We start from the raw sequence: 56,108 nt of genomic DNA, 5'->3' as shown, positions 1-56,108 counted from the left end.
TCCCGCCTCGAGGGGCGGCTCGGCCGCCGCGTGCGCGTCGAGAACGACGTCAACGCCGCGGCGCTCGGCGCGTTCCACCTCCTCGACCGGGGGCCGACGCACTCCATGGCCTACCTCAACCTCGGCACCGGCCTCGCGGCAGGCCTCGTGCTCGAGGGCCGCCTGTGGCGCGGCTCGCGCGGCGTCGCCGGCGAGATCGGGCACATCCCGGTCGACCCGGCCGGCCCCGTCTGCCCGTGCGGGCAGCGCGGCTGCCTCGAGCTCATGGCCTCCGGCTCGGGCATCGCCCGGCAGTGGCCGAGCGACGAGCCGCGGCCCGTCGTCGCGCTCTACCGCGCCGCCGAGCAGGGGGATGCGGCGGCGGCCGAGGTGCGCGACCGGCTCGCCGCGAACGTCGCGGCGGCCGTGCGACTGCTCGTGCTCACGGTCGACGTCGACCGGGTCGTGATCGGCGGCGGGCTCACCTCGCTCGGCGACGCGCTCCTCGGCGACGTCCGCCGGGTCCTCGAGGGCTGGGCGGCCGACTCCGCCTTCCTCCGCATGCTCGAGCTGCCCGGCCGGGTGCAGCTCGTGCCCGCCGGCTTCCCGGCCGCGGCCGTCGGCGCCGCGCTCGTGGGGGTGAGCTGATGGCCGAGGTCGTCATCGTCCGGGACGCGGAGGAGGGCGGCGCGCTCGCCGCCTCCCTCATCGCCTCCCTCGTCCGGCGCAAGCCGGAGGCGGTCCTCGGGCTCGCCACCGGATCCACGCCCCTCACGACCTGGCGCTCGCTCGCGGGCGCCGGGCTCGACCTCTCGCGGGTCTCGGGCTTCGCGCTCGACGAGTACCTCGGGCTGCCGGACGGCCACCCCGAGTCGTATCAGGCGGTCGTCGTGCGCGAGATCGTCGAGGTGCTCGGCCTCGACCCGGCCCGCGTGCGCGTGCCCGGCGACGACGGGGGGCCGCTCGAGGAAGCGGGGGTGCGCTACGAGGCCGCCATCCGCGAGGCCGGCGGCATCGACCTCCAGGTGCTCGGCATCGGGCGCACCGCCCACATCGGCTTCAACGAGCCGGGCTCCTCGCTCGCCTCCCGCACCCGCATCAAGACGCTCGCCGAGCAGACGCGCCTCGACAACGCGCGCTTCTTCGACTCCGTCGACGAGGTGCCGAGGCACTGCCTCACGCAGGGGCTCGGGACGATCCTCGACGCCCGGCACGCCGTCCTCCTCGCCTGGGGCGAGGCGAAGGCGGAGGCGGTCGCGGCCGCGCTCGAGGGTCCCGTCACGGCATCCGTGCCCGGCTCCGCGCTGCAGCTGCACCCCGAGGTCACCGCGATCGTCGACGAGGCCGCGGCCTCGCGGCTCGCGAACGCCGCCTACTACCGCTTCGCGTGGGAGCACCGCGATGCCGTCGGGGGCTGAGCGCGAGCTGCCCCCGACCGAGCGCCGGCTCGACGCCAGCCGCGGGCTCGACGAGCTGGATGCGGCCGGCATCCTCGCGCTGATCGGCGCCGAGGACCGGGTCGCGCTCGCCGCCGTCGAGGCCGTCCGCGACGAGCTCGCGGCGCTCGTCGAGGAGGCGGCGCTCCGGGTGCGCGCGGGCGGCGGCGTCCACTACGTCGGCGCCGGGACCTCCGGGCGGCTCGCGGCTCTCGACGCCGCCGAGCTGCGGCCCACCTACTCGCTCGAGGAGGGCATCGTGACCGCCCACCTCGCGGGCGGCGAGCACGCGATCCTGCGGGCCGTCGAAGGGGCCGAGGACGACGCCGAGGCGGGCGCCGCGCTCATCGGCACGGCGAGGATCGGCGCGGGCGACGTCGTCGTCGGGATCGCCGCGTCCGGCCGCACGCCCTACGTCGGCGGGGCGCTGCGGGCGGCTCGGGCGGCCGGCGCGCTCGCGGTGCTCGTCTCGAACGACCCGGCGGCTCCGCTCGCGGCGGAGGCCGACCGGCACGTGCTCCTCGACACCGGGCCCGAGGTCGTCACCGGCTCCACCCGCATGAAGGCCGGCACGGCGCAGAAGGTGCTGCTGGGCGCCTTCTCGACGGCGCTCATGGTCCGGCTCGGGCGGGTCCACTCGAACCTCATGGTCGCGGTCGACGCGAGCAACGACAAGCTGCGGGCGCGGAGCCTGCGCATCCTCCGCGAGGCGACCGGCCTCGGGGCGGCGGCGGCCGCATCCGCGCTCGAGGACGCCTCGGGCGAGCTGCGGGTCGCGATCGTCGCGACGCTCGCGGAGGTGCCGGCGGGGACCGCACGCGGCGCGCTCGCCGGCGCGCGCGGCTCGGTGCGCGAGGCGATGAGGACGCTGGCCGACGCGGAGGGGGACGCGACGACATGACGGACCAGGTGCTGGGGATCGACCTCGGCGGCTCGGGGAGCCGCGCCGCCGTGCGCGCGATCGACGACGCCGCGCCGCGCGAGGTGCTGCGGGGGCGCGGGCTCGCGCTCGCGCCGGACGGCTCGGGTGCGGCGGCGGCCGCGGTCGTCGAGGAGCTGCTCGAGGATGCGACCGCCGCCTGGGAGCTGCGCACCGCGCCGCCGCTCGCCGTCGCGCTCGGCGTCGCGGGGCTCGCCTCCGTCGTCCGCGACCCGCTGCTGCTGCGGCGGATCGTGCGGGCACGGGTCGGCGCGGTGCCGGTCGTGCTCGTCGCCGACGGCATCGCCGCGCATGTCGGCGCCCTCGGCGGCGACTCGGGGGCGATCGTCGCCGCCGGCACCGGTGCGATCGGCATCGGGCTCGACGCCGAGGGCGGCTGGCATCGCGTCGACGGCTGGGGGCAGCTCCTCGGCGACGAGGGCGGGGCCGCCTGGATCGGCCGCCGCGGCATCCAGGCCGCGCTCCGCGCGCACGACGGACGGGATGCCGCCGGCAGCGGCGCGCGCCTCCTCGGCCGCGCGATCGACCGCTACGGCGACCCCGCCGGGTGGCCGGCCGAGATCGCCGCGCCCGAGGACCGGGCGCGCCGGCTCGCCGCCTTCGCGCCCGAGGTCGCCGCCTGCGCCGCCGAGGACGACCCGCTCGCGTACCGCATCCTCCACGATGCGGGGGAGCTGCTCGCGCGGACCGCGACGACCGCGCTGCTGGCGCCCCACATCCCGCGCGTCGCCTCCTGGGCGGGCGGGGTGTTCCAGAGCGACGTGGTGCTCGACGTCTTCGAGTCCGCGCTGGACCGGCATGCGGTCACCGTGCGGGTGCCGGAGGGCGACCCGCTCGACGGCGCGCTGCGCCTCGCGGCCGACGCGGCGGGGCCGGGCCGCATCCCGCTGCCGCCGGCGCCGCTCGCGGCGTAGCCGCCCGGCCCGCCTCGACGAGCGAGGGCGGCCGGTGTCAGCCGACCGGCCTGCAGTCGGTGTCGTAGGTCTCGACCGCGGTGGTCATGGAGGCGACGTAGGCGCTCGCGGCGGCGCTCGCGTCGCCCTGCTCGATCGCGTCGGCGAGGGTGCGGGCGTCCGCGGTCGCGGTGTCGAAGGCGGCCCTGCTGCCCTCGGGCGCGGCACCCGTGAGGGCGTCGAGGCCATCGGCGCGCTCGCGCAGCAGCGCGGCATCGTCGGCGGGCTCGCCCGCCGCGCCGCCGACCGCGTAGGCGGCGGCGAGCTGCACGGGCTCCGAGATGAGCTCCTGCCCGCCGTTCGCGACGTCCGCGCAGAACTTCGCGCTGAGGGCCTGCTGCTGGGCCGCCGTGAAGAGCGGCACGATGACGAGGATCGCGATCACGGCCTGGATGATCATGACGAGCACGGCGATGGCGATGCCGATGACGGCGAGCAGACGCGGTGTGCCGCCCACGGCCTTCGCGCGCACGAGCGCGACGATCGAGACGATCAGGCCGATGAGCGGCAGGAGCACCGCGAGCACGATCCCCGCGATCGAGAGGCCGGAGCCGACCGGCGGCGCGGCAGGCACCGGTGCGGTCGTCGCGCCGGGTGCGGCGGGGTCGGTCACGGGCGGCGTCGGCTCGGGCGTCGTCATGCCCTCATCCTCGCGCGGGTCATCGGCGCGGTCGAGTCCCCGCTCGGGGGTGCCGCGGCCCGCCAGTCACAGCCCGCCCGTCACGGCTCGCGGCTCAGACCAGCCGGGCGCCCGCGCCCCACGAGGCCTCGACGCGCCAGTCCGCGTCGAGCAGCACGGCATCCGCCGCATAGCCCTCCTCGATGAGCCCGAGGCGGTCGCCGAGGCCGAGGGCGGCCGCGGGGACGGCGGTGAGCGCGGCCACCGCGTCGACCGGATCGAGGCGGAGGCGGCCGACCGCGAGGCGGAGCGCCGCATCCTGCGTGAGCGTCGAGCCGGCGATGGTCGTGGTGCCCGAGAGCAGGGCGAGTCCCTCGCGGACGGTCACGTGCAGCGAGCCGAGCGTGTAGTCGCCGTCCTCGGCGCCGGCCGCCGCCATCGCGTCGGTGACGAGCGCGACGCGGCCGGGCGCCGCATCCAGCACGATCCGCGCGACGTCCGGGTGCACGTGCTGTCCGTCGAGGATGAGCTCGATCGTGACGCGCTCGTCGGCGATCGCGGCCGCCACCGGGCCCGGTGCGCGGTGGTGGATGCCGTTCATCGCGTTGAAGGCATGCGTGAGCAGGGTGGCGCCGGCATCGAATGCCGTACGCGTCATGTCGGCGTCCGCGTCGGTGTGCCCGATCGCGACGGCGACCCCCGCGGCGGCGAGCTGCGCGATGGCGTCGAGGCCGCCCGGGAGCTCGGGCGCGATCGTGATCTGCCGCAGTGTGCCCTGGGCGGCATCCAGCAGCTCGTCGATCTCGGCCCCGCTCGGGCGGCGCAGGAAGGCGGGCTCGTGCGCACCCGGCTTGCCGGGTGAGAGGTAGGGGCCCTCGAGGTGCGCGCCGAGCACCAGCGGATCTCGCGCCGCGAGTGCGGCGATGCCGGCGAGCGAGTCGTGGAGGGCGGGCAGGGGGTTCGCGACGAGGCTCACGACCTGTCGCGTCGTGCCGTGCCGCCGGTGGGCCGCGAGCGCCCGCTCGAGCTCCTCGCCGCCGGCGTCGTAGCGGGCCCCGCCGCCGCCGTGGCCGTGCAGGTCGATGAAGCCGGGCACGAGGATGCGGTCCCGGGCATCCACGAGCTCGTCGGCCTCGGGGCGCGGCACGGCATCCGGACCGGAGCCGGTGCCGGTCGCCGCGATCGCGTCGCCGTCGAGCAGGACCCACGCGTCCTCGAGCACGCCGCGCGCGTCGATCCGCCGGGCGGAGTGCAGCAGCGTCGTCACCCGGCCAGGCTAGCCCGCAGCGGTCCCGCCGGTCGAGGAGCGCAGGACGGCTGAGACGGCCGACCGCGACGCCAGGCGCCGCGGCCGGCCGTCTCAGCCGTCCTGCTGCCGGCTACCCGATCGTGCCGGCGCCCTCCGCCTCGACGCGCTCGTCGTGGATGAGCTCGCCCTCGGCGTCGATCGGGGTGATCGAGACGTCGAAGGTGATGGGGGAGCCCGCCTGGTACGGGAAGTTCTCGCCGAAGGAGAAGCCCTCGCCGGCGCCGAGCGTGTAGATGTTCGACTCCTGGTAGCCGCCGGTCGCGACACCCGAGGAGAAGACGCCCTGCTTCTCGAAGAGCTCCTGGTCGACGACCGAGTCCATGCCCTGCATGTAGGGCCAGTCGTCGTAGCGCGCGTCGATGCTCACGAGGCTGGCGCTGAGGTCGATCGCCTCGCCGCCGTTCGTGATCGCGTAGTTGACGAAGACGATCTCGTCGCCCTCCGCGATGACGGGGTCGCCGTCGGGGGTCGCGAACTGCCCGGTCTTGGTGGCCTTCTCGGTACCGAGCTGGTAGGCCTCGATCGTGATGTCGCCGGCCGTGATGGTCGCGATGAGCTCGCCCTCGGTCGAGATCGGGTTGGCCCAGGCGGGCGTGCCCTCGGCCGTCGGGGCCTCGGGCGCGGTCGTCTCCTCGCTCGTGGTCTCCTCGGCCGGCGCGGCCTCGGGCTCGGCGGGCGCGGTGCAGGCGGCGAGGCCGAGGATGCCGATCGCGGCGATGGATGCGGTAGCGAGGGCGCGTGCGGGATGCAGGTGCATGGGAGCTGATCTCCAGATCGGGGAAGGTGACGAATCCACGCTAACCGACAGGTGAAGTCAGCTCGATGGGGAGCGGTCCCCTCGCTCCTCGCGCACGAGGCCCACCGCACCGGAGGCGAGCGCGAGCACCCCGAGCCCGAGCGCGACCGGCCACAGCCCGAGCGCCGCCCAGCCGGCGACCCCGGCGCCCATCACGAGCAGCTCGACCGCCGCGCGCCCCGGCCACGGGAGCGGGAACCGCGCCCGCGGCGAGCGGAACAGTCCCCACAGCACCGCCGCGGCGAGGGCCGCGAGGATGCCGCCCAGCGCGGAGAGCACGGGACCTGCCAGCGCCGCGAGCAGCGCCGCGACCCCCATCCCGACCCCGGCGAGCGCCGCGAGCTCGAGCGCGAGGCGGAGCACCTCGCCCGCCGTCACCGGCCGGCGCTCGATCCGGTAGCCGCCCGAGGGTGCGCCGCTCATCGGAAGATGATCGTCCGCACGCCGTCGAGCAGCACGCGGTCCTCGCTGAACCACTGCACCGCCTGCGTCAGCGTGCGGCTCTCCTCGTCCTGGCCGATCGAGCGCAGCTGCTCCCAGGTGCGCGTGTGATCCACCCGCACCACGTTCTGCTCGACGATCGGCCCCTCGTCGAGATCGCTCGTGACGAAGTGCGCGGTCGCCCCGATGAGCTTCACGCCGCGGGCGTGCGCCTGCTTGTACGGGTTCGCGCCCTTGAAGCCGGGCAGGAAGGAGTGGTGGATGTTGATGATCCGGCCCTCGAGGGCCTCGCAGAGCTCGGGGGAGAGGATCTGCATGTAGCGGGCGAGCACCACGAGCTCGATGTCGTGCTCCTCGACCGCCTCGAGGACGCGCCGCTCGAAGTCGGCCTTCGACGCCGCTCCCGTCACCGGCCGGTGCTCGAAGGGGATGCCGTAGAACTCGGCGAGGGAGCCGAGTTCCGGGTGGTTGCTCAGCACGAGCGGCACGTCGATGTCGAGCTGGCCGGCGCGCTGCCGGAACAGGAGGTCGTTGAGGCAGTGCGCCGCGGTCGAGGCGAGGACGAGGGTGCGCAGCGGGCGGCCGACGACGTCGAGCTGCCACGTCATCCCGTAGCGGTCGGTGACGGGGGCGAGCGCCGCCTCGAAGACCTCGCGGCCGGCCGACGACTCGACCTGCAGCCGCATGAAGAAGCGGCCCGTGTCCTCGCTCGAGAACTGCTGCGACTCGGTGATGTTGCCGCCCGCCTCGACGACGGCGCCGCTGATCGCGTGGACGATGCCGGCGCGGTCGTCGCAGACGAGCGTGAGGATCCAGTGCTCGGGCGCGGGAGTCGAGGTCACCGGGACAGCGTATCCGGGCGGGGGAGTGCGGAGCGCCGCGTCGGCGGGGGTCGCTACGCTGGTGCCGAGGCTCCGATCCGCCGCCTCCCTCGGGCCTCGAGCCGCCCGAGCCGCGTCGTCGACACCCACGAATCGCAGAGTCTGCCGCATGTCCACCGCGCCCGCGCGCCCCTTCCCGCTGTTCCGCCTCCTCGTGATCGCGGGCGCGATCTTCGCCTCGGTCACGAGCGAGTTCCTGCCGACCGGCCTCCTGCCCGACATGGCGGGCGAGCTCCGCGTCTCCGAATCGCAGATCGGGCTCCTCGTCACCGTGTTCGCGGGCACCGTCGTCCTCACGACCGCCCCGCTCGCGATGCTCACCCGACCGCTCTCGCGGAAGCGCCTCATGATCGCGACGCTGCTCGTCGTCGCGGTCGCGAACGTCGCCGCCGCCCTCGCGCCCACCTACGAGCTGCTCATGGGCGCCCGCATCCTCGGCGGGCTCGCGCACGGGCTGTTCTGGGCGGTCACCGGCCCGTACGCCTCGCGGATCGTGCCGCGCCACCAGCTCGCGCGGGCGGTCGCCGTGACGAACATCGGCGGCACCCTCGCCTTCGTGCTCGGCGTGCCGCTCGGCACCGCCCTCGGGCACGCGCTCGGCTGGCGGGCCGCCTTCGCGATCATGGGCGCCGTCGTGCTCGTGCTCATGGTGCTCGTGATGGTCGCGCTGCCCGCGGTCTCCCACCTCGTGCCGCTCGCGACCGGCGAGATCCCCACCCCCGTGCGCCGCGATCCCACCCTCCGCGCCGTGCTCGCCGTCTGCGTCACCGTGCTGCTCGTGATGATCGGCCACAACGCCTTCTACACCTACATCGCGCCCTGGATCATCGAGGTCGGCCGGATGCCGGGCGACTCGGTGAGCGTGCTCCTCTTCGTCTACGGCGGGGCCGGGGCGGTCGGCGTCCTCCTCGCCGGCATCCTGGGCGACCGCTTCCCGCGCGCCACCCCGATCGGCGCCATCGCGGGCGTCGCGGTCGCGGTCGCGGTGCTCGGCGCCGTCGCGCGCGAGCCGTGGGCGATCATCGCGATGCTCGCCGTCTGGAGCATCGCCTTCGGCGGCCTGCCCGCGATCTTCCAGACGCGCCTCCTGCACTCGGCGTCGCCGCGGCTGCGGGATGTCGCCTCCGCGTGGCTCACGACCTCGTTCAACATCGCGATCGGCGGCGGCGCGCTCATCGGCGGGATCCTGCTCGACGTCTGGGGCGTCGGCTGGCTGCCCGCCGTCATGACGGTGCTCGTCGGGGCCGGGCTCGTGTTCGCGATCGCCACGACGCCGAAGCGGGTGCCGGGGCACACCGGCATCATCCCGGTGCAGGGGTCGCGCGACTGAGACGCCGTGCCGCCAGCCCGCCCGCCCGCCCCTCGACCGGCGGCGGCCGCCTCAGGCGTCGACGACCGTGATGCTCAGCCCCGCCTCGCGCAGGCGCTCGAGCTGCTCGGGCTCGGCGCTCGAGTCGGTGACGAGGAGGTCGACCTGCTCGAGTGAGGCGACCTGCGCGAGCGCGAGGCGCCCCAGCTTCGAGCCGTCGGCGACGACGATGACGCGCTGGGCGTGCGTGACCATGGCGTTGTTGGTGCGCGCCTCCGTCTCGTCGTGGGTCGTGATCCCGGCGGGCGTGACGCCGTCGGCGCCGAGGATCGCGGTGCCGAGGTTGATGGCGTTGAAGGTGTTCTCGGCGAGGACCCCGACGAGCTCGAGCGACTCGGGGCGGAGGATCCCGCCCGTCATGATGACCTTGAGCTGCGGGTGGCTGGTGACGAGCTGCGCGATCGTGAGCGAGTTGGTGACGATCGTCAGCTCCTCGTGGTTCGCGAGGGCGCGGGCGACGCTCGCCGCGGTGGTGCCGCCGCTGAGGGCGATCGCGTAGCGCTGCCGGGGGACGATGTCGGCGACGGCCGCCGCGATGGCGCGCTTCGCATCCTGGTTGCGGGTGTCGCGGAGGCTGACCGGCAGCTCGCCGCGCGAGTCGATGAGCCGGGCACCGCCATGGGTGCGGACGAGGAGCCGCTGCTCGGCGAGGTCGGCGAGGTCGCGGCGCGCGGTCGCGGGCGAGATGCCGAGCGTGTCGGAGAGGTCCTGGAGGCTGATGCCGCCGCGCTCGGCGAGGAGGTCGAGGATCTCGATCATGCGGCGTGAGCGCTTGCCGCTCGCGGCGGGCGGCGTGCGGTCGGCGGTGATCGTCATGCGGCGGCCTCTCTGCGGCGGGCGGTGCGGTCGTGCGGGCGGTGCGGTCGTGCGGGCGGTGCGGTCGTGCGGGTGGTGCGGTCGTGCGGCCTGGGCTCGCGAAGCGCGCACTCCGATTGAGCATGTTAGCCCGATATCGCTCAGAATGTTGCGCGAAACGATCATTCGCTCAGAGGATCGGATCATGACCCGCATCGTGTTCATCGGCGCCGGCAGTGTCGTCTTCACCCGCCAGCTGCTCACCGACCTGCTGCGCTTCCCCGACCTCCCCGAGCTCGACATCGTCCTCCACGACATCGACGCCGAGCGGCTCGAGGTCGCCCGCGGCACCGCCGAGCAGGTCTCCGCGCGCCTCGGCCGCCCCGCCCGCATCCACGCCGCCCTCGACCGCCGTGCGGCCCTCGAGGGTGCCGACTTCGTCGTCAACATGGTCCAGGTGGGCGGCATCGCGGCCACCCGCATCGACCTCGAGCTGCCCGCCTCCTTCGGCCTGCGCCAGACCATCGGCGACACGACCGGCATCGGCGGCGTCTTCCGGGGGCTGCGCACGTTCCCCGTGCTGAGCGCCATCGCGCGCGACATGCGCGAGCTCTGCCCCGACGCCTGGTTCCTCAACTACACGAACCCCATGGCGATGAACATCTGGTGGATGTCGGTCGTCGCGCCCGAGATCAAGGCCGTCGGGCTCTGTCACTCCGTCTACTGGACGGTCAACGACCTCTGCGAGCTCGTCGGGGTCCCGCTCGAGGAGACCGTGTACCGCGCGGCCGGCGTCAACCACCAGGCCTGGCTGTACCAGTGGGAGCACGAGGGCGAGTCGCTCTATCCGCGCCTCCGGGAGCGCATCGAGGCCGACCCGGAGCTCCGCCGCCGGGTGCGGGTCGAGATGTTCCGCCGCATCGGGTACTACCCGACGGAGACGAGCGAGCACTCGAGCGAGTACCTGTCCTGGTTCCTCCGCGACGACGCGCAGATCGAGCGCTTCCGCCTCGAGCCGCTCGTCTACCTCGGCATCAGCGAGGACAACGTGCGCGAGTTCGAGGACGCCCGTGCGGCGCTCGCCGAGGGGCGCGAGCTCGAGCTCCACGAGGAGGGGGACGCGGCCGAGTACGCGCCCCAGATCATCCACTCCATGCTCACCGGGACGGAGCGCGAGATCCACGCGAACGTGATCAACCGGGGCCTCATCGCCAACCTCCCGGAGGGCGCCTGCGTCGAGGTGCCGGCACGCGTGACCTCGGCCGGCGTCGAGCCGATCGCGGTCGGCGACATCCCGGTGCAGGGCGCCGCCCACAACCGCACCTACCTCTCGGTCGCGGAGCTCGCGATCGAGGCCGCCCGCACGGGCGACCGCGAGCTCGTGAAGCGCGCGCTGCTCGTCGACCCGAACGCCGCCTCGACGCTCAGCCCCGAGCGCCTGTGGGAGCTCGCCGACGCGATGCTCGCGGCCCACGAGGGCGTCCTGCCGTCGACGCTCGGCGGCCGTGCGGAGCTGGTGCTGCCGTGACCCTCGCGGGCTCGGGCGAGCTCGTCGCGGAGGCGGCCTCCCGCGGCCGTGCCGTGCTCGCCTTCAACGTGATCGCGCTCGAGCACGCCGAGGCGATCGTCGAGGGGGCGTCCGCGGCGGGCGCCTCCGTGATCCTGCAGTTCAGCCAGAACGCGATCCGCTTCCACGGCGGGGATCCGCGCCCCATCCTGGCGGCATCCCGCGAGGTCGCGCTCGCCGCCGCGGTGCCGGTCGCGCTCCACCTCGACCACATCGACGACCCCGAGCTCGTCGATCTCGGCATCTCGCTCGCCGCGACCGGCGACTACGGGCTCGGCTCGATCATGGTCGACTTCGCGACGCGCCCCTACGCCGAGAACGTGGCCGCGACGGCGGGGGCCGCCGAGCGGGCCCGGGATGCCGGGCTCTGGGTCGAGGCGGAGCTCGGCGAGGTGGGCGGCAAGGACGGCGCGCACGCGCCGGGCGTCCGCACCGACCCCGGCGAGGCCGCGGCGTTCACCGCGGCGACCGGCGTCGACGCGCTCGCCGTCGCGGTCGGCTCCTCGCACGCGATGGTGTCGCGCACGGCCTCCATCGACCACGAGCTCGTCGCACGCCTCGCCGAGGCGGTGGCGGTGCCGCTCGTGCTGCACGGCTCCTCGGGCGTGCCGGAGGCGGAGCTGGCACGCGCGATCGCGGCCGGCATCCGGAAGGTCAACATCGGCACGGCGCTCAACGTCGCGGGCGCCGCCGCGACCCGCGAGGTGCTCGCCGCCCGCCCCGAGCTCGTCGACCCGCGCCCGCCGGCGCGCGCCGCCCGCGCGGCGATGGCCGAGGTCGTCGCCGCGGCCGCCCGCGCCCTGGCCTGATCCGCCGCCTGCCCGCGCCGCTCCCGCCTCCCCGCGCCGCGCCCGCCTCCCCGCGCCGCGCCCGCCTCCCCGCGCCGCCTGCCCCTGCCGCTCCCGCCTCCCCGCGCCGCTCCCGCCTCCCGTCGCGCTCGCATCCGGTGAGGGGTCCCATATGACCGGTTCCGGGCGTCTGAATCGGTCATATGGGACCCCTCACGGGCGGGCTGTGGAGGGATCGCGTCGAGCGGGAGGCAGGCTCGGCATCCTGGGCGGGTGTCGAGCGACCGAGACCTTCCGCCCGAGCTGCGGCGGCGCGGCTTCCGCATCGCGCAGGGCAGAGACGCCGGCGTCGAGCCGGCGCGGATGCGGCGCGTCGACCTCGAGCGACCTCACCACGGTCTGCGCCGGCTCGGCGCCCCGGCCGACGAGCTCGACCGCGCGCGGGATGCCCTCACCGCCTGCGCGGGAGGCGGTGTCATCTGCTTCGCGAGCGCGGCCGCGCTGTGGGGCATGCCGCTTCCCCGGCGTCTGCAGCGCGACCCCCGGGTGCATGTCGCGGTCCCGGCGCCTCGCCGTGCACCGAAGGGCCGCGGGGTCATCGGCCACAAGCTCGCGCTCCGCGAGCACGAGCGAGCATCCATCGACGGCGTCGCGCTCACGAGCCCGGAACGGACCTGGTGCGACCTCGGCGCGCAGCTCGACCTCGACGAGCTCGTCGCCGCGGGCGATCGGCTGATCCACTGGCGTCATGGCCTCAGCGGACTCGAGCGGCTCGTCGACGCATCCCGCCGATATGAGGGCCGCCGCGGCACGCGCACCGTCGCGGCGGCCCTTCCGCTCCTGCACGCCCGGAGCGACAGCCCGGCCGAGTCGGGTCTGCGCCTGCTGCTCGGACGTCTCGGCTTCGACGACTTCGCGGTCAACCACGAGATCCCGGTGCCGGGCCGGGTCGTGCCCTACCGGGTCGATCTCGCGTTCGTCCGTCATCGGCTCGCGATCGAGTATCAGGGGCCGACGCATCTCGATCCGGAGCAGCGGCGCCGAGACCTCACCCGCTTCGGGCACCTGCGGGATGTCGGGTGGGAGGCGCTGGAGGTCTTCGCGCCGGACGTCCGGGATCCCGCTCGACTCGCCGTCCGCATCCGTGCCGTCCTCGCATCCCGTCCTCGGATCGAGTGAGGGGTCCCATATGACGACTTCCGGATGCCGAGAACGGTCATATGGGACCCCTCACGAGCTCGGGGTGCGGGGTGCGGGGTGCGGGGTGCGTGCGGGTGCGGGGTGCGGGCGGGTGCGGGGCGGCGCTACCCCAGCCCGAGGATGCGGGCCGCGTTGCCGCGGTAGACGGGCTCGAGCAGCTCGGGCGGGAGGCCGAGCGCCGAGACCGACCATCGGCCCTGGGGCGGGATGTCGGCGCCGGGCGCGTAGGAGAAGGCCTCGTCGAGGGTCTCGAGGAAGCGGGCGTGGAGGCGGAACTGCTCCGCCTCGGCCGGGTAGATGTCGGTGCCGAAGAGGACCCGGTCGGGGAAGCGCTCGATGAGCGCCCGGACGCGGCGCGGCTGGCGGCCGAGCTCCGCCATCCGGCCGGCGATGTCGACGTGGTAGTTGGGGTTGGCGGCGAGCATCCGCTCGACGAGGTCCAGGTCCTCGGCCGCGCAGCCGAAGTGGGCGCCGATGAAGTCGGTGCCGGGGCAGGCGGCGACGAGGGCGGCGTGCGCCTCGAGCAGCCGCTCGAAGCTGGGGTGCACGGCGCGGTCGCCGAACCACCAGTCGCGGGCGACGAGCAGCTCGTCGAGGCGCTCGTTGCGCTCGTCGAGCGGCTCGAAGAAGGCCTTCGGGTCGGCGGTGTGGATGAGGACGGGCAGGCCGAGCTCGCCGGCATGCCCGAGCACGGCGATGACGCGCGGGTCGTCGGGGAGGACGAGCTGGCCGTCGCGGTCGCGCACGGTGAGCCCGAGCGACTTCCACACCTTGACCCCGCGGGCGCCGCGGGCCGCGCTGTCCTCGAGGGAGGCGCGCAGCGCATCCACCCCGTCGTCCTCCGCGAGCCGCGCCCAGTCGAGCTGGCAGAAGGTGAGGAAGCGGCCGGGGTGGGCGCGGTCGTAGCGCTCGACGTTCGCGGTGACCTCCTCGCCCCACATGCCGTCGAGGTTGACGATCGTCTGGATGCCGCAGTCGTCCATGTCCTTCAGGAGGGCGTCGACGTCGTCGATGATCCAGGGGGCGGTGCCCTGCTGCCAGTCGCCGCCGCTCAGCCAGCGGCCGAGGTGGTTGTGGATGTCGACCGCCGGCACGGCGGTGCGGCGCACCTCCGTCTCGGGCGGGCGCAGCTGGGCGACCGGCGTCCACTCGACGACCGGCAGATGCTGCAGCCGCGCGAAGGCGTCGGGCTGGTCGGGCTGGTCATCAGTTCGCATCGTGGAACCTCTCTGTCGCAGACGATCAACAAGAGTGAGCGTTTCGGGCAATTTTCTTGGCAAACGATCATTCTCGGATCACCATTGCACCACACCTCGCCGACGAGGGCCAGGCCCGGCCGGGACCCTCGACCAGGCGACACCGAACAGCACGGAGACCCCGCTCATGTCGATCACCGCGACCGAGATCCTCAGCCAGCCGCAGACCTGGCGTACCGCCCTCGAGCGCGTCGAGCACGCCCGCGAGCTCCTCGCCGCGCCCGGCGAGCGCATCCTCGTCATCGGCTGCGGCACCTCGGCCTTCGTCGCCGAGTCGCTCGCCTTCCTCCGCGAGGACGCCGGGCTCGGCGAGACCGACGCCGCCTACGCCTCCGAGCCGCACGGCCGCCGCGCCTACGACCGGGTCGTCGCGCTCTCGCGCTCGGGCACCACGACCGAGGTCATCGACGCGCTCCGCGCCCTCCCGGCCGGCACCCGCACGATCGCCGTCACCGGGGTCGCCGACTCGCCCGTCGCCGAGCTCGCCGACGACGTGCTCCTCCTCGACTTCGCCGACGAGGCCTCCGTCGTCCAGACCCGCTTCCCGACGACCTTCCTCATGCTCGTCCGCGCCGCCTTCGGCGAGGACGTCTCGGGCGTCGTCGAGCAGGCCGAGCGGGTGCTCGAGGCGCCGCTCGACCTCCCGGCTCCGCTCGGCGCGCTCGACCACTTCGTCTACCTCGGCACCGGCTGGACCTACGGCCTCGCCCAGGAGGCGGCGCTCAAGATCCGCGAGGCCGCGCAGGCCTGGTCCGAGTCCTACCCGCTGCTCGACTACCGCCACGGCCCGCTGGCGGTCGCGCACGAGGGCAGCCTCGTGTGGATGCTGGGGGCGGCCGACGAGAAGCTCGCCGAGCAGATCCGCGCCACGGGCGCCGTCGTGACGCTCGGCACCCTCGACCCGATCGTCGAGCTCGTGCAGGCGCAGCGCCTCGCGGTCGAGCTCGCCGCGAGCCGCGGCCTCGACCCCGACACCCCGCGCCACCTGACCCGCTCCATCATCCTGACCTGATCCGCCGCACCCCAGCACTCCAGCACCGCCGCACCGCCGCATCGCACCGACCACCCACCGCACCGAGGAGACCACCGTGACGACGCACCGCCTCCGCTCCATTCTGACGACGGCGACCGCGGCCGTCGCGATCGCCGCCCTCGCGGGCTGCACCGGGCAGCCGCAGGGCGCCCAGACGCTCGACGAGGACGCCGACGTCACCATCCAGTTCTGGACCGGCCAATCCGATGAGGCGCACAAGCTCCTCGCGGGGCTCGCGGCCGAGTTCGAGGAGGAGCACCCGAACGTCACGATCGACGTCTCCGAGGGCGCGTCGTCGACCGAGGAGCTGCTCCAGAAGCTCTCCGCCGGGTTCGCGAGCGGCAACTACCCCGACATGTCGTACGCCTTCGGATCCTGGGCCAGCCAGCTCGAGGCCTCGAAGCGCACGCTCGACATCACGGAGAAGACCGAGGAGCCGGAGCTCGCCTGGGACGAGTTCAGCGAGGCCGCCCGCGCGACGGTGCAGCCGACGGGCGACCGCACGATCGGCGTCCCCGCGCTCGTCGACAACATCTCCCTCATCTACAACAAGACCGTCTTCGACGAGGCCGGGGTCGACTACCCGACCGAGGACTGGACCTGGGACGACTTCCGCGAGGCCTCGTCGCAGCTCACCGACGAGGCGAACGGCACCTACGGCTACGCCTACTCGGTCTCGGGCTCCGAGGAGACGACCTGGCAGTTCTGGCCGCACCTGTGGCAGAACGGCGGCGCGATCCTCAGCGAGGACGGCACGACGGCCGAGTTCGCCTCGCAGGCCGGCGTCGACGCGCTCGAGAAGCTCCGCGTCATGGCGGTCGACGACCAGAGCGTCTACCTCGATCAGACCGACACGAAGTTCGCGCAGCTCTTCGCGGACGACCGCATCGGCATGATGACCTCGGGCCCCTGGCAGCTCTACGACCTCAACACGAAGGGCACCGACTACGGGGTGACGATCCTCCCGGGCACCGACGGCGACCACCAGACGGTCTCCGGTCCCGACATCTGGGCGCTCTTCGACCACCAGGACGCGAACCGCGAGTACTGGATCACCGAGTTCGCGACGTGGCTGACGGCCGCCGAGCAGGACGAGCGCTGGAACGTCGCCTACGGGAACCTCCCGCTCCGCTCGAGCGAGATCGAGTCGGACGCCTTCCGGGAGCAGGTCGAGGCGCTGCCGGGCCTCGACATCATGGCCGCGAACGGCGAGAACGCCATCCAGGCGCGTCCCACGGTCCCGGGCTACGTCGGGCTCTCGGAGTCGATCGCGAACGCGATCAGCGAGGTGCTGCAGGGCCAGGGCGATCCGAAGACGGCGCTCGAGGAGGCCGCGGCCGAGGCCGACGAGGCGCTCGCCGACTGAGGCCGGCTGCGGCCTGGCCCACGGGAGATCGAGCGACGAGGATGAGCACCATGACGATCCGGGAGCAGCGCGAGGATGTCGCGCCGGCCCCGCAGCCGGCCGGCCCCGCCCGGCGGGCCCCGCGAGGCGGGAGGACGCCGACGAGGCGCCGCTCCCGGATCGCGGTCCTCAGGGAGGATCTGGGCGCCTGGCTCTTCGTCCTCCCGGCGACGGTGCTCGTCCTCGGCCTCTCGATCTTCCCGGCGATCTGGGCGTTCATCCTCTCCCTCCAGGAGTGGGACGGCTTCACGGAGCCCGAGTTCGTGGGCGGCGAGAACTACGCGGAGCTCGTCACCGACGAGGACTTCTTCGCGGCCGTCCAGCACACCGGCCTCTACACGGCGCTCTTCGTGCCCATGTCGGTGCTCGCGGGCCTGTTCCTCGCCGTCGCGCTGAACCGCCGCATCCGGCTCATCGGGCTGTACCGCACCGCGATCTTCGTGCCCTTCGTCGCCTCGGCGGCGGCGACCGGCATCCTCTCCACCTACCTCTTCAGCCCGCAGTACGGGCTCGTCAACAACGTGCTGCGGAGCATCGGGCTCCCCGCGCAGAAGTGGCTCGAGGACCCCTCGCAGGCGATGCTCGTGATCGCGCTCATGTCGCTGTGGGGGCAGGCGGCCTTCACGACCGTCCTCTACCTCGCGGCGCTCCAGGACGTGCCGACCGAGCTGCTCGAGGCGGCCCGCCTCGACGGCGCGAACCGCTGGCAGGCGTTCTGGCGGGTGGTGTGGCCGCAGCTGGCCCCCGTCACCATCTTCACGACCATCTGGCAGACGATCGGCGCGATCCAGCTCTTCGACCTCGTCTACACGACGACCCGCGGCGGCCCCCTGGATGCGACGAAGACGATCGTCTACTACCTCTGGGAGCAGGCCTTCCGGAAGCTCGAGTTCGGCTACGGCTCGGCGGTCGCGTACGCGCTGTTCGGCCTGACCCTGCTCATCACGATCGGCGTCGTCGTGTACTCGCGGCGCCGCGGGATGGAGGCCTTCTAGTGACCGCGATCCTCGACCGCGCCGCGAGCGCGGGGACCCAGGCGGCGGCGGGCCCGCGCGGCGACCGCCGACGGCGTCGGCGCCCGAGCGGCTGGCACCTCGTGCTCGCGCCGATCGCGCTGCTGTTCGTCATCCCCTTCTTCCAGATGTTCATGGCGGCGCTCTCGCCCGCCGAGGAGCTCATCGCCTTCCCGCCGCCCTTCATCCCCTCGCGGCTCTCGCTCGACGGCTTCGTCGCGCTGTTCACGACGACGGACGTGCTGACCTGGCTCCTCAACACGGTCATCGTGTCGGGCTCGGCGATCGCCTCCCACCTCATCCTGTGCTCGCTCGCCGGCTACGGCTTCGCGCGGCTGCGCTTCCACGGCCGCACGGTCGGCATCTTCGCGATCATCGCGACGATCATGATCCCGACGCAGCTGCTCATGATCCCGACCTACATCCTGTTCGCCCGCCTCGGCCTCATCGACGGGCTGGGCGCGGCGATCGTGCCGTGGCTCGCGAGCGCCTTCGGCATCTTCCTCATGCGGCAGTTCTTCCTCTCGATCCCGATGGAGATCGAGGAGGCGGGGCGCATCGACGGCGCGAACCGCTGGCAGGTCTTCTGGCATCTGGTGCTGCCGCTCGCGAAGCCCGCGCTCGCGACGCTCGCGATCTTCACGCTCCTGAGCTCCTGGAACGACCTCGTCTGGCCGCTCATCGCGATCAACAACGAGGACGCCTTCACCCTCCAGCTCGGCCTCGCGCACTTCCAGAGCACGCGCCGCACCCAGTGGGAGCTGCTCATGGCGGGCAACGTGGCGGCGACGCTGCCGCTCATCCTGTTCTTCCTCGTCGCGCAGAAGCAGTTCGTGCAGACGATGACGCTCTCGGGGCTCAAGGGATGAGCGCGAGCCCGGTGCTCGTCGTCGGCGATGCGAACCTCGACCTCATCCTCCGCGGGGATGTCGTGCCGCGCTTCGGGCAGGCCGAGCAGCTCCTCGAGGCGGCCGATCTGGTCCTCGGCGGGAGCGCCGCGATCGTGGCGTGCGGGCTCGCGCGGCTCGGGGTGCCGACGCGCCTCGCGGCGGTCGTCGGCGATGACGAGTTCGGCCGGGCGACGCTCGCGGCGCTCGCCGCGGCGGGCGTCGACACGAGCGCGATCCGGGTCGACCCGGCGGTGCCGACGGGGATCTCGGTGATCCTCTCGGCGGGCGACCGCGCCATCCTCACGCTCCCGGGCGCCATCCCGACGCTGCGGCCGGAGGACGTCGTCCTCGCCGACGCGCGCTGGGTGCACGTCGCCTCCCCCTTCCTCATGCCGGCCTTCACGCGCGAGCTGCCGGCGGTGCTCGGGCGGGCGCGGGATGCGGGCCTCGGCACGAGCCTCGACACGAACTGGGATCCCGAGGAGCGCTGGGCGCAGGTCGCGCCCGCGCTGCCGCTCGTCGACGTGCTGCTGCCGAACGGGGCGGAGCTCGCGGCGCTCTCGGCGGTCGCCGACCTGCCGGGCGCGGGCGTGCGCGTCGTCGTGAAGGAGGGCGCGGCGGGCGGCTCCTCGATCGCCCCCGACGGCACGCGCGTCTCGGCGCCCGGTCTCGCGCTGGGGGTCGTCGACACGACGGGCGCGGGCGACAGCTTCGACGCGGGCTATCTCGCGGCGGTGGCCCACGGTGTCGAGGAGGAGGCCGAGCGCGTCCGCTGGGCGGCCGTCGCGGGCTCGCTCTCGACCCGCGGCCCCGGCGGCACGGGAGCCCAGGCGGACCTCGACGAGCTGCGCGCGCACGCGTGATCGCGGTCCTGCTCCCGAGCCCCGCGCTCGATGTGACCTACCTCCTCGACGCGGTCGAGGAGGGGTCGATCCACCGTCCGCGCGAGGTCCTGCGGCTGCCCGGTGGCAAGGGGCTCAACCTCGCGCGGGCGGCGGCGCAGCTGGGCGAGCGGGCCGCGGTCGTGGCCGCGCTCGGCGGGCACACGGGGGCGCTCGTCGCGGAGCTCGCGCGCGCCGCCGGCGTCGAGCTGCACGCCGTGCCGAGCGCGGCCGAGACGCGCAGCTGCATCACGGCGGCGGCCGGCGACGACGGGCGGCTGACCGAGTTCTACGAGCCCTCGGGCGTGTCGGCCGCGGAGCTCGACGCCGCCGTCGAGCGCCTCGCGCGGCTCCCCGACGACGGCTGGACGGTCGTGACCGGCAGCGTCCCGGCGGGCGCCGACCTCGACCGCCTCGCGGCCGTGCTCCGCGGGCGCTCCCGGGTGGCGCTCGACACGCACGGCGAGGCGCTGCGGCATCTGGTGGGCGGGGCTCGTCCGGCGCTCGTGAAGGTCAATCTGGCGGAGGCGGCGGGGCTCGTCGAGGCGCCCGACGCCGGGACCGCGGTCGCGGCGATCCGCGCCCTCGGCGTCCCGGCGGCGGTCGTGACGGACGGCGCCCGAGGGGCGGCGGCCGCGGACCCGACGGGCGCCTGGATCGCGGCGCCGCATCCCGAGACGGGCCGCTTCCCGGTGGGCAGCGGCGACAGCTTCCTCGCCGGACTCCTCGTGGGACTGGGCGGGGGCGGCGAGCTGGGCGCGGCGCTCGAGCTCGCGAGCGCGGCCGGGGCGGCGAACGCGCAGTCGCCGGGCGCGGCGCGCTTCTCGCCCGAGGCGCTCGCGGCGGCCCGCGCGGCGACCGCCATCCGTACCGCCTGAGGGCCGCGGATCGCGATCACGTCACACGATCGCAACACACGATCAGGAATCATGATCGGAACGCTCACTCTGATGATCGTTTGTTGCGCGTTCGGGAGCCCCCGGCGACGATTCGAACACCCTCATCGACGAGGCGGATGGCATCGCCGTCGCGTCGACTCCCTGCAACCGCGAGAGGATCGCACCCCATGCACAGCCCGCAGCACCCGATCCATCCCACCCGCAGCGCCCGTCGCGAGACGATCCATCGCAGCGCCGTCACTCGCAGCGCCCGTCGCGAGACGATCCATCGCAGCGCCGTCACTCGCAGCGCCCGTCGCGAGACGATCCATCGCAGCGCCGTCACTCGCAGCGCCCGTCGCGAGACGATCCATCGCAGCGCCGTCACCCGCAGCGCCCTCCGCCGCACCGCCCTCGCCGCCGTCGGCGCGCTCGGCGTCGCCGTGCTCGTCGCCGGCTGCTCCGGCGGCCCCGGCCCGGCCGAGCCGTCCGCCTACGAGAAGGCGCCCGCCGACCTCGAGGCGAGCATCACCTACGCCTTCTGGGATGCGAGCCAGCAGGAGGCCGTGCAGGCCAACATCGACGCCTTCAACGAGGAGTACCCGAACATCGAGGTCAACCTCGACGTGACCCCGTGGGAGACCTACTGGACGAAGATCCAGACGCAGGCCTCGAGCAACACCCTCCCCGACCTGTTCTGGCTCAACGGCCCCAACTTCCAGCTCTACGCCTCGAACGGCAAGGTCGAGCCGATCGACGGCATCGTCGAGGCCGGCGACATCGATCCCGCGAACTATCCCGAGGCGCTCGTCGACCTCTACCAGCTCGACGACGTGCAGTACGGGGTGCCGAAGGACTTCGACACCATCGGCCTCTGGTACAACCGCGAGCTGCTCGAGGAGGCGGGGGTCGAGGAGCCGAGCGCCGACTGGACCTGGGAGGACCTCCAGGAGGCCGCGCAGACGGTCTCCGACGAGCTCGGGGACCAGGGCGTCTACGGCGTCGCGGCCGGCATGGACGGCCAGACCACCTACTACGACACCATCTTCCAGGCGGGCGGCGAGGTCATCTCGGAGGACGGCACGACCTCCGGCTACGACAGCCCGGAGGCGCAGGCCGGCATCCAGCTCTGGGCCGACCTCATCGCCTCGGGCGCCTCGCCCTCGATGCAGCAGCTCACCGACACCCCGGCCGACCAGTGGTTCACCTCCGGCAAGGTCGCCATGTACTCCGGCGGCAGCTGGTTCCGCGGCGCCGTCGGCGCGAGCGACATCGAGGATGCCGTCGGCGCCGCGCCGCTGCCCCGCGGCGAGGAGCAGGCGACCGTCATCCACGGCGTCGCGAACGCGGTCGCCGCGAACAGCAAGGAGAAGCAGGCCGCGCAGGCGCTCCAGGTCTTCCTCGCCAGCGAGGAGGCGCAGCGCCAGCAGGGCGATGCGGGCTCCATCATCCCCGCCTTCACCGGCACGCAGGACGCCTTCGTCGGCTCGCTCCCGGGCGCCGACCTCCAGGTCTTCCTGGATGCCGTCGATTACGCGAGGCCGCTCCCGGTGTCGAAGAACAGCGCCGCGTGGAACGCGCTCGAGGCGGAGCTGCTGCCCGAGGCGTTCTCCGGCGAGCGGCCGGTCGCCGAGGTGACCGCCGAGCTCGCGGAGCAGATGACGGCGCTCCTCGCGAAGGAATGAGCGGCGTGCAGACCGGGCCGGGCGTCTTCGCGGGCGCCCGGCCGGGCCGCGCCCGGCCGGCCCGGGACGCGCGGCGTCGCGGCGGCGAGGCGGCCGCCCGCCGCCGCGACGGCGCCTGGCCCTGGCTCTTCGTCCTCCCACTCTTCACCGGCATCGCGGTCTTCTACCTCGTCCCGATCGCGCAGACCCTCTTCTACTCCTTCACGGAGTGGGGCGTCTTCGGCGGCTGGACCTTCGCCGGCCTCGACAACTACGCCCGCCTGCTCTCCGGCCGGGAGCTCCTCCCGGCGCTCGGCAACACGCTCCTCTACACGGGGATCGTGCTGCTCGGCATCCCGATCGCGGTCTGGCTCGCGAGCCTGCTCAACACGCCGGGGCTCCGCTTCGCGAGCCTCTACCGCGTCCTCTTCTTCCTGCCCTACATCGCGATGCCGACGGCGGTCGCGATGGTGTGGCGCATGATCTTCAACGGCGACTACGGGATCGTGAACTGGCTGCTCTCGCTCGTCGGGATCGACGGGCCCTACTGGATCTCGACCCCCGGCATCGCGATGGGCGCGGTCGCGGTCGTGGGGCTGTGGTCCTCGATCGGCTTCGCGCTCATCGTGCTGCGCGCGGGCCTCAAGAACATCCCCGAGGAGCTCTACGAGGCGGCCGAGATCGACGGCGCGAGCCCGTGGCGCCGGTTCCGGGCGATCACGGTGCCGCTGCTGACGCCGAGCATCTTCTTCGTGCTCGTCATCACGATCATCTCGAGCTTCCAGCTCTTCGATCTGCTCTACGCGATCCTCGGCAGCCGCAACCCGATCCTGCCGAAGTCGATGTCGCTCGTGTTCCTCTTCTACCAGGCGGGCTTCGTCGACGGCGAGAAGGGCTTCGCGGCGGCCGTCGCGATGTTCATCCTCGTGCTCATCGGGCTCGTGACGCTCGTGCAGTTCCGGCTCCAGCGGAGGTGGGTCCATGAGTGAGGCGATCAGGCCGACCCGGCTGCGCCGCCGCGGCCGCCGGGGCTCCCACGTCATCCCGCACCTCGTGCTCGCGACGGGCGGCCTGCTCATGGCCTTCCCCTTCGTCTGGCAGCTCGTCATGTCGCTCTCGACGAACGCCGAGGTGCAGTCGCTCGTGCCGGTCTTCTGGCCGGCCGAGCTGCAGTGGCAGAACTACGCGACCGTCTTCGAGCGGCTGCCGTTCCTCGACCAGCTGCGGACCTCGGTCGTCATCACCGTCATCCGCACCCTCGCGCAGATCCTGCTGTGCACGCTGGCGGGCTACGCCTTCGCGCGGATGCGGTTCCGGGGCCGGGGCGTGCTGCTCGCGCTGACGCTGTCGATCCTCATGGTGCCCTCGCAGGTGTACCTCATCTCGCAGTACCAGATCGTGCAGGGCCTGGGATGGCTCGACTCGATCGCGGGGATCGTCGCGCCCGGCCTGTTCAGTGCCTTCGGCACCTTCCTCATGCGCACCGCGTTCCTCAACCTGCCGCCGGAGCTCGAGGAGGCGGCGCGCCTCGACGGCGCCTCGCCGATCCGGATCTTCTGGAGCGTCATGCTGCCGCTGGCGCGACCCAGCATCAGCGTGCTCGCGATCACGGCCGCGCTGTGGTCGTGGAACGAGCTGCTCTGGCCGCTCGTCGTGTCGACCTACCAGACGCAGATGCCGCTCTCGGCGGGGCTCGCGACGCTCGTGAGCGACCGCAACAACACCGACTACCCCGTGATCATGGCGGCGTCCATGCTCGCCATGGCCCCGATCCTGCTCCTCTTCATCGTGCTCCAGCGGCGCGTGATCGACGGGCTCGCCTTCTCGGGGCTGAAGTGAGCCGGGACCCCGGCTCGGATGGGTGAGGATGGACCCGTGCGCACCACCCCTCCGCTGCTCGCCGCAGCCGGCCTCCTGCTCGTCGCGGCCATGACGGCCTGCACCGCCTCGCCCGCGCCGGACCCGGCTGCGAGCCGGTCCGCGCTCGACACGGACGGGCCCGACTTCCCCTTCGTCGACGCGGGCGAGTCGGGTGTCGAGATCGCCGACGGCGACGACTGGAGCATGCCGGAGTGGGTGCGTCCGGCCGCGAACTCCGGCTACTTCTCGGAGGAGGCGTCGACCGGCGACCGCGTGCACGTGCGGAGCGTCGACGTGAGCTGGCGCCAGATCCAGCCGACCGCGGGCGGCGAGCTCGAGCGCACCGAGCCGGGCGAGGCGCAGGGGCTCTCCTTCGGCTCCCTCGACGCGCAGCTGGAGGACGAGGCGCCGTTCTGGATGCGGATCTTCGCGAGCGGCGAGGACTGGGCGCCCGAGTGGGTCGCCGAGGAGTGCGGCGTCTCGAGCTACGGACCCGACTACGACGGCCAGCGCCACCTCCCCATCTGGGACGAGTGCGTGTGGGGTCACCTCATGGACACCTACCGGAAGGTGTTCGTCGACGCGGGCCTCGCCGCCGACCCGCGGCTCGTCATGGTCTACGTGCCCGGCGCCTTCACCTGGGCCGAGTACGACTACGAGATGGTGGATGCCGCGGTCGAGTCCGGCGACCTCGACTGGGCGACCTACCGCGCCTGGTACGACCACGCGTGGACCGACCTCGTCGAGCTGTTCGGCGAGCACGCGAAGAAGCTCGTCTTCACGGGCGAGGACTACCCCTTCGGCCCCTTCGGCGAGGACGACGACCTCCTCGCGCAGGAGGCGGTCGAGGCCGGCATGGGAATCCGCACCGGCATCACGGAGCTGCCGAACTTCCACCTCAGCGAGGCGCCCGCCTACGGCTCCCGCATCCAGCCGGACGGCCACATGGTCGTCGACGACTCGCTCCCGCTCCACGACGGCTCGTGGATCGTCGCGACCGAGAACGAGTGCTACACCGATTGCGGCTACCAGGCGGAGGATCCGTACTACTCGGTGCGGCAGTCGAACCTCAAGGCGCTGCAGCTGCGGATGAACTGGATCTACGTCGTCCCCGGCCCGTCGTACCTGGCCGAGTACCCCGAGCACTGGGACTGGGTGCGGCTCTCGATGGGCCAGCGGCCCGAGACCTCGCCGGATGCCTGGGCCGCCCTCCGGGACGCGGAGGACCGGTACTGGGATCGCGACGACGAGCTCGGCCGCTTCGCGGACGAGGCGGCGTGGGCGTCGCGGCCGTACGTCCGCAACCTCGAGCGCTGGCTCGTGCAGGTCGACGAGCCCGGCTCGGTCGCGCATCGCACCGAGGTCGACGCGCACCTCGAGGACATCGAGCCCGACAACGGGAACGCCTACGAGGGGCTCTCGACGGCGGTCGCCGAGGGGGACACGGGCTTCGCGCTCGACGTCGACGAGCGCTTCGCCGAGGCGGCGGGGGAGGGCCGGACCGTGCTCAAGGTCACCTACCTCGACGAGGGCGAGGGCGCGTTCGCGGTCGAGACGGCGGCGGGGGAGTCCGCGGCGGTCGAGCGCTCCGGCGCCGCGTCCGGCGAGGGCGAGTGGCGCACCGCCACCATCGCCCTCCCGGACGGCGCGCTCGGCGGCGGGCACCGCCTCCGCATCGCCCTCGCGGACGGCGCCGAGGACCTCGTGGTGCGCTTCGTGCGGCTCGTCCGCGTCGGCGGCTGACCGCCCGCCCGGAGCGCGCTCAGCCGCCCTGCTCGCGGCCCTCCCGCACCCGCACCGCGGTCTCGCCGACGGCGACCGCGACGAGGACGCCGCTCGCGACGAGACCGAGCGCGAGCGGGGTGAGGGCGGAGGCCGCCACCGCGGCCGCCGCGAGGGCGACCAGCCCGGCCAGGTGGGGCAGCATCCACCGGCGGGCGACGACGAAGCGGAACAGCAGCGTCCCGATCAGGAACAGCGCGGGGCCGCCGAGGATCGTCACGATCCCCGAGGGCGAGAGCTCGTGCGGGTGGGCGAGCACCTCCTTGTCGCCGACGCTCGTCAACACGATGCCGCCGATGACCGCGAGGTGGACGTAGGTGTAGGCCGTCCGCGCCAGCCGGCCCGGGCGGTCGGCCGCGGAGATCGCGGCCGAGCCCTCCCGCTCGCCGTGGTCGAAGTAGATCCACCACATCGCGGCCGCCGCGACGAAGGCGCTCGCGACCCCGGCGACCGCGGCCGGGGTGGACTCCGCGCCCGCGAACGCGAAGCCCGTCACGAGGAAGGTCTCGCCGAGCGCGATGAGCACGAAGAGCGCCGCCCGCTCCGCGAGATGGGCGCCGGAGAGATCCCAGGTCTCCGGCTTCGAGCGCCCGAGGCCCGGCGTGCGGAAGTCGACGGTCGCCGAGACGTACTCGACCGCGAGCGCGGCACCCCACATCGGCAGCTGGAAGGGGAGCGGCAGCAGCGCGCCGCCGATCCACAGGGCGCCACCCGCCGACTGCCAGACGAGCACGCGCACGAAGGTCCGCGCCGCCTCCCGGTCGTGGCGCCAGGTCGCGAGGATCATGACGACGGCCCGCAGCAGCTGCATCGCGACGTAGGTGAGCGCGAAAGCCCAGGCGCGATCGCCGAAGGCCTGCGTGATCGAGACGCTGAGCACGAGCGCCAGGAGCGCCAGGGCGATGACGGCGGAGCGGACGGGGAGCCGGCGCGGGTCGAGCCAGTTCGTGAGCCAGGTGGTCGAGATCCACACCCACCAGAGCGCGCACACCATGATCGCGCCCTCGAGCGCGCCGAGCGGCGTCGACTCCGTCGAGAGGTAGGCGCTGAGCTGCGTGAGCGCGAAGACGAAGATGAGGTCGAAGAAGAGCTCCACGAAGGCGACGCGCTCGCGCCCCTCGCCGTCGTCGGGTCGCGTGAGGTCGCGGCGGAAGCCGAATGCCATGCGCTGATCCTGGCACCCGGCGGCCGCCGCTAGCGTGAGGACATGACCGCGCCCTGGCTCGTCGCCATCGACCTCCAGCACGTCTTCGCCGATCCGGCGTCCCCGTGGGGGTCGCCCGACTACCCGACGGCCGCCGCCGGGGTCGAGCGGCTGCTGCCGGCCTTCGCGGGGCGGACGGTGCTCACCCGCTTCGTCGCCCCGGCCTCCCCGGCCGGGGCGTGGGTGCCGTACTACCGCGACTGGCCCTTCGCCCTCGTCGGCGACGACGACCCCCTCTACGCGCTGACGGCGCCCTTCGACGCGGTCGAGGCCCGCATCGAGACCCGCGAGACCTTCGGCAAGTGGGATGCCGGCCTCGCAGCCGCGGTCGACGGCGCCGACGAGATCGTGCTGGCCGGCGTCGCGACCGACTGCTGCGTGCTCTCGACCGCGCTCGCCGCGGCGGATGCCGGGGTCCGGGTGCGCATCCCCGTCGACGCCTGCGCGGGCGGCACGCGCGAGGACCACGATCGCGCCCTCGCCGCGATGTCGCTCTACGCGCCGCTCATCGAGCTGACGAGCGTCGACGAGCTGCTCGCCGGCTGACCCGCCGGGTGAGTTTCTCCGCATTCGCCGCACGGATCCTCGCGGCGCTCGCGGAGAAAAGCACCTCTCAGGGCGCAAGGTCCTCGGCGGCGTCCTCGGGCGTGATCCCGGGCTCGACTCGGGGGCGAGGCGCGCTAGACTCGGCACATCGCGACTGGCGTTCGGATGGGTCACCATCAGGGAGCGATTTCACGGAGCGTGGCCGTACGCCTGGGCCGCGCGACACCCCGTGACGAACCACCCCAGAAGGGAACGCCCGTGTCTGCTGGATCCTCCACCTTCAACGCCCCGCTCAGCGAGGTCGATCCCGAGATCGCCGCCGTCCTCGAGCAGGAGCTCGGCCGCCAGCGCTCGACCCTCGAGATGATCGCCTCCGAGAACTTCGTGCCGCGTGCCGTCCTCGAGGCGCAGGGCTCGGTCCTCACGAACAAGTACGCCGAGGGCTACCCGGGCCGCCGCTACTACGGCGGCTGCGAGTTCGTCGACGTCGCGGAGTCGCTCGCGATCGAGCGCGCGAAGTCGCTGTTCGGCGCCGCCTACGCGAACGTCCAGCCGCACTCCGGCGCCTCCGCCAACGCGGCCGTCCTCAGCGCGATCGCCCAGCCCGGCGACCGCATCCTCGGCCTCGAGCTCGCCCACGGCGGCCACCTCACGCACGGCATGAAGCTCAACTTCTCCGGCAAGCTCTACGAGGCGCACGCCTACGGGGTCGACCCCGAGACCTTCCTCGTCGACATGGACGTCGTGCGCGACACGGCGCGCGAGCTGCGGCCCCAGGTGATCATCGCCGGCTGGTCGGCGTACCCCCGACAGCTCGACTTCGCGGCCTTCCGCGAGATCGCCGACGAGGTGGGCGCGAAGCTCTGGGTCGACATGGCGCACTTCGCGGGCCTCGTCGCGGCAGGCCTCCACCCCTCGCCGGTGCCCTACGCGGACGTCACCTCCTCGACCGTCCACAAGACGATCGGCGGTCCCCGCTCCGGCTTCATCCTCACGAACGACCTCGACACCCAGAAGAAGCTCAACTCGAACGTCTTCCCGGGGCAGCAGGGCGGCCCGCTCATGCACGTCATCGCGGCGAAGGCGACCGCCTTCAAGCTCGCGGCCGAGCCGGAGTTCGCCGACCGCCAGGAGCGCACCCTCCGCGGCGCGAAGCTCCTCGCCGAGGCGCTCACCTCGGATGCCGCGAAGGCCGGCGGCGTCGACGTCCTCACGGGCGGCACCGACGTCCACCTCGTGCTCGCGGACCTGCGCAACAGCCCCCTCGACGGCAAGCAGGCCGAGGACCGCCTCCACGAGGTCGGCATCACGGTGAACCGCAACGCGGTGCCGTTCGACCCCCGCCCGCCGATGGTGACCTCGGGGGTCCGCATCGGCACCCCGGCGCTCGCGACGCGCGGCTTCGGGGATGCGGAGTTCGGCGAGGTCGCGGCGATCATCGCGGAGACCCTGTCGACGACGACTCCCGACGTGGCGGCGCTGCGCCGCCGGGTCGAGGCGCTCGCCCAGGCCTTCCCGCTCTACCCGGGCCTCAGCTCGCCCGGCTCCTGGAGCTGAGCCGCGTGAGCGCACAGCGCCTCGACGGCGTCGCGGCCGCGGCCGCCATCAAGGAGGAGCTGCGGGTCCGGGTGGCGGAGCTGCGCGCGCGCGGCGTCGTCCCCGGTCTCGGCACCCTCCTCGTCGGCGACGACCCGGCATCCCGCAGCTACGTCACCGGCAAGCACCGCGACTGCGCGGAGGTGGGCGTCGAGTCGATCGGCGTCGAGCTCCCCGCCGACGCGACGGAGGCCGAGGTGCACGCCGCGATCGACGCGCTCAACGCCGACCCCGCCGTCACCGGCTACATCGTGCAGCTGCCGCTGCCGACGGGCATGGACGAGAACGCGGCGCTCGAGCGCATCGACCCCGACAAGGACGCCGACGGCCTCCACCCGACGAACCTCGGGCGGCTCGTGCTCGGCGTCGAGGGCGAGCTCGACTCGCCGCTGCCCTGCACGCCGGCGGGCGTCGTCGAGCTCATCGAGCGCAACGGCATCGAGATCGCCGGGAAGCACGTCGTGGTCATCGGCCGCGGGCTGACGGTCGGGCGGCCGCTCGGGCTCCTGCTCACCCGCAAGGGCGTCGACGCGACCGTGACGCTGACCCACTCGCGCACGCGCGACCTGGCCGCCGAGGTGCGCCGGGCCGACATCGTGGTCGCGGCGGTCGGCGTGCCGCACCTCGTGCAGGCGGACTGGGTGAAGCCCGGCGCGGTCGTGCTGGATGTCGGCGTCACCCGCGTCGGGACCACCGAGTCCGGCCGCGCGAAGCTCGCCGGCGACATCCACCCGGATGTCGCCTCCGTCGCGGGCTGGCTCTCGCCGAACCCTGGCGGGGTCGGGCCGATGACGCGGGCCCTGCTCGTGAAGAACGTCGTCGACCGCGCGAGCCGCGTGTAGGTCGCGGCCGCGCCACAGGTCAGGATCGAGCGCGTATTCGTCCCCCGTCGCGGAGGCGGGCGGTCGGCCCTACTTGGTCTCATTCGGGTGGCGGGTGTGCACCCGGATGAGGTGGACGGTCTTGGCTTCGACGTAGAACCAGATCCGCGCGCCGTTGACGAGCTCGAACTGCCGCTGTCGATGCGCAACGCCGGCGCGCACCACAGTGTCGAGCTCGCCTCGCAGCGAATGGCACCTCTCGTCCTCGCGGAGGGGCTCCCTCGTCAGGCTGTCCCAGGCATCGACGATGGCGTTTCGCTGAACGGCCAGGAGATCGTTCCAGCCGCGTTCCGCATCGCGACTCGCGAAGACGATTCGGTACTCGCTCTTCTTCGTCGGCCGTCGGACCTCGGACCCGCGACTCACGCGCTCGGGCGCCCGATCTCGATGTCATCGTCGACCCATTCGACCGAGTCGGTGCCCCATCCGGCAGCGACCGCTTCAGCAGTGCTCCGCCAGGCGGCGATCTCGGTGACGATCCGCTCGGGGCGATCGATGGCGAACGCGCCTCGCGCCGTCGCGATGATCTCCGCGGCGCACGTGGCCTGGTCGCCTTCGCTGAGCAGCTTGATCCACGGGAACGGAACCGCGAGCCGGTCGACGAGCGATTCGCGTTCGTCCAATGACACCGCGATCAGCTGGGCCGCGAGCTCGAACACGCGAGTCCGCAGATCGTCCTGCTCTTTCGTGCGAAGGACGAGCGTGGAGCCGTCGCGCCGGGTCACGTCGACCGGTCCGCGCTCGGCGGCCGCGAATACCACCCTCGGCTCACGTGAGAGCTCGGAGGACTGCACGGTCGTATGCGCCAGGGTATCCATGACCCCAGTCTATTCAGAACACGTTCTGAATGTCGAGCTACCGGTCGCGGCCCGCCCCGTCCGCGGGCCGCACCAGGAACACGTCGGGGATCCCGTAGCCGTGCTCGGCGAAGGCCCCGTCGATCGAGACCTGGAGCATCGACACCGCCTCGAGCGGCACGAGCGCGATCGCCGCGCCCCCGAAGCCGCCGCCCGTCATCCGCGCGCCGAGGGCCCCGGCCTGCAGCGCGGTCTCGACCGCGAGGTCGAGCTCGGGGACGCTGATCTCGAAGTCGTCGCGCATGGAGCGGTGGGAGGCGTCGAGCAGCTCGCCGATCGCGGTCGGGCCGTCGGCCTGCAGCGTCGCCACGGTGTCGAGCACGCGCTGGTTCTCCGTCACGATGTGCTTGACGCGCCGGTAGGTGATGTCGTCGAGCTCCGTCCGCGCGCGGTCGAGATCGTCGACCCCGAGGTCGCGGAGCGAGGCGACCCCGAGCGCGGCGGCGCCGGCTTCGCAGGAGGCGCGGCGCTCGCGGTAGCCGCCGGTCGCGTGGGCGTGGGTGACGCCGGTGTCGATGACCGCGATGGCGAGGCCCGCATCCGCCAGCCCGAGCGCCACGATCTCGGTGTCGAGCGTTCGGCAGTCGAGGAAGACCGCCGCGTCCGCGCGGCCGAGGAGGGAGGCGGACTGGTCCATGATGCCGGTGGGCGCGCCGACGGCCTCGTTCTCGGCGAGCCGACCGACCTGCGCGAGCTGCTGGCGCGTCAGCCCGAGCCGCCACACCTCGTCGAGCGCGACGGCGACCGCCGACTCGATCGCGGCGGAGGACGACAGGCCGGCGCCGACGGGCACGTCCGAGTCGATGAACAGGTCGACGCCCGGGACCGCCGCGAGGTCGGCGCCGTGCCGGCCGAGCGCCCACGCGACGCCGAGCGGGTACGCGGCCCAGCCGCTCACGGCCTCCGCGCTGAGCTCGGCGAGGGGGATCTCGGCGACCTCGTCGGCGAAGGTCGAGGCGACCCGGATGACGGCGTCGTCCCGCATCCCGAGCGCGACGACGGTGCGGCGGTCGATCGCGAAGGGCAGCACGAAGCCCTCGTTGTAGTCGGTGTGCTCGCCGATGAGGTTGACGCGGCCGGGCGCCGACCAGATCCCGTCGGGGGCGCGGCCGGTCCACTGCTCGAAGGCGGCCGCCACGTCGTCGCGGATGTCGTTCACCGGATCTCTCCCACGCGCTCGATGGCCTCCCGGATGGATGCCGCCTGCTGCTCCGGCGGGACGTCGCCGATCCAGGCGCCCATGGCCGCCTCCGATCCTGCCAGGTACTTGAGGCGGTCCGCTCCCCGACGGGGGCTCGTGAGCTGGAGGCTCAGCCGGACCCGATCCCGCGCCGCGTGCACGGGCGCCTGGTGCCAGGCCGCGATGTACGGGGTGGGGGTGTCGTAGAGCGCGTCGAGACCGCGCAGGACGCGGAGGTAGAGCGGGGCGAGCTCGTCGCGCTCGGCGTCGTCGAGTGCGGCGACGTCCGGCACGTGGCGGTGAGGGAGGAGGTGGACCTCGAGCGGCCAGCGCGCCGCGTACGGCACGTAGGCGGTGAAGTGCGCGCCGCGCAGCACGACGCGCTCGTCCGAGAGCTCGTGCTCGAGGAGCCGGTCGAAGAAGGCGGCGCCGAGCCCGGAGGCCTCGATCCGCTCGAGCAGCCGCTGCGTGCGCGGCGTGATGTACGGGTAGGCGTAGATCTGGCCGTGCGGGTGGTGGAGGGTGACGCCGATGGCCTCGCCGCGGTTCTCGAAGGGGAAGACCTGCTGGATGCCGGGGAGCGCCGAGAGCGCCTCGGTGCGGTGGGCCCACGCCTCGATGACGGTGCGGGCGCGGCTCGTGGTCTGGGTGCCGAAGGACCCGGCGTGATCGGGGCTGAAGCACACGACCTCGCAGCGGCCGACGGAGGTGCGGCGGCGGCCGAAGCCGAACTCGGCGAGGTCGTCGAGGCCGCGGGGGGCGTCGTCGGCGAGGGGGGCGTCGCCGCGCGCGCCGTCGCCCGCGAGCGCCGGACCGAAGCTCGGCGAGCGGTTCTCGAAGACGGCGACGTCGTAGCGGCTCGGCACCTCGCTCGGGTTCGCGGGCGTCTGCGGGGCGAGCGGGTCGAGCTCGGCGGGCGGCAGGTTGACGCGGTGCTGGCGGGCCGCCGCGATGGAGACCCAGTCCCCGGTGAGGACGTCCTGGCGCATGGTCGCCGTGGCGGGCCGGGCGTCGAGGGTGCGCGCGTCGACGGCGCGCTCGGGGCCGAGGGTCGTGTCGGCGTCGTCGAAGTAGAGCAGCTCGCGCCCGTCGGCGAGGGTCGTCGCCCGCACCGCGATTCCGGTCGTCATGGCTGTTACGATAACGAAACCGTTGCTTTCGTTTGCGAAGAAGTGCGAAAGCGCCGGAGACCCTAGGACCCGAGGGGAGTGCCGATGCCGGTCGAGCCGATGCCCGCCGAGCTCCGACGCGAACGCCTCGCGCGCCTCGTCGCCGAGCTCGGCTTCCTCCGCGTCGCCGACGCCGCGCTCGAGCTCGCGGTGAGTGCGGTGACGGTGCGCGCCGACCTCGCCGCGCTCGAGGGCGAGGGGCGCGTCCGCCGGGTGCACGGCGGCGCCATGCCGCTCTCACCGGGCGAGCGCGAGTCGAGCGTCGAGCGCTCGGCGGAGCGGGATGCCGCCCTCAAGCGCGCGATCGGGCGCCGGGCCGCGGGGCTCGTCGAATCCGGGAGCAGCATCCTGCTCGACGTCGGCTCCACCCCGCTCGCCGTGGCACACGCGCTCGTCGACCGGGCGCAGCGCGGCGAGCTCTCGGAGGTGACGGTGGTCACGAACGGCCTGTCGACGGCGCTCGCGCTCGAGCCGGCGATCCCGCGGCTGACGGTCGTCGTGACCGGCGGCACGCTGCGGCCGCTCCAGCACTCGCTCGTGAGCCCGGTCGCGCTGACGGTGCTCGAGGGGCTGCACGTCGACCTCGCGATCATCGGCGGCAACGGGGTGGATGCGCGCGGTCGCGTCACGAACGTGAACCTGCCCGAGGCGGAGGTGAAGCGGGCCATGCTCGCCTCGGCGGGGGCTGGCGTGCTCGTCGCGGACGCCTCGAAGTTCGGCGCGACGCATCTCGGCCGCATCGGCGAGCTCGCCGACTTCGCGACCCTCGTGACGGCGGGCCCGCCGGGCGAGCACCACGAGGCCGTGCTCGCCGCGGCCGCCGCCGCCGGCACTCGCATCCTCGCCGCCTGACCCGGCGCCCGCCTCCCGACTCCCGACTCCCGACTCCCGAGAGACACGTCTGCGGCGCGAGGGACGGTGCGCCGCGGCCGTCCACCGCACGGCAGACATGTCTCTGGCGATGGGGCGGAGGGGAGGGGGCGCCGGGCGCGGCTAGAGTGGCGCGCGTGACGGGAACGGAACCGATTGCGGTCAGCGGCGACCAGCACGTCCTCGACGACGGGCACGTGCGCATCGAGGTGGGGAGCGTCGGGGCGGTGCTCCGCGAGGCACGCGTCGGCGGCGTCCGCATCACCGAGACGGTGCCGCGCGACGCGCTCCCGCCGGGCGGCTGCGGCATCGTGCTCGCGCCCTGGCCGAACCGCGTGCGGGATGCGCGCTGGACGCACGCGGGCGAGGAGCTCCGCCTCGCGGTCACCGAGCCGAAGTCGGGCTGCGCCTCCCACGGCCTCCTCCGCAACACCCCCTACCGCCTCCTCGCGCAGCGGCCCGGCGAGCTCGAGCTCGGCGCCCTCATCGCGCCGCAGCAGGGCTGGCCCTTCGCCCTCGAGACGCGGGTCGTCTACGCGATCGAGCCCGACGGCATCCGGGTCACGCACCGCGCCCGCAACCTCGGCGCCGAGCCCGCGCCCTGGGCGGTGGGCGCGCATCCGTACCTCCGCGTCGGCGAGACGCCGAGCGAGCAGCTCTCGGTCGCGATCCGCGGCGGCAGCGCGCTCGAGCTCGACGAGCGGCTGCTGCCCGTGCGCGAGGTCCCGGTCGAGGGCACGGCGCTCGACCTGCGCGAGCCGCATCCGGCATCCCAGCTCGAGCTCAACACCGCCTACCGGGTCGAGCTCGACGGGGATGCGGCGCGCACCGAGGTCGCGCGCCTCACCGCCCCGGACGGCTCGGCGACGGTGCTCTGGCAGGGGCCCGGCATGTCGTGGCTGCAGGCGTACACCTTCCGCGGCTGGCCCGACGAGGCGGGCGGCGGGCCGCGGCTCGCGATCGCGCTCGAGCCGATGAGCGCGGCCCCCGACGCCCTCAACTCGGGGGAGGGGCTCGTCTGGATCGAGCCGGGCGCCGAGCACGAGACCAGCTGGGGGATCCGGCACCTGCCGGCCGCCGAGACGACCGGCGCCGCCGGCGCCGACGAGGAGGGGGCCGCACGATGATCGGCGAGCGGATCGAGCTGCGTCTCGGGGATGCCGAGGCCGTCATCGGGACGGTCGCGGCCGTCCTCGCGGGGCTCCGCATCGGCGGCATCCACCTCACCGAGCCGATCGCGGAGGGCGAGCCGCCCGCGCTCTGCTCCGGCATGGTGCTCGCGCCCTGGCCGAACCGCGTGCGCGCGGGCCGCTGGGAGCTCGACGGCGCGGTGCAGCAGCTCGACATCTCGGAGCCGGCTCGCGGCGGCGCGCTCCACGGCCTCCTCCGCCACGAGGAGTACGCGATCCTCGAGCGCGGCGAGTCGCATGTCGTGCTCGGCGCGCTCATCCCGCCGCAGCACGGCTGGCCGTTCTCGCTCGCGACGACGGTCCGCTACGAGCTCCGCCCCGACGGCCTCCGCGTCGAGCACGGCGTCCGCAATGTCGGCCGCGGCCGCGCGCCCTGGGCGGTCGGCACGCACCCGTACCTCCGCATCGGCGACATCCCCGTCGAGGAGCTGCGGCTGACCGTCCATGCCGACGAGCACTACCTGGTCGACGAGGTCCTCGACCCGACCGGCACGGCCCCCGTCGACGGGGCGCCCGAGGATCTCCGGCACGGACCGCGCATCGGCGACCTCGTGCTCGACACCGCCTACCGGGGTGTCGCGCACGTCGACGGCGCGAGCGCGCGGCTCGACGCCCCCGACGGCGCGAGCCTCGAGCTCCTCCAGGACGCCGACTGGCGCTATGTCCAGGTCTTCACCGCGGTGCCGGGGATGCCGGGCCGCGACTTCCCGAAGGCGGATGCGGGCGGCCGGGTCGGCTGGGCGGTCGCGGTCGAGCCGATGACCGCCCCGCCCGACGCGCTCAACTCCGGCGAGGGCCTCGTGTGGCTGGAGGAGGGCGAGGCCTGGTCGGGCTCCTGGGGTCTGCGCTTCACGCCCGCACGCTGAGGCACGGCAGAATGGGGGCGTGACCTCCGAGCGGCCCGCGCCGACCGCGACCCCGCGGCAGCTCCGCCGCTGGCGGCAGTACCTCGCCGACGAGCGCGCCGAGGCCGCCGTCTACCGCGAGCTCGCGGAGCGCCGCAGCGGCGAGGAGCGGCAGATCCTGCTCGCGCTCGCCGAGGCGGAGGGGCGCCACGAGGCGCACTGGCTCGCGCTGCTCGGCGACCGCGTGGGGCGGCCTCGGCCCGTCGCGCTGCGGACCCGCATCCTCACCCTCCTCGCCCGCGGCTTCGGCTCGGTCTTCGTGCTCGCGCTCGCGCAGCGGGCCGAGGCGCGCTCGCCCTACGAGCGGGACGAGGACGCGACGGAGACGATGGCGGCCGACGAGGCGATCCACGGGGAGGTGGTGCGCGGGCTCGCGGCGCGGGGTCGCGAGCGGCTCTCGGGCACCTTCCGCGCGGCCGTCTTCGGTGCGAACGACGGACTCGTCTCGAACCTCGCGCTCGTGCTCGGCATCGGCGCCACCGGCGTCTCGCCGCAGACCGTCCTCTTCACCGGCATCGCCGGCCTCCTCGCGGGCGCCCTCTCGATGGGCGCGGGGGAGTACGTCTCGGTGCGCTCCCAGCGCGAGCTGCTCGACGCGTCGCGCCCCGACCCGGAGGCGCAGTCGGCGCTGCCGCACCTCGACGTCGACGCGAACGAGCTCGCGCTCGTCTACCGGGCGCGCGGCATGGGCGAGGCGGCGGCGGCCGAGCACGCGGCGCGCGTCCTCGCGACCCTGCACCTCGACTCGGACGACGTGGAGGCCTCCGGCGTCGACCCGCACGAGGCGCTCGGCTCGGCGTGGGGTGCGGCGCTGTCGAGCTTCTGCTTCTTCGCCTCGGGCGCGCTCATCCCCGTGCTGCCGTACCTGCTGGGCGCGTCCGGCGTGGCCGCCGTGGTGATCGCGGCATCCCTCGTCGGCGTCGCGCTGCTCGGCACGGGGGCGATCGTCGGCCTGCTCTCGGGTGCCTCGCCGTTGCGGCGGGCGCTGCGCCAGCTCGGGATCGGGCTGGGGGCGGCCGGGGCGACGTACCTGCTCGGGCTGCTGTTCGGCACGACGATCGCGTAGGCGCGCACGCGGGCGGGGAGATAGGGGCGCGGCCCCCTGAGAGCCCCTTACCCTGATCCGGGGCCAGGGGGCCGCGCCGGGAAATCCAGGTGTCGCTCCAGCGACCCGAAACGCTGAGACGACGTCCTGATCCGGGATCCACGGTACGCCTGAGTTGAGACGGCTTCAAGACTTCATGCTTACGCACAGACAACGGGGGACACGGGGGTCCCTCCGTGCGGGCTGGGAGGCCGGTCTCCGCAGGGTGGGAGCGAGCGGCGCGCCGGGGCTGCGCGAGGAGCATGACCGCATGACCGATCTCACCGCCGTCGCCCTCGTCTGCACGCTGAAGCCCTCGCCGGAGCGCTCCTCGAGCGAGCTCCTCGCCACCCAGCTCCTCGCCGAGCTCCGGGGTCACGGCGTGACCGGGGAGGCGATCCGCGTCGTCGACCACGACGTGAAGCCCGGCGTCGAGGACGACATGGGCGAGGGGGATGCCTGGCCCGAGATCCGGGACCGGGTGCGCGCCGCCGACATCCTCGTGCTCACGACCCCGACCTGGATGGGGCACCCGACGAGCGTCGCCGCACGGGTGCTCGAGCGGCTCGACGCCGAGCTCTCCGAGACGGACGAGGAGGGGCGTCCCGGCCTCTTCGGCAAGGTCGCGATCGTCGGCGTCGTCGGCAACGAGGACGGCGCGCACAAGATCGTCGCCGACGTCTTCCAGGCGCTCGACGACGTCGGCTACTCGATCCCCGCGCAGGGCTGCACCTACTGGAACGACGAGGCGATGGGCTCGCGCGACTACCAGGATCTCGACGGCACCCCCGAGGCGACCGCCGGCACGACGAGGACGGCCGCCGCGAACGCCGCCCACCTCGCGGGGATCCTGCGCCAGGCGCCGTACCCCGCGGGCTGACCGCATCCCCCGCCCGTCTGGGACCCTGGGCCCCCTGGCCTCGGGGCGTACTCGCGCGGGCTCCCTGACCCGCGCCGTGCTGTCGCGCGGACATTCGGGCCGATCTGCCCGGATCCGAGCCGGATCGGGGCGGATGTCCGCCGCAGTGCGCGCCGCGGCATCGCCTACCGGTTCGCGGCCGCCTGCGCGCTCGCCGCGAGCGCCTCGACGTGCACGACGACCTCGGCGGCCCTCGCCTCGTGCTGCGCAGGCGAGCCGAGCACGGTGTCGGCGATGCGGACCAGCGAGTCGACGCCCGTCGCGAGCACGATCGTCGAGAGGAGCAGCTGCTCGGCGGTCTCGCGCGAGATGCCCGGCAGGGATGCGCGGATGCGGCCGGCGACGTCCGCGCAGATCTCGCGGCGCGTCTCCGCAGCGGCCGGCCGATCGAGTTCGAGGCTCTCCCAGCCGAGCAGGCGGCCGAGCTCGGGGTGCCGGGCGCAGCGGGCGAGGAGCTCCCGCGCGAAGCCGGCGAGAGCCACGGGGCCCTCACCCTCGAGATGGATGCCGTCGAGGATGCCGCGCAGCTCCTCGGCAAGGACCGCGCCGAAGAACCGCTCCTTGTCGCCGAAGTAGCGGTAGATGCGCTCCTTGTTGACGCCGGCGTCCCGGCCGATCGCGTCGATGCGCGCGCCCGCGAGGCCGTGGGCGGCGAACTGGCGCGCGCCCGCCGCGAGGAGCTTGCGCCTCGTCGCCTCGGTGTCCCATGCCATGCCGGCCAGCCTAGGCGATTCCAAACATCCGTTTGCGGTTCAGGACGGCGCGGCCTAGCATCGAGGTCCAACCGAACGTTTGGAGTTCTCGATGCCGCCGGTGCCGCTCGCCGCCCGCCTCCTCGCGACCTGGCTCGCGATCCGCACGCTCGTCGTGCCGGTCGCCCCGCTCGTGACGATCCGGACGCCCCCGCGGGTCGCCGCTCGGGTCGTGCAGCGGTCCGCGCGTGCCGCAGAGCGGTGCCTCCGATGAGCCGCGCGCTCGTCCTCGGCGCGCGCGGCGCGGTCGGACGTGCTGCCGTCACGGCACTTCGAGCAGTCGCATGGGAGGTCGCGGAGGGGAGCCGGACTGCGGCGGACGAGCGGCTCCGCATCGACCTCGGCGCGCCGGAGGGGCGTCGTCGTCTGCACGCCGCGGCCGCATCCGGCGAATACGCCGCGGTCCTCAACGCCTCCGGTGTCGAGGACGCGCGGATCGGTGCGGTCGCCGACCAGGCCGCCCTCGTCGACATCTCGGCGACCGCCGCCTACCTCGATGCCCTCGCCGAGGCGGTGCCGCCCGACGCCCGGGTCGTCCTCGGTGCGGGCATCGCCCCCGGGCTGAGCACGATCCTCGCGGCGGCGCTCGATGCGCGTCAGGGCGACGAGATCGACGTGGCCGTCATGCTCGGCTCGGGTGAACGGCACGGCCCGGCCGCGGTCGAGTGGACTGCCGGTCTGCTCGGCGCGGCGATCCACGATCCGGTCGAAGGCGGGACGCTCCGGAACCTCGTGCGCCGCCGCCGCATGCCCGACGGGCGCGGCCGCCGCATCCATCTGCGCGCCGACTTCCCCGACCAGCTGCTGCTCGGTCACGCGAGCGGGCTCCGCATCCGCAGCTGGCTCGCGCTCGACAGCCGTGTCTCGACCGCGGCGCTCGGAGTCGCGGCCCACCTGCCGGGCGCGGTCGGCGCCGCGGTCGTGCGCCGGGCGCCGCACCTCGGCGGCTCGGCCTGGCGCGTCGCCGCGCTGAATCGGCGCACCGGCGAGCTCCGCGAGGCCCGCGGTGAGGGGCAGTCGGCGGCGACCGGGCGGCTCGCCGCGCTCGCGGTGCGGCGGGTCGTCGAGCGCGATGCCGCCCGGGTCGGCTCGATGGCCGGCCTCGTGAGCGAGACGGAGGCGCTCGCGGAACTCGGGGGCGGAGGAGGATGATGACGGCGGAAGGGAGCCGCACCATGACCTACTACCTGATCTCGTTCCCGAGCGGCGAGATGGACCTCGAGGGCGTCGACCTCCGGCAGGCGGCCGACGACGCGCACGCGGTGATGCGCGACGCGAAGGCGGCCGGCGTGTACGTGTTCGGCGGCGGGATCGAGGAGTCGGTCGCGCCGGTCCGGGTGGATGCCGCGGGCGGCGTCCGGGAGGGCACGTACCCGCAGACGGCGCGGATCGAGGGCGGCTACGCGATCCTCGACCTGCCTTCGCGAGAGGCGGCCGTCGAGTGGGCGGCGCGCATCGCGGCCGCCTGCCGCTGCGAGCAGGAGCTGCGCGAGTTCATGCCGGACCCGGAGCGCTGAGACCGTGACCGCGAGCATCGAGATCCGTGCCGTCGAGGCGGGAGACGAGCCGCGCTGGCGGGAGCTGTTCCGCGCCTACCGCGACTTCTATCGGCTCGAGCCGGACGAGGAGGTCGTGGATCGCGTGTGGTCCTGGCTGCGGGACCCGGCCAGCGCGGTCGAGGGCCTGGTCGCCGTCGCGGATGCGGGCGGCGCGACGCGCGTCATCGGCTTCGCCCACCACCGCGCCTTCCCGCGACCCTCGGCCGGCGTCGTCGGCACCTACCTCGACGACCTCTACGTCGATCCCGACCACCGGGGCGCGGGCGCCGCCCGGGCGCTCATCACGCGCCTCGCGCAGGATGCCGCCGAGGCGGGCCGTCCGCTGGTCCGCTGGATCACCGCCGAGGACAACACCCGCGCGCGTGCGCTCTACGACTCGGTCGCGGCGCCGACGCCGTGGGTGACGTACGACCTCCGGACGGGCGCATGACCCGCATCGCGGTCGACGAGTTCTGCGTGCACTGACGCACGCGGAGGAGGGAGCGGCGGGATGCTGCGGAAGGTCGCGGAGGGCGTGCACGTGCACGCGAGCGAATGCATCGAGACGAACACGACCGTCGTCGAGGGCGACGAGGGGGTGCTGCTCGTCGATCCCGGCCTGACCCGTGCCGAGGTCGCCTGCCTCGCGGGCGACCTCCGCGGTCTCGGGGAGGCCGGCCTCCCGGTCGTGGCGGGCTTCGCGACGCATCCCGACTGGGATCACGCCCTCTGGGATGCGGGGCTCGGCCCCGCGCCGAGGTACGGCACGGCGCGTGCGGTGGAGGCGCTGCGGTCGCTCCGCGCCCGGCCCGACTGGCTCGCCGAATTCGAGGAGAGCCTGCCGCCGGAGATCGCGGGCGAGGTGCCGACGGAGCTGTTCGGGCTGCTCGAGCCGCTGCCGGCGGGTGCCGACTCGGTGCCGTGGGCGGGGCCGCGCGCGGGGGTGCTCCAGCACGACGGGCACGCGCCGGGCCACGCGGCGCTCCTGGTCGCGGGGCGCGGCGTGCTGGTGGCGGGCGACCTGGTCTCCGACGTGCTCGTGCCGATGCCGAGTCTCCGCGGCGACGCCGCCGACCCGCTCGGCGACTATCTCGCGGGGCTCGACCTGCTCGAGCAGGCGGCGGCGTCGGCTGAGGTCACCGCGTTCGTCCCCGGCCACGGCTCACCCGGGGATGCGGCGGAGCTCCGCGCGCGCATCGCCCTCGACCGCGCATACATCGAGGCGCTGCGCGACGGGCTGGCGATCGCCGATCCGCGGGTGGACGCGCCCAAGCCGGGGTGGGAGTGGGTCGCGGACGTGCACGAGGGGAATGCGGCGGCGGTGGCGGCGCGCCGATAGCGATCACTCGGGGGTGGCGACGCCGACGAGCTCGGCCCTGCACGGTGCGCGCTCAGCGTCGGTGGATGACCTGCGCGGCGACCTGGTCGGTGGGCATGATGAGCATCGTGTCGATGTTCACATGCGGCGGCCGGGTCACCGCGAACACGATCGCCTCGGCGACGTCCTCCGCGGTCAGCGGCACCATGCCGTCGTAGACCGACGCGGCACGTGCCGCATCCCCTGAAAAGCGGATGACGCTGAACTCGGTCTCGGCCATGCCGGGGTCGATCTGCGTCACGCGCACGGGCTCGCCCATCATCTCGATGCGCAGCACCCGCGTGAGCGCGCTCACCGCGTGCTTCGCGGCGTTGTAGCCGGCGCCGCCGCGATACGGCTCGCGCGCCGCGATCGAGCCGATGTTCACGACCCGGCCGTTGCCCGACGCGATCAGCGCGGGCAGGAGCGTCTTGGTCACGCTGAGCGTGCCGAGCACGTTGACCTCGTACATCCAGCGCCAGGTCTCGAGCTCCGACTCGGCGACCGGCTCGACGCCGAGCGCGCCGCCCGCATTGTTGACGAGCACCTCGACGCGCGGGACCGCGGCGGAGAACGCCGCGACCGATTCCGGGTCGGTGACGTCGAGCTCGAGTGCCGTCCCGCCGATCTCCGCGGCGATCCGCTCGAGCCGGTCGAGCCGCCGTGCTCCGACGACGACGTGGAATCCGGCGGCCGCGAGCTGACGCGCCGTCGCCTCCCCGATGCCGCTGCTCGCGCCGGTCACGACGGCGATCGGCGAGGTGGGCGGGACGTTCATGCGGGCTCCTTCCGGCGGCCCGCGGGCGCGGGCCGGATGACCCGCGGGCGCGGGGCGACGACGGCCCGTGCTGCGGGCCCGGACCACGCTGTCACGGCTGCGAGCGCCCACCCAAGGGCCAGTTCGCGGCGCGTTCGGAGCACCAGCCGTTACATGTTGCGATCGCGTGACGACTGGTCCTGCCGTTGCCTTCGTCTCTGGGTCTGCCCGTGCGACGACTCGGCTGCGAGCCTCGAATCGAGGAGGGCGTACGTGGACGAGACGATCGTGATCATCGTGCTCGCGGCGGCTGCGGCGGCCGGCGCGATCGTGCACGCCGCCACGGGATCCGGCTACAACCTGATCGCGACCCCCGTGCTCGCCCTCGTCGAACCGTCGACGATCCCCGGGCCGGTGCTGCTCGCGACCGCGGTCGCCATGCTCATCTGCACGGTGCAGTATCGCGCGGCGCTGCGTCTGCGCGACCTCGGCCCGGCCCTCATCGGGCTCGCACCCGGGATCGCGCTCGGCTCGGTCCTCGCCCTCGTCGTGACACCGGCGATCGGCATGCTCGCCGTCGGCATCATCGTGCTCGTGACGGTCGCGGTCGTGGTGACCGGCGCACGGATCCCCCTGAGCGCGCTCTCACTCTCGATCGCGGGCGGGTTCGCCGGACTGTTCGGCTCGATCGCGGCCACGCCCGGGCCGCCCATGGCCATGACCTACCGCACGGACGACACGGCGAGGCTCCGCGGCAACCTGTCCGCGTTCTTCCTGCTGCTGTGCCTCGCCACGCTCGCCCCGATCCTCGTCGCCGGGGTCGGCGACTGGCCCGCTGCGAGCCACACGCTCGCGCTCTGCGCGGGATCCGTCGCGGGGATCGCGCTCTCGCAGCCGCTGCTGCGCCTGCTGCCCGTCGCCGCCGTCCGCGCGGTCTCGCTCGTGCTGAGCGCGATCGCCGGCGCGTCCCTGCTCGTGCGGGGCGGCTGGGGGCTGTGGTCATGAGCGTGGTCACGTCACGTCGCGAAACCGCGGCGAAATCTCGCGCGGGTAGCTTGAGCCGCGGACCGCACCGCACCCGACCCGCACCGGAGGTGAGCTCGGCATGACCGATCATGCGCCCGCCGAGCCCCGCCGGCTCGCCGAACCCGACTGGGATCGCGCGGCGTCCACGTTCATCGACGCGAGCTCGTCCGAGCCGCTGTACCGCCAGCTGCGGCGGTTCATCGAGGCATCCATCTCGTCAGGCGACCTGAGAGCCGGCAGGCCGCTGCCCTCGTCGCGCTATCTCGCCGGTGCGCTCGGCGTCTCGCGCAACACCGTCAGCCTCGCCTACCAGGAGCTCATCGCGATGGCGGTGATCGAGTCGCGCCCGCGGAGCGGGCTGTATCCGGTCCCCGGCCGGAACGGCGCGGGTCAGCACGCGCTGCCGGCGACGGATCCCGCGCAGCCGGGCACGCGCTCGACCGTCGACTGGCGTGCACGGCTCGTGCCCGTGCCGACCAACCTGCCGCACGCCGCGTCCTTCGCCGACTGGACCTCGTTCCCGTACCCGTTCCTCGCGGGCCAGCCCGAGCCCACGCAGTTCCCCGTGCGCGCCTGGCTCCGCGCGCTCTCGGAGGCGACCGCCGGGCCGCACATCACGCAGTCCATCCAGGACTCGGTCGACCGCGACGATCCGCTCCTCGTCGACGTGATCAGCCGCGAGATCCTGCCGACCCGAGGGGTCTCGGCCGAGCCATCCGAGATCCTCGTGACGAACGGCGCGCAGCAGGCGCTCGCGCTCATCGCCGACGCGCTCATGGACACGACCACGATCGTCGCGCTCGAGGATCCGGGGTTCCGCGACGCCGCCCACATCTTCGCGAGGTCCGGCGCATCGCTGCACCCGATCGCGGTCGACCGGATGGGCGCGCAGGTGCCGGTCGAGACGCCGCACGACATCGTGTACGTGACCCCGAGTCATCACCACCCGACGAACGTGACGCTCAGCCTCGCGCGCCGTCGCGCGCTGCTCGAGTCGGCCCGCGGACAGGACACCATCGTGATCGAGGACGACTACGACAGCGAGGTGCGCTTCCGCGGCCGGCCGACGCCCGCGCTCAAGGCCCTCGACCGCGACGGCCGGGTCATCTACATCGGCACGTTCTCGAAGTTCGTCGCCCCGGGGCTTCGGATGGGCTTCGTGGTCGCCGATCCCGCCCTGATCGAGGCGCTGCGCGAACGCCGCCGGTACTCGACCAAGCATCCGGCAGGTCATATGCAGCGTGCGCTCGGCATCTTCATCGACTCGGGCGAGTACCACCGCGCGCTGCGCAGGCACCGCAACCATCTCAAGCGCAAGTGGGAGCTCATCTCCGAGCTGCTGCCCGAGACGCTCGGCTGGGAGCTGCCGGCGCCGCCCGCCGGGGGGCTCAGCATCTGGGCGCAGGGGCCCGACGGCTTCGACGCCGGGCGCGTGAGCCGTGCTGCGAGCCGGTACGGGGTGCTCGTCGACTCCGGCGCACCGTACTATCTCGGTCCGACGGCACCCGACTCGGCGTTGCGCGTCGGGTTCTCCGCGATCTCGCTCGAGGCGATCCCCGCGGGGCTGCGCGCGCTCGGGCGGGCCGTCGGCGATGTCGCGAAGGAGGCGATCACGCGCCGCTCGCCGCGCTGAACGCCCGTCCGCCGAGCATCGTGCCGCGCACCGCGATGTCGCGCAGCTCGGCGGGCTCGACGACCTCGGTCGGGTCGCGGTCGAGGATCGCGAAGTCGGCGCGCTTGCCGCCCTCGATCGAGCCGACCTCGGCGTCCATCTTGAGCATGTGGGCCGCGCCGATGGTCACGGCGCGCAGGCCCTGTTCGATCGTGATCGACTCGCCCGGCCCGATGGGCTGGTCGGCCCACGTGCGCCGCTCGGCCGCGTAGGACACGGTCGCGAGCGGGTCGAGCGGGGTGACGGGCGTGTCCGAGTGCAGGGAGATCGGCACGCCCTCGCGCAGCGCGGTCGCCGCGGCGTTCATGCGCGCCGCCCGGTCGGGACCGACCGAGTAGGTGCGGTGGATCTCGCCCCAGAACCGCATGTGACCGGGCAGGATGTTCGCGCACAGGCCGAGCGCGGCCATGCGCCGGTACTGCGCGGCGGTCGACAGCTGCGAGTGCGTGACGGTGTGCCGGTGGTCGGGGCGGGGGTGCCTCGTGAGGACCCGCTCGACGGTGTCGAGCATGAGCTCGGTGGCCTCGTCGCCGTTGCAGTGCACGTGCATGAGCATGCCGGCGCGATGGTATGCGGTGAACGCCTCCTCGAAGTACTCCGGGCTCATGGTCCACATGCCGTTCTCGGCATGGTTCAGGTACCCGGGCTCCTGCAGGCGCGCGGTGTGGCTCTGGATCGACCCGTCGAGCATGAGCTTCACGTAGCCGCGCAGCCGCAGCTTCGCGGTCGACTCGGCCGAGAGCAGCTGCAGCCGTTCGACCACCTGGTCGAGCGACATGCCGGGCGTGGGCGTCACCCCGAAGTGGAACGGCGCGAGCCGCACCGGGTGCTCGTCGGACTCGACCGCGGTCCGGTAGATGTCGATGCCCGCGTCGGTCATCATGACCGAGGACGCGAGGTCGACCATCGTCGTCGTGCCCGCGTTGACCGCCTCGACCGCCGACTCGCGCAGGGTCGGCACGTCGAGGTCGTCGAGCACGCGCGAGAAGCCCGACGAGGCCAGCGACATCGCGGGGATCTCGCGCAGCTCGCCGTTCGGCTCGCCGAGCGCGTCGCGCTCGACGCCCTCGACGCTCACCGAGCGGTCGATCGCGTGCCGGCGCATCATGGCCGAGTTGACGGATGCCACGTGCGCGTTGCCGTGGAGCACGAAGATCGGTCTCGTGGCCGACGCGAGGTCGAGGTGCTTGGCGGCGAGCCGCTCCCCGGGGAAGAACGCGGGGTCGAGCCCCCAGCCGAACAGCAGCGCGTCGGGCGCCGTCGCCGCGTCGCCCGCCGCCGACATCCGCGCATCGGCCTCGCTGAGCCGCGCGATGACGTCGTCGATGCTTCGGCAGCCGGGCCAGACCCGGCCCGACAGGTCGCGCCGGTCGTGGAAGCCGACGTACACCGATCGCCACAGCGCGCCGCTCATGGCGTGCGCGTGCGCCTCGACGAACCCGGGGAACACCACGTCGTCGGCGTACCGGTCGTCGATGCGCGTGCCGTCGAAGTACGCCAGCTCGTCGAGCGAGCCCGCCGCGAGGATGCGGTCGCCGCGCACGGCGACCGCCTCGGCGACGGGTCTCGCCGGATCGAGCGTCACGACGCGCTTCGCGCGATAGACCGTGATGGGTCCGGTGCTGGTCATGGTCGGCTCCCCGGTGTTCAGGCCGCGGTCGCGCCGACGGCCGCAGCTGCGCTCGTGTAGGTGTCCGCGACGTCGAGCGCACGGTCGAGGATCTCGAGCGCCTCGGCGATCTCGGCGTCCGAGGTGTTCAGCGGCGGTGCGAGGTGGATGCGGTTGAAGTTCGTGAACACGAGCAGGCCGAGTCGCTTGGCCTCCGCCACGGTCTTCGCGAGCGCCTCGCTCGATCCGCCGTAGGGCGCGAGCGGCTCGCGCGTCTGCCGGTCGACGACGAGCTCGACCGCCCACATCGCGCCGAGACCGCGCACCTCGCCGACGCTCGCGTGGCGTTCGGCGATCGCCGCGAGCCCCGGCCCGAACAGCCGTCCGCCGACGTCGGCCGCGCGCTCGATCATGCCCTCGTCGCGCATGACGCCGATCGCGGCGGCCGCCGCCGCGCACGCGAGCGGATGCCCCGAGTAGGTGAGCCCGCCCGGGAAGACGCGCGTGTCGAACGTGGCCGCGATCGAATCGTGGATGAGCACCCCGCCGAGCGGCACATAGCCCGAGTTCACGCCCTTGGCGAAGGTGATGAGGTCGGGCACGACGTCCCAGTGCTGCACCGCGAACCAGGCCCCGGTGCGCCCGAAGCCCGACATGACCTCATCGGCGATCATGACGATGCCGAACCGGTCGCACAGCGCGCGCACACCCGCGAGGTAGCCGGCGGGCGGCGGCATGACGCCCGCCGTGCCGGGAACGCCCTCGAGGATGATGGCCGCGATGGTCTCGGGGCCCTCGAGCAGGATGAGCGTCTCGAGGTGCTCGAGCGCACGCTCGCACTCCTCGGCCTCGGTCGTGGCGTGGAACTGCGTGCGATACAGGAACGGCGCATGGAAGTGCACGACGCCGGCCGCCGCGTAGTCGTTCGGCCAGCGCCGCGGGTCGCCCGTGAGGTTGATCGCGATGTCGGTGTTGCCGTGGTACGAGCGGTACGCGGCGAGCACCTTCCGCCGGCCGGTGTGCAGGCGCGCCATGCGCACGGCGTTCTCGTTCGCATCGGCGCCGCCGTTCGTGAAGAACACCCGGTCGAGGCCTTCTGGCGCGATCTCGGCGATGAGGCGCGCCGCCTCGGAACGGCGGTCGTTGGCGATCGCGGGCGCGATCGTGCACAGCACGTCGGCCTGGTCCTTGATCGCCTGCACGAGCACGGGGTGCTGATGTCCGACGTTGGTGTAGATCAGCTGCGACGTGAAGTCGAGATACCTCGTGCCGTCGCCGTCCCACACGTGCGTGCCCTCGGCGCGCGTGACGACCATGGGGTCGAGTGCGGCCTGGGCCGACCACGAGTGGAACACGTGACGGCGGTCGAGGTCGTAGGTCCGCTTCGCGGCGGGGTCTTCAGGTGCGGGCACGTTCGGAGCTCTTCTCTCTGTCGGGGTGGGGATGTCGAAGTCAGTGCAGATGCGAGTGGGCAGGCTCGAGACCCGCGTCGTGCAGGCCGATCAGCTCACGCGAGGCGCCAGGCTTCGCGATGACGGTCAGAGCCGATGCCCCGCTGTCGCGCGGACCGTGCAGCGTGATCGCGAATCTCGGCCCGACGCATTGCACGGTGTGCACGAGCTCGGGCGTCTCGGCGAACACGGCGAACCCCTTGAGGCGCACGATCTCGCGCGGCAATGCGCGCAGCGCGCGCTCGAGCGCCGGCCGGTCGACGGGCTCATGGGCGCGCAACACCCACGTGTCGTGCGCGGCGTGCGCCTGGCCCGAGACGGCCGGTGCGGCGTAGGCGCCTGGCTCGCCGTCGAGCAGCGTGCTCGTCAACGACATGCCGTCACGGCGCACGATGACCTCGGCGTGCGGAGCACGCAGCCCGATGAGGAACAGCGCACCGTCCAGCACGGCCTCCCTCGCGACATCCGCATGCGTGACGACGATGAGGTCGGCGCTCGCGAGCTGCCGCGCGATCGTGTCGCCGATCCACCGATCGCGCAGCCGTGCCGAGATCGTCGTGGCGTCGGCGCACACGATCACGCCGCCCGGCGTGAAGCCGGGCGTCGTCGACCAGGCCGCGAGCGCGGCCGGGTCGCCCACGCCGCTCGCCTCGACGACGACCCGGCGCGGCGCACGTTCACGCAGCAGCGCGAGCGAGCTCGACATGCCGTCCGAGGCCTGGCAGCAGATGCAGCCGTCGCTGAAGTTCACGAGGTCGCCGTCGCCTCCCGAGAGCAGCGCGGCGTCGACGTCGAGCTCGCCGAAGTCGTTCACGATGAGGGCCGTGCCCGGCACGCCCTCGCGCAGGAGGTCGCGGATGAGCGTCGTCTTGCCCGATCCGAGGTAGCCGCCGACCACGATCAGCGGGATCGCGGAGGGGGTCATGTCTGTGCCGGCTCCGGCAGGCGCTTGGCCGCGGCCGTGTGGTGCTCGCCGCCGAGGACCGTGCCGAGCACCGTGATCGCGCGCAGCTCGGCGGGATCGGCGACCTCGTACGGGTCTCGGTCGAGGATCGCGAAGTCGGCGCGCTTGCCGCCTTCGATCGAGCCGACCTCGTGGTCGAGCTTCAGCATGTACGCGCTGCCGAGCGTGACCGCGCGCAGCGCCTGGTCGAGCGTGATCGCCTCGCCCGGCCCGAGCAGCCGGCCTCCGGCCGTGCGCCGCTCGACCGCGTATGACGCGGTCGAGAGCGGCCCGAGGGGCGTGACCGGCGCATCGCAGTGCAGCGAGATCGGCACCCCCTCGCGGATCGCCGTCGCCGCGGCGTCCATGCGCGCTGCGCGGTCGGGGCCGAGGGTCAGGTCGTAGTGCAGGTCGCCGAGGTACCAGATGTGGTTGGCGAAGATGTTGGCGCACAGTCCGAGCGCCTTCATGCGCCGGTACTGCGCCGCGGTCGACAGCTGCGAGTGCGTGACGGTGTGCCGGTGATCCGGGCGCGGATGCCTCGTGAGGATCCGCTCGACCGTGTCGAGCATGAGCTCGGTCGCCTCGTCGCCGTTGCAGTGCACGTGCACGACCATGCCGGCGTTGTGGAAGACGGTGAACGCGTCCTCGAACTGCTCGGGGCTCACGTTCCAGATGCCGTTGACGTCGGTGTTCAGATACCCGGGCTCCAGGAGGCGCGCGGTGTGCCCCTGGATCGCGCCGTCGAGCAGCAGCTTCACGTACCCGAACTTCAGCTTCGCGGTGCTGTCGGCCGCGAGCACCTGCAGGGCGGCCGCGACCTCGTCGAGCGTCATGCCGGGGGTCGGCGCCATGCCCCAGTGGAAGGGCACGAGTCGCGCGGGGAACGCGTCGGACTCGGCCGCGGCACGGTACACGTCGAGGCCGCCGGTGAACAGCGTCGTCGACGCGAGGTCGACCACGGTCGTGATGCCGACGTTGCGGCACTCGAGGCCGAAGTTGACGACCGCCTCCTCATCGAGCGCGTCGAGCGCCTGCGCCCAGCCCTCCTTCGCGAGCGACATGGCCGCGAACTCCTGCAGCTCGCCGTTCGGCTCGCCGTGCTCGTCGCGGGCGAGGCCCTCGACGTTGAGGTCCCGCGTGATGCCCGCCCCCCGCATGAGCGCGCTGTTGACCGAGGCGAAGTGCGCTCCGGCGTGCAGCACGAAGATCGGTCGCGTGGTCGAGACCCGGTCGAGGTGCTTGGCGAGCAGCCGCTCGCTGCGGAAGTACAGCGGGTCCAGTCCCCACGCGAACAGCAGCGCGTCCGGGTCCTCCATCGCCGCATCCGCCTCCTGAAGCCGCTCGATGACCTCGTCGAGCGTCGTGCATCCGGGCCACGCGCGTCCCCAGGGATCGGTGCGCTCGAAGTACCCGAGATAGGTGCTGCGCCACAGCCCGCCGGTCATGGGGTGCGCGTGCGCCTCGACGAAGCCCGGGAAGATCACCCGGTCGGCGTAGCGGTCGTCGACCGTCGCGCCCTCGAACAGCGACAGCTCCTGCATCGAGCCGGCCGCGAGGATGCGGTCGCCGCGCACCGCGACGGCCTCGGCGACGGGGCGTGCATGATCGAGCGTGACGACCTTCGCGGCGGGGTAGATCGTGATGGGCGGTGTCGTGGCGGGTGCCCCGCTGTGCTGGGTCATCATGCGCTCCTTGTCGTGAGGGTGAGATCGGTGCGTCCGGGCACCACCGCCTCGCCGCGGTGATGGCAGGCGGCGTCGATCGCGAGCCCCTCGCCGACGGGGGCCAGCGGCGGACGCGTCGTGCGGCACACGTCGGTCGCGAGCCAGCAGCGCGAGGCGAACGCACAGCCCACGTGCTGCTCGGACGGGCTCGGCAGGTCGCCCTGCAGCATGATGCGCTCGCGTCTGACCGGCGTCGGCTCGGGGACGGCCGACATGAGCGCGACCGTGTACGGGTGCTGAGGATTCGTGAACACGTCCTCGACGTCGCCGACCTCGACGATGCGGCCGAGGTACATGACCGCGACGCGTGACGCGAGGTGGCGCACGACGCCGAGGTTGTGCGAGATGAACATGTAGGTGAGCCGGCGTTCGCGCTGCAGCTCGAGCAGCAGGTTCAGGATCTGCGCCTGGATCGACACGTCCAGCGCCGAGGTCGGCTCGTCGAGCACGACCAGCTCCGGGCTCGTCACGAGCGACCTCGCGATGGCGATGCGCTGGCGCTGGCCGCCTGAGAACTCGTGCGGGTACCGGTCGAGCGCGCTCGCCGGGAGCCCGACGAGATCGATCGTCTCCCGCACCGCCGCCACGGCCGCCGCCCCGCGCACACCCGTCGAGCGGAGGGGCTCCATGACCGACCGGCGCACGGTGTACCTCGGATCGAGCGAGTCGTTGGGGTCCTGGAAGACCATCTGCACGCGCCGGCGATGCCGCTTGAGCGCGGCGCCGCGCAGCGCGAGCGCGTCGTCGCCGTCGAACGCGATGCCGCCGCTCGTGGGGGCGCGCAGCAGCATGGCGGCGCGAGCCAGGGTGCTCTTGCCGCACCCCGACTCCCCGACGATGCCGAGCGTCTCGCCGCGCCGGATGTCGAGATCGATGCCCGCGAGCGCATGCACCTCGCGGCCGCCAGGGCCCTTGAACGTCTGGGTGACGTCCTCGAAGCGCATGAGGTCGTCGGTCGTGACCGTGCCGGTCATGCTGCAGCCTCCTGGATCTCGAGGGCGATGACCTCTTCCGAGCGGACGCATCGCACCGCCCGCCCCGGATCGATCGGGCGCAGCGCCTGCGGTGCGGCGCACGCGTCGGTCGCGAACGCGCAGCGCGGCTGGAACCGGCAGCCCGCGCGTGCGCGATCCTCGTCGGCGATGCCGCCGGGGATCGCCGGCAGCTCGACCCGGCCGGGCCGATCGGTCGCCGGGATGCTCTTCAGCAACGCCCTCGTGTAGGGGTGCGCGGGTGCCGCGAGCACCTCGGCCGGCGTGCCCTCCTCCACGATCTGCCCCGCGTACATGACGAGCACGCGGTCGCAGGTCTGCGCGATGACGCCCAGGTCGTGGCTGATGAGCACCACGCCCGTGCCCGTCACGGTGCGCATCTCGTCGATGAGGTCGAGGATCTGCGCCTGCACGGTCACGTCGAGCGCGGTCGTCGGCTCGTCGGCCACGAGCAGCCGGGGCTTGGCCGCCATCGCCATCGCGATGACCACACGCTGCCGCATGCCGCCGCTCAGCTGGTGCGGGAACTGCCGCATCCGGAGATCGGGCTCGGGCACCTGCACGAGCTCGAGCAGCTCACGTGCCCGCACCATGGCGGCCTTCTTGTCCATGAGCCGGTGCACGATGAGCGTCTCGGCGATCTGCGGTCCGATGCGGATCGTCGGGTTGAGCGCCGACATGGGCTCCTGGAACACCATCGACATGACCCGTCCGCGCAGCGACGCGTACTCCTTCTCGCTGCGGCCGACGAGCGTCTCGTCGCCGACCGAGAGGGTCGTCGCGTCGAGGGCCGCCGAGCCGGGCAGCAGGCCCATGATCGCGGTCGCGATCGTGGACTTGCCGCATCCGCTCTCGCCGATCACGCCGACGATCTCGCCCGATGCGACCCGGAAGGAGACGTCGGACACGACCGGGGCCGCTCCGCCGTAGCCGACGGTCAGGCCGTCGACCACGAGCACGTCGTCTCGAACGTCGGTCATGAGGTCTCCTTCCGGGGTGGTTCGCATCGGGCAGCGTGCCGGGTCTAGTCGGCGAGCCAGGCGTTGACGAGGTTCCAGCGGTACGTGAACGGGTCGGCCACGTAGCCCTGCACGCGCTCGGACCACGCCTCGAACCGCTGGGCCTGCGCGAAGAGCGTGTAGACGTAGGCCTGGTCCGCGACCAGATCCTCGAGCGCCTCGAGCTTCTCGGCCCGCTCGGCCGGCTCGATCACGCCGCGCAGCTCGGCGAGCTCGGCCACGCCGGGGTCGCCCTCGGCGGTCACCTTGTTCGTCGCCGCGCCGGGCACCAGGAAGAAGTTGAAGTACGCCGTCATGTCGGGCTGGTAGTAGCCGGGCACCGCGATCAGGTCCGTGTACCCGCCGCTCACGACCGCGCCGACGACCTCGGTCCAGGTCGTGCCGTTCAGCTCGAGCGTGATGCCGGCCTCGGCCAGCTGCTCCTTCATGACCTCATACGCCGGCACGTCGATGGCGAGCGACGCGTCGGTCGCATACGTGAGGCTGATCGTCGGGCTCTCCTGACCGGCCTCGGCGAGCAGCTTCTTGGCCGCGTCGATGTCCTGCGTGTAGAGCGGCGTGTCCTCGTCGGGCAGCACCGCGGTCGGGTCGCCCGCGGGCACCGTGAGGCTCAGCTCGCCGTTGCCGCCCGCCGCGAGGTCGATGATCGCCTGACGGTCGAGCGCCAGCGAGATCGCCTGCCGCACGCGCACATCGGCGAGCGGGCCCGACTGGGCGTTGACGTAGATGTTCAGCCCGCGTGTCGAGGCGTTCTCGCCGAACGCGAATCCCTGGCCGTCGAGGTCCGCGACGAGCGCCGCGTCACGGGTCCACGCCGCGTCGACGCCGGCGCCCTGGCGGAGCGCCGAGATGCGCGCGGTCTCATCGGGCAGGAACTGGAACTCGAGCACGTCGAGGTGCGGCAGTCCCTCCTGCCAGTACTGCTCGTTCTTCGTCAGCGTGAGCGAGACGTTGTCGACCCACTCGTCGAGCACGAACGGGCCGGTGCCGAGCGCCTCGCGCTGACGCGCCTCGGCCGGCGTCGACTCGTACCATGCCTGATTCACGATGTACGCCGTGCCGCGCGCCGCGATGACGTTCAGGAACGTGCCGTTCGGCGCCGACAGGGTGAACTGCACGGTCTGCTCGTCGATCGCCGTGGTCTCGGCGAGGCCCGTGAGCAGCGTCGCGGTCACCGCGGGCGCCGTGGTCATGGTGTCGAACGAGAACACCACATCCTCGGCCGTGAGCGGCGAGCCGTCGCTGAAGGTCACGCCCTCGCGCAGGGTCACGGTGTAGGTGGTGTCGTCCACCTGCTCCCAGCTCTCGGCGAGGCCCGGCATGATCTCGCCGTCGTCGGACTTGGTGAGCAGCGTCTCGTAGATCTGCACGAGCATGTTCTGGTTCGCGAACGCGACGCTCGAGTACGGGTCGAGTCCGCCGGCCGTGGGCTGGATGTCGGTCGCATACACGAGCGTTCCGCCGTCGACCGGCTCGCCGTTCGCGGCGGCGGTCGAGTCGCCTCCGCCCGTCGAGCATCCGGTGAGGACGAGTGCCGTGGCCGCCGCGAGCGACGCGGCGATGACGAGGGGCCTTCTCATTGGTGGTGCTCCTTCGCGCTGGGGTGGGATGCAGGGGTGGTGGGGAGGGTTGAGCTGGTCGAGGACGCGGGCCTGCGCGGCCGGACGGGCACCTGCAGCTGGCTGGCGCGTGGCGAGAGTCCGGCCTGCAGCCCGTCGGAGATGAGGTTCCAGCCGACGGTGAGGATCGTGACCAGCGCGGCGGGGATGAGCACGAGCTGCGGCTGGTCGGCCATGTAGCGCTGGAACTCGCTGATCATGCGGCCGGCGCTGGGTTCGGGCGCTTGCACGCCCTGCCCGAGGTAGCTGAGGCTCGCCTCGAGCAGCACCGCGAGCGATGCGGTGTTCGCGAACTGCACGAGCATCGGCGTGAGCGCGTTGGGCAGCAGATGCTGGAACGCGATGCCGAGCCTGCCCACACCGCCGACCTCGGCTGCGACCACGAAGTCGCGCTCCTTGAGGAGCAGGATGGGCCCGCGCATGATCCTCGCGAACATGGGCGCGGCGACGATCGCCATGGCGACCACGAGCGGCAGCACCCCCGGGCCGAAGATGACCCGCACGACGAGCGCCATGAGGATCGCGGGGATCGACATGAACACCTCGACGCCGCGCATGACGACGAGGTCGGTCCAGCCCCCGAGGTAGCCGGCGAGCACGCCGAGCGCCGTGCCGACCGCCATCGCGACGACCGAGGCGGTGAACGAGATCAGTAGCGTGTAGCCGGTCGCCGCGGCGAGGCGGACGAACGTGTCGCGACCGAGGTTGTCGGTGCCGAGCCAGTGCTCGGTCGACGAGCCCGCGAAGGGCGTGTCGCTGATCTGGGTCGTGCCGTACGGGCTCAGGACGGGCCCGAGCAGGGCGAACGCGGTGAGCGCGACGATGATGCCGACGCCGATCGCGAGTGTCGCATTGCGGCGCACGGGCCGCGCCCGGCGCTTGCCGATCACGCCGATCGCGCTCAGTCGCATGGGAAGAGAGGTCATCGCGCCACCCGGATTCTCGGATCGATCAGCGGATAGATGAGGTCGACGACCAGGTTGATGATGATGAACACCGCGCCGAGCACGAGCACGCAGGCCTGGATGGCCGGGTAGTCGGTGGTGTTGATCGACTCGATCAGGTAGCTGCCCATGCCGGGGATCGCGAAGACGGTCTCGATGATGACCGTGCCGCCGATGATGGCGGCGAGCTGCACGCCGATGATGGTCGTCACGGGGATGAGCGCGTTGCGCAGGGCATGCCGCACGACGATGCGTCCGACCGATGCGCCCTTGGCGCGTGCGGTTCGGATGTAGTCCTGGGAGAGCGCGTCGATCACGGTGCCACGCGTGTATCTGGCGATCATGGCGCCCATCGCGAGCGAGAGCACGATCGCCGGTGCGAGCATCGAGCCGATGCTGCCGAGCGGGTCGTCCTCGAACGACACGTGGCCGAGCAGGCGCAGTCGCACCGTGCTGGTGTTCACGAGGATGATGACCGTCGCGATGATGAACGCGGGCACCGCGAGCGAGACGAAGCTGAGCCCGCGCACGACCGCGTCGACCGCCTTGCCGGGCCGGACGGCGGC

Annotated in this window: 56 protein-coding genes and 1 riboswitch (2 of these 57 cut by a window edge); of the genes, 33 read left to right on the top strand and 23 right to left on the bottom strand. The window is 73.3% G+C overall.

What is annotated here, in order from left to right; genetic code table 11:
- The 4 genes in view from OF852_RS07410 to OF852_RS07395 are tightly spaced (each overlapping or abutting the next) and all read left to right on the top strand, a layout consistent with a single transcriptional unit that may run on beyond the window.
- On the top strand, positions 1-627 hold the 3' portion of the coding sequence (locus OF852_RS07410; RefSeq protein ID WP_271118539.1) for an ROK family protein. Its footprint begins 276 nt before the window's first position; 627 of the gene's 903 nt are visible here — the last part of the coding sequence; the start codon falls outside the window, past its left edge; it ends in the stop codon at positions 625-627.
- A complete protein-coding gene (locus OF852_RS07405; RefSeq protein WP_271118538.1) occupies positions 627-1,397 on the top strand; it encodes a glucosamine-6-phosphate deaminase in 771 nt (256 codons plus the stop codon). Before OF852_RS07410 ends, OF852_RS07405 begins: the two co-directional genes overlap by 1 nt.
- Entirely contained in the window at positions 1,381-2,316 is a 936-nt protein-coding gene (locus OF852_RS07400) for an N-acetylmuramic acid 6-phosphate etherase (protein ID WP_271118537.1), read from the top strand. The genes OF852_RS07405 and OF852_RS07400 overlap by 17 nt, the downstream gene beginning before the upstream one ends.
- Complete coding sequence (locus OF852_RS07395) at positions 2,313-3,269, top strand: N-acetylglucosamine kinase (protein ID WP_271118536.1); 957 nt, start codon at positions 2,313-2,315, stop codon at positions 3,267-3,269. Before OF852_RS07400 ends, OF852_RS07395 begins: the two co-directional genes overlap by 4 nt.
- A 37-nt stretch (positions 3,270-3,306) precedes the next feature.
- Here OF852_RS07395 and OF852_RS07390 read toward each other — a convergent pair whose 3' ends face one another.
- The 5 genes from OF852_RS07390 to purU form a co-directional block, all read right to left on the bottom strand.
- On the bottom strand, positions 3,307-3,948 hold the full coding sequence (locus tag OF852_RS07390; protein WP_271118535.1) for a hypothetical protein: 642 nt from the start codon (positions 3,946-3,948) through the stop codon (positions 3,307-3,309).
- Positions 3,949-4,042: 94 nt separating this feature from the next.
- Complete coding sequence (nagA, locus tag OF852_RS07385; protein WP_271118534.1) at positions 4,043-5,194, bottom strand: N-acetylglucosamine-6-phosphate deacetylase; 1,152 nt, start codon at positions 5,192-5,194, stop codon at positions 4,043-4,045.
- 112 nt (positions 5,195-5,306) lie between these two features.
- Positions 5,307-5,993 carry a hypothetical protein gene (locus tag OF852_RS07380; RefSeq protein WP_271118533.1) on the bottom strand — a complete coding sequence of 229 codons (687 nt, stop codon included), beginning with the start codon at positions 5,991-5,993 and terminating at the stop codon, positions 5,307-5,309.
- 57 nt (positions 5,994-6,050) lie between these two features.
- Positions 6,051-6,455 (bottom strand): YrdB family protein, encoded by a 405-nt coding sequence (locus OF852_RS07375; protein WP_271118532.1) that lies wholly within the window; start codon positions 6,453-6,455, stop codon positions 6,051-6,053.
- On the bottom strand, positions 6,452-7,315 hold the full coding sequence (purU, locus tag OF852_RS07370) for a formyltetrahydrofolate deformylase (protein WP_271118531.1): 864 nt from the start codon (positions 7,313-7,315) through the stop codon (positions 6,452-6,454). Before purU ends, OF852_RS07375 begins: the two co-directional genes overlap by 4 nt.
- A gap of 148 nt (positions 7,316-7,463) precedes the next feature.
- On the opposite strand from purU, the gene OF852_RS07365 reads away from it, so the two are divergent.
- Positions 7,464-8,684, top strand: coding sequence for an MFS transporter (locus OF852_RS07365; RefSeq protein WP_271118530.1), 1,221 nt, complete (start codon positions 7,464-7,466; stop codon positions 8,682-8,684).
- Positions 8,685-8,735: 51 nt separating this feature from the next.
- Here OF852_RS07365 and OF852_RS07360 read toward each other — a convergent pair whose 3' ends face one another.
- Entirely contained in the window at positions 8,736-9,539 is an 804-nt protein-coding gene (locus OF852_RS07360; protein WP_271118529.1) for a DeoR/GlpR family DNA-binding transcription regulator, read from the bottom strand.
- 184 nt (positions 9,540-9,723) lie between these two features.
- Between OF852_RS07360 and melA the strand changes: the two genes are divergently transcribed.
- The 3 genes from melA to OF852_RS07345 all read left to right on the top strand — a co-directional run bounded on the left by melA (position 9,724) and on the right by OF852_RS07345 (position 13,052).
- Entirely contained in the window at positions 9,724-11,046 is a 1,323-nt protein-coding gene (gene melA / locus OF852_RS07355; protein WP_271118528.1) for an alpha-galactosidase, read from the top strand.
- Positions 11,043-11,894, top strand: coding sequence for a class II fructose-bisphosphate aldolase (locus OF852_RS07350; protein ID WP_271118527.1), 852 nt, complete (start codon positions 11,043-11,045; stop codon positions 11,892-11,894). The genes melA and OF852_RS07350 overlap by 4 nt, the downstream gene beginning before the upstream one ends.
- Before the next feature lie 252 nt (positions 11,895-12,146).
- Entirely contained in the window at positions 12,147-13,052 is a 906-nt protein-coding gene (locus tag OF852_RS07345) for a hypothetical protein (protein WP_271118526.1), read from the top strand.
- Between the two features lie 125 nt (positions 13,053-13,177).
- Here the strand turns inward: OF852_RS07345 and OF852_RS07340 are convergent, their stop codons facing one another.
- Positions 13,178-14,290, bottom strand: a complete 1,113-nt coding sequence (locus OF852_RS07340) for an amidohydrolase family protein (protein ID WP_271118525.1) — start codon at positions 14,288-14,290, stop codon at positions 13,178-13,180.
- A gap of 166 nt (positions 14,291-14,456) precedes the next feature.
- Here OF852_RS07340 and OF852_RS07335 point away from each other — a divergent pair, with 166 nt between their 5' ends.
- The 10 genes from OF852_RS07335 to OF852_RS07290 all read left to right on the top strand — a co-directional run bounded on the left by OF852_RS07335 (position 14,457) and on the right by OF852_RS07290 (position 25,696).
- On the top strand, positions 14,457-15,341 hold the full coding sequence (locus OF852_RS07335; protein ID WP_271118524.1) for an SIS domain-containing protein: 885 nt from the start codon (positions 14,457-14,459) through the stop codon (positions 15,339-15,341).
- Between the two features lie 76 nt (positions 15,342-15,417).
- On the top strand, positions 15,418-16,728 hold the full coding sequence (locus OF852_RS07330; protein WP_271118523.1) for an extracellular solute-binding protein: 1,311 nt from the start codon (positions 15,418-15,420) through the stop codon (positions 16,726-16,728).
- Positions 16,729-16,778: 50 nt separating this feature from the next.
- Entirely contained in the window at positions 16,779-17,762 is a 984-nt protein-coding gene (locus OF852_RS07325; protein ID WP_271118522.1) for a carbohydrate ABC transporter permease, read from the top strand.
- The gene (locus OF852_RS07320) at positions 17,762-18,649 is read left to right on the top strand and encodes a carbohydrate ABC transporter permease (RefSeq protein WP_271118521.1); all 888 of its coding nucleotides are present in this window, start codon (positions 17,762-17,764) and stop codon (positions 18,647-18,649) included. Before OF852_RS07325 ends, OF852_RS07320 begins: the two co-directional genes overlap by 1 nt.
- Positions 18,646-19,533, top strand: a complete 888-nt coding sequence (locus OF852_RS07315; RefSeq protein WP_271118520.1) for a carbohydrate kinase family protein — start codon at positions 18,646-18,648, stop codon at positions 19,531-19,533. The genes OF852_RS07320 and OF852_RS07315 overlap by 4 nt, the downstream gene beginning before the upstream one ends.
- Complete coding sequence (locus OF852_RS07310) at positions 19,530-20,429, top strand: 1-phosphofructokinase family hexose kinase (RefSeq protein ID WP_271118519.1); 900 nt, start codon at positions 19,530-19,532, stop codon at positions 20,427-20,429. The genes OF852_RS07315 and OF852_RS07310 overlap by 4 nt, the downstream gene beginning before the upstream one ends.
- Positions 20,430-20,617: 188 nt before the next feature.
- A complete protein-coding gene (locus tag OF852_RS07305; RefSeq protein WP_271118518.1) occupies positions 20,618-22,114 on the top strand; it encodes an ABC transporter substrate-binding protein in 1,497 nt (498 codons plus the stop codon).
- Positions 22,111-23,082: a carbohydrate ABC transporter permease gene (locus OF852_RS07300; protein WP_442908605.1), complete on the top strand. Its 972-nt coding sequence runs from the start codon at positions 22,111-22,113 to the stop codon at positions 23,080-23,082. Before OF852_RS07305 ends, OF852_RS07300 begins: the two co-directional genes overlap by 4 nt.
- Entirely contained in the window at positions 23,075-23,932 is an 858-nt protein-coding gene (locus OF852_RS07295; RefSeq protein WP_271118516.1) for a carbohydrate ABC transporter permease, read from the top strand. Before OF852_RS07300 ends, OF852_RS07295 begins: the two co-directional genes overlap by 8 nt.
- Before the next feature lie 36 nt (positions 23,933-23,968).
- Positions 23,969-25,696: a hypothetical protein gene (locus OF852_RS07290; protein WP_271118515.1), complete on the top strand. Its 1,728-nt coding sequence runs from the start codon at positions 23,969-23,971 to the stop codon at positions 25,694-25,696.
- A gap of 19 nt (positions 25,697-25,715) precedes the next feature.
- On the opposite strand, the gene OF852_RS07285 is transcribed toward OF852_RS07290, so the two are convergent.
- Positions 25,716-26,900, bottom strand: coding sequence for a low temperature requirement protein A (locus OF852_RS07285; RefSeq protein ID WP_271118514.1), 1,185 nt, complete (start codon positions 26,898-26,900; stop codon positions 25,716-25,718).
- A gap of 42 nt (positions 26,901-26,942) precedes the next feature.
- On the opposite strand from OF852_RS07285, the gene OF852_RS07280 reads away from it, so the two are divergent.
- The 3 genes from OF852_RS07280 to OF852_RS07270 all read left to right on the top strand — a co-directional run bounded on the left by OF852_RS07280 (position 26,943) and on the right by OF852_RS07270 (position 29,923).
- On the top strand, positions 26,943-27,485 hold the full coding sequence (locus OF852_RS07280) for a cysteine hydrolase family protein (RefSeq protein WP_271118513.1): 543 nt from the start codon (positions 26,943-26,945) through the stop codon (positions 27,483-27,485).
- A gap of 140 nt (positions 27,486-27,625) precedes the next feature.
- Positions 27,626-27,708: riboswitch (ZMP/ZTP riboswitch) on the top strand.
- A gap of 35 nt (positions 27,709-27,743) precedes the next feature.
- A complete protein-coding gene (gene glyA / locus OF852_RS07275) occupies positions 27,744-29,042 on the top strand; it encodes a serine hydroxymethyltransferase (protein ID WP_271118512.1) in 1,299 nt (432 codons plus the stop codon).
- Positions 29,043-29,047: 5 nt separating this feature from the next.
- Positions 29,048-29,923: a bifunctional methylenetetrahydrofolate dehydrogenase/methenyltetrahydrofolate cyclohydrolase gene (locus tag OF852_RS07270; protein ID WP_271118511.1), complete on the top strand. Its 876-nt coding sequence runs from the start codon at positions 29,048-29,050 to the stop codon at positions 29,921-29,923.
- Positions 29,924-29,992: 69 nt separating this feature from the next.
- Here OF852_RS07270 and OF852_RS07265 read toward each other — a convergent pair whose 3' ends face one another.
- The 4 genes from OF852_RS07265 to galT are packed head-to-tail and all read right to left on the bottom strand — an operon-like array spanning position 29,993 to position 33,129.
- Positions 29,993-30,328, bottom strand: coding sequence for a hypothetical protein (locus tag OF852_RS07265; protein WP_271118510.1), 336 nt, complete (start codon positions 30,326-30,328; stop codon positions 29,993-29,995).
- The gene (locus OF852_RS07260; RefSeq protein WP_271118509.1) at positions 30,325-30,780 is read right to left on the bottom strand and encodes a prevent-host-death protein; all 456 of its coding nucleotides are present in this window, start codon (positions 30,778-30,780) and stop codon (positions 30,325-30,327) included. The genes OF852_RS07265 and OF852_RS07260 overlap by 4 nt, the downstream gene beginning before the upstream one ends.
- Positions 30,781-30,817: 37 nt before the next feature.
- The gene (galK, locus tag OF852_RS07255; RefSeq protein ID WP_442908604.1) at positions 30,818-31,978 is read right to left on the bottom strand and encodes a galactokinase; all 1,161 of its coding nucleotides are present in this window, start codon (positions 31,976-31,978) and stop codon (positions 30,818-30,820) included.
- Positions 31,975-33,129, bottom strand: coding sequence for a galactose-1-phosphate uridylyltransferase (gene galT, locus OF852_RS07250; RefSeq protein WP_271118508.1), 1,155 nt, complete (start codon positions 33,127-33,129; stop codon positions 31,975-31,977). Before galT ends, galK begins: the two co-directional genes overlap by 4 nt.
- An 84-nt stretch (positions 33,130-33,213) precedes the next feature.
- Here galT and OF852_RS07245 point away from each other — a divergent pair, with 84 nt between their 5' ends.
- From OF852_RS07245 to OF852_RS07225, 5 genes are all read left to right on the top strand, one after another.
- On the top strand, positions 33,214-34,020 hold the full coding sequence (locus tag OF852_RS07245) for a DeoR/GlpR family DNA-binding transcription regulator (RefSeq protein WP_271118507.1): 807 nt from the start codon (positions 33,214-33,216) through the stop codon (positions 34,018-34,020).
- 155 nt (positions 34,021-34,175) lie between these two features.
- Positions 34,176-35,165: an aldose 1-epimerase family protein gene (locus tag OF852_RS07240; protein WP_271118506.1), complete on the top strand. Its 990-nt coding sequence runs from the start codon at positions 34,176-34,178 to the stop codon at positions 35,163-35,165.
- Positions 35,162-36,094: an aldose 1-epimerase family protein gene (locus OF852_RS07235; protein WP_271118505.1), complete on the top strand. Its 933-nt coding sequence runs from the start codon at positions 35,162-35,164 to the stop codon at positions 36,092-36,094. The genes OF852_RS07240 and OF852_RS07235 overlap by 4 nt, the downstream gene beginning before the upstream one ends.
- Before the next feature lie 19 nt (positions 36,095-36,113).
- Positions 36,114-37,199 (top strand): VIT1/CCC1 transporter family protein, encoded by a 1,086-nt coding sequence (locus OF852_RS07230; RefSeq protein ID WP_271118504.1) that lies wholly within the window; start codon positions 36,114-36,116, stop codon positions 37,197-37,199.
- Between the two features lie 289 nt (positions 37,200-37,488).
- Entirely contained in the window at positions 37,489-38,097 is a 609-nt protein-coding gene (locus OF852_RS07225) for a flavodoxin family protein (RefSeq protein ID WP_271118503.1), read from the top strand.
- 164 nt (positions 38,098-38,261) lie between these two features.
- On the opposite strand, the gene OF852_RS07220 is transcribed toward OF852_RS07225, so the two are convergent.
- A complete protein-coding gene (locus OF852_RS07220) occupies positions 38,262-38,849 on the bottom strand; it encodes a TetR/AcrR family transcriptional regulator (RefSeq protein ID WP_271118502.1) in 588 nt (195 codons plus the stop codon).
- A 91-nt stretch (positions 38,850-38,940) separates the two neighbouring features.
- On the opposite strand from OF852_RS07220, the gene OF852_RS07215 reads away from it, so the two are divergent.
- From OF852_RS07215 to OF852_RS07195, 5 genes are read left to right on the top strand one after another with little or no spacing between them, the layout of a single operon-like run.
- Complete coding sequence (locus OF852_RS07215; protein ID WP_271118501.1) at positions 38,941-39,102, top strand: hypothetical protein; 162 nt, start codon at positions 38,941-38,943, stop codon at positions 39,100-39,102.
- A complete protein-coding gene (locus tag OF852_RS07210; RefSeq protein WP_271118500.1) occupies positions 39,099-40,040 on the top strand; it encodes a hypothetical protein in 942 nt (313 codons plus the stop codon). Before OF852_RS07215 ends, OF852_RS07210 begins: the two co-directional genes overlap by 4 nt.
- A 23-nt stretch (positions 40,041-40,063) precedes the next feature.
- Positions 40,064-40,405: a YciI family protein gene (locus tag OF852_RS07205; protein WP_271118499.1), complete on the top strand. Its 342-nt coding sequence runs from the start codon at positions 40,064-40,066 to the stop codon at positions 40,403-40,405.
- 4 nt (positions 40,406-40,409) lie between these two features.
- Entirely contained in the window at positions 40,410-40,877 is a 468-nt protein-coding gene (locus OF852_RS07200; RefSeq protein WP_271118498.1) for a GNAT family N-acetyltransferase, read from the top strand.
- A 60-nt stretch (positions 40,878-40,937) separates the two neighbouring features.
- On the top strand, positions 40,938-41,765 hold the full coding sequence (locus OF852_RS07195; RefSeq protein WP_271118497.1) for an MBL fold metallo-hydrolase: 828 nt from the start codon (positions 40,938-40,940) through the stop codon (positions 41,763-41,765).
- A gap of 52 nt (positions 41,766-41,817) precedes the next feature.
- On the opposite strand, the gene OF852_RS07190 is transcribed toward OF852_RS07195, so the two are convergent.
- Entirely contained in the window at positions 41,818-42,561 is a 744-nt protein-coding gene (locus tag OF852_RS07190) for an SDR family NAD(P)-dependent oxidoreductase (protein ID WP_271118496.1), read from the bottom strand.
- Positions 42,562-42,813: 252 nt separating this feature from the next.
- Here OF852_RS07190 and OF852_RS07185 point away from each other — a divergent pair, with 252 nt between their 5' ends.
- On the top strand, positions 42,814-43,545 hold the full coding sequence (locus OF852_RS07185) for a sulfite exporter TauE/SafE family protein (protein ID WP_271118495.1): 732 nt from the start codon (positions 42,814-42,816) through the stop codon (positions 43,543-43,545).
- Positions 43,546-43,645: 100 nt separating this feature from the next.
- Entirely contained in the window at positions 43,646-45,199 is a 1,554-nt protein-coding gene (gene pdxR, locus OF852_RS07180; RefSeq protein WP_271118494.1) for a MocR-like pyridoxine biosynthesis transcription factor PdxR, read from the top strand.
- Here pdxR and OF852_RS07175 read toward each other — a convergent pair.
- The 9 genes in view from OF852_RS07175 to OF852_RS07135 are tightly spaced (at most 44 nt apart) and all read right to left on the bottom strand, a layout consistent with a single transcriptional unit that may run on beyond the window.
- Positions 45,177-46,868, bottom strand: a complete 1,692-nt coding sequence (locus OF852_RS07175; RefSeq protein WP_271118493.1) for an amidohydrolase — start codon at positions 46,866-46,868, stop codon at positions 45,177-45,179. The genes pdxR and OF852_RS07175 overlap by 23 nt on opposite strands.
- Before the next feature lie 17 nt (positions 46,869-46,885).
- Positions 46,886-48,259 carry an aspartate aminotransferase family protein gene (locus OF852_RS07170; RefSeq protein WP_271118492.1) on the bottom strand — a complete coding sequence of 458 codons (1,374 nt, stop codon included), beginning with the start codon at positions 48,257-48,259 and terminating at the stop codon, positions 46,886-46,888.
- A gap of 40 nt (positions 48,260-48,299) precedes the next feature.
- Positions 48,300-49,223, bottom strand: a complete 924-nt coding sequence (locus OF852_RS07165; protein WP_271118491.1) for a CobW family GTP-binding protein — start codon at positions 49,221-49,223, stop codon at positions 48,300-48,302.
- Positions 49,220-50,926, bottom strand: coding sequence for an amidohydrolase (locus tag OF852_RS07160; protein ID WP_271118490.1), 1,707 nt, complete (start codon positions 50,924-50,926; stop codon positions 49,220-49,222). The genes OF852_RS07165 and OF852_RS07160 overlap by 4 nt, the downstream gene beginning before the upstream one ends.
- Positions 50,926-51,942, bottom strand: coding sequence for an ABC transporter ATP-binding protein (locus OF852_RS07155; RefSeq protein WP_271118489.1), 1,017 nt, complete (start codon positions 51,940-51,942; stop codon positions 50,926-50,928). Before OF852_RS07155 ends, OF852_RS07160 begins: the two co-directional genes overlap by 1 nt.
- Positions 51,939-52,940 (bottom strand): ABC transporter ATP-binding protein, encoded by a 1,002-nt coding sequence (locus OF852_RS07150; RefSeq protein WP_271118488.1) that lies wholly within the window; start codon positions 52,938-52,940, stop codon positions 51,939-51,941. The genes OF852_RS07155 and OF852_RS07150 overlap by 4 nt, the downstream gene beginning before the upstream one ends.
- A gap of 44 nt (positions 52,941-52,984) precedes the next feature.
- The gene (locus OF852_RS07145; RefSeq protein WP_271118487.1) at positions 52,985-54,559 is read right to left on the bottom strand and encodes an ABC transporter substrate-binding protein; all 1,575 of its coding nucleotides are present in this window, start codon (positions 54,557-54,559) and stop codon (positions 52,985-52,987) included.
- Entirely contained in the window at positions 54,556-55,524 is a 969-nt protein-coding gene (locus OF852_RS07140) for an ABC transporter permease (RefSeq protein ID WP_271118486.1), read from the bottom strand. The genes OF852_RS07145 and OF852_RS07140 overlap by 4 nt, the downstream gene beginning before the upstream one ends.
- Positions 55,521-56,108, bottom strand: partial view of an ABC transporter permease gene (locus OF852_RS07135; protein WP_271118485.1) — the 3' portion only. The gene runs 360 nt beyond the window's last position; 588 of the gene's 948 nt are visible here — the last part of the coding sequence; the start codon falls outside the window, past its right edge — the gene reads right to left on this strand; it ends in the stop codon at positions 55,521-55,523. Before OF852_RS07135 ends, OF852_RS07140 begins: the two co-directional genes overlap by 4 nt.

Source organism: Homoserinibacter sp. YIM 151385 (assembly GCF_027912415.1).
Lineage (GTDB): Bacteria > Actinomycetota > Actinomycetes > Actinomycetales > Microbacteriaceae > Schumannella.
This window is presented reverse-complemented; position numbering and strand designations above follow the sequence as displayed.

Coding starts and splice junctions, on each gene's coding strand:
- OF852_RS07195 (WP_271118497.1), top strand. CDS start 40,938: ATGCTGCGGAAGGTCGCGGAGGGCGTGCACGTGCACGCGAGCGAATGC.
- OF852_RS07375 (WP_271118532.1), bottom strand. CDS start 6,455: ATGAGCGGCGCACCCTCGGGCGGCTACCGGATCGAGCGCCGGCCGGTG.
- OF852_RS07190 (WP_271118496.1), bottom strand. CDS start 42,561: ATGAACGTCCCGCCCACCTCGCCGATCGCCGTCGTGACCGGCGCGAGC.
- OF852_RS07210 (WP_271118500.1), top strand. CDS start 39,099: ATGAGCCGCGCGCTCGTCCTCGGCGCGCGCGGCGCGGTCGGACGTGCT.
- OF852_RS07285 (WP_271118514.1), bottom strand. CDS start 26,900: ATGGCATTCGGCTTCCGCCGCGACCTCACGCGACCCGACGACGGCGAG.
- OF852_RS07165 (WP_271118491.1), bottom strand. CDS start 49,223: ATGACCCCCTCCGCGATCCCGCTGATCGTGGTCGGCGGCTACCTCGGA.
- OF852_RS07360 (WP_271118529.1), bottom strand. CDS start 9,539: ATGACGATCACCGCCGACCGCACGCCGCCCGCCGCGAGCGGCAAGCGC.
- OF852_RS07380 (WP_271118533.1), bottom strand. CDS start 5,993: ATGCACCTGCATCCCGCACGCGCCCTCGCTACCGCATCCATCGCCGCG.
- OF852_RS07220 (WP_271118502.1), bottom strand. CDS start 38,849: ATGGCATGGGACACCGAGGCGACGAGGCGCAAGCTCCTCGCGGCGGGC.
- OF852_RS07145 (WP_271118487.1), bottom strand. CDS start 54,559: ATGAGAAGGCCCCTCGTCATCGCCGCGTCGCTCGCGGCGGCCACGGCA.
- OF852_RS07400 (WP_271118537.1), top strand. CDS start 1,381: ATGCCGTCGGGGGCTGAGCGCGAGCTGCCCCCGACCGAGCGCCGGCTC.
- OF852_RS07315 (WP_271118520.1), top strand. CDS start 18,646: ATGAGCGCGAGCCCGGTGCTCGTCGTCGGCGATGCGAACCTCGACCTC.
- OF852_RS07260 (WP_271118509.1), bottom strand. CDS start 30,780: ATGGATACCCTGGCGCATACGACCGTGCAGTCCTCCGAGCTCTCACGT.
- OF852_RS07205 (WP_271118499.1), top strand. CDS start 40,064: ATGACCTACTACCTGATCTCGTTCCCGAGCGGCGAGATGGACCTCGAG.
- OF852_RS07155 (WP_271118489.1), bottom strand. CDS start 51,942: ATGACCGGCACGGTCACGACCGACGACCTCATGCGCTTCGAGGACGTC.
- OF852_RS07280 (WP_271118513.1), top strand. CDS start 26,943: ATGACCGCGCCCTGGCTCGTCGCCATCGACCTCCAGCACGTCTTCGCC.
- OF852_RS07225 (WP_271118503.1), top strand. CDS start 37,489: ATGACCGATCTCACCGCCGTCGCCCTCGTCTGCACGCTGAAGCCCTCG.
- OF852_RS07215 (WP_271118501.1), top strand. CDS start 38,941: ATGCCGCCGGTGCCGCTCGCCGCCCGCCTCCTCGCGACCTGGCTCGCG.
- OF852_RS07390 (WP_271118535.1), bottom strand. CDS start 3,948: ATGACGACGCCCGAGCCGACGCCGCCCGTGACCGACCCCGCCGCACCC.
- OF852_RS07175 (WP_271118493.1), bottom strand. CDS start 46,868: ATGACCAGCACCGGACCCATCACGGTCTATCGCGCGAAGCGCGTCGTG.
- OF852_RS07140 (WP_271118486.1), bottom strand. CDS start 55,524: ATGACCTCTCTTCCCATGCGACTGAGCGCGATCGGCGTGATCGGCAAG.
- melA (WP_271118528.1), top strand. CDS start 9,724: ATGACCCGCATCGTGTTCATCGGCGCCGGCAGTGTCGTCTTCACCCGC.
- pdxR (WP_271118494.1), top strand. CDS start 43,646: ATGACCGATCATGCGCCCGCCGAGCCCCGCCGGCTCGCCGAACCCGAC.
- OF852_RS07335 (WP_271118524.1), top strand. CDS start 14,457: ATGTCGATCACCGCGACCGAGATCCTCAGCCAGCCGCAGACCTGGCGT.
- OF852_RS07300 (WP_442908605.1), top strand. CDS start 22,111: ATGAGCGGCGTGCAGACCGGGCCGGGCGTCTTCGCGGGCGCCCGGCCG.
- OF852_RS07235 (WP_271118505.1), top strand. CDS start 35,162: ATGATCGGCGAGCGGATCGAGCTGCGTCTCGGGGATGCCGAGGCCGTC.
- OF852_RS07305 (WP_271118518.1), top strand. CDS start 20,618: ATGCACAGCCCGCAGCACCCGATCCATCCCACCCGCAGCGCCCGTCGC.
- OF852_RS07365 (WP_271118530.1), top strand. CDS start 7,464: ATGTCCACCGCGCCCGCGCGCCCCTTCCCGCTGTTCCGCCTCCTCGTG.
- OF852_RS07340 (WP_271118525.1), bottom strand. CDS start 14,290: ATGCGAACTGATGACCAGCCCGACCAGCCCGACGCCTTCGCGCGGCTG.
- OF852_RS07160 (WP_271118490.1), bottom strand. CDS start 50,926: ATGACCCAGCACAGCGGGGCACCCGCCACGACACCGCCCATCACGATC.
- OF852_RS07395 (WP_271118536.1), top strand. CDS start 2,313: ATGACGGACCAGGTGCTGGGGATCGACCTCGGCGGCTCGGGGAGCCGC.
- OF852_RS07325 (WP_271118522.1), top strand. CDS start 16,779: ATGACGATCCGGGAGCAGCGCGAGGATGTCGCGCCGGCCCCGCAGCCG.
- OF852_RS07245 (WP_271118507.1), top strand. CDS start 33,214: ATGCCGGTCGAGCCGATGCCCGCCGAGCTCCGACGCGAACGCCTCGCG.
- OF852_RS07405 (WP_271118538.1), top strand. CDS start 627: ATGGCCGAGGTCGTCATCGTCCGGGACGCGGAGGAGGGCGGCGCGCTC.
- OF852_RS07150 (WP_271118488.1), bottom strand. CDS start 52,940: ATGACCGACGTTCGAGACGACGTGCTCGTGGTCGACGGCCTGACCGTC.
- galT (WP_271118508.1), bottom strand. CDS start 33,129: ATGACGACCGGAATCGCGGTGCGGGCGACGACCCTCGCCGACGGGCGC.
- OF852_RS07295 (WP_271118516.1), top strand. CDS start 23,075: ATGAGTGAGGCGATCAGGCCGACCCGGCTGCGCCGCCGCGGCCGCCGG.